This is a genomic window from Ideonella sp. BN130291 (genome assembly GCF_036231905.1).
Lineage (GTDB): Bacteria > Pseudomonadota > Gammaproteobacteria > Burkholderiales > Burkholderiaceae_C > CAMLIZ01.
The window spans coordinates 494,719-548,241 of the sequence record NZ_JAZARE010000002.1 but is presented as its reverse complement, the minus strand read 5'-3'; the positions used below and the strand labels follow the sequence as shown (position 1 = coordinate 548,241).

Genomic DNA, 53,523 nt, shown 5'->3' with positions numbered 1-53,523 from the left:
AAGATCGCCAGGCCGATCAGGCCGCCCACCAGCGTGCCGTTGATGCGCACGAACTGCAGGTCGCGGCCGATGTTGCGTTCCAGCTCCATCGTCATCTCCTCGGTGTTCCAGACGTCCACGCGCGAGGTGATGTAGCGCCGGATGTCCTCCCGGTAGCGCTCGATCGCCTGCGGTGCCGCGGCGAACACCTGGTCGTTGATCCACTGCCGCATGGCCATGTCGTCGTGCAGGCGGTCGCCGAGCGAACACGCGATGTCGGCGATGCGCAGGCGGATGGTGGAGTCCTCCCGCTCCAGGTCGCTGTGCAGCCAGCCGAGCACCTCGCTCCACAGGCCCTGCAGGTAGCCGCCGATGCGCGGGTGGTGCAGCACCTCGCGCTTGAGCGCCTCGCCGCGCGCATGCAGCGCCGGCTCGTGTTTCAGGCGCTCCACGTACTCGGCCATGAAGCGGTCGAAGCGCTGGCGCAGCTCATGCTCGGGGTCGTCGCCCATCTCGGCGATCAGGCGCCCCATGCCGGCGACGATCTTGCGCGCGGCGATCGCGCCGGCCACCGTGTCCAGCCCCAGGTAGCGCAGCACCTTCACCTCCGCCGCGATCGCCTCGGCCACGCGCGCCTGCACCTCGTCATCGTTGAGCAGCACCGCCAGCTGCTGCAGCACCTGGTCCAGCACCGCCTGGTGCCGGCCCTGCGCGGTGAGCACGTCCAGCACCTGGCCGGCGAGCAGGGACACGTCCAGCCGCTCCAGCTGCGCGACCACCGTGCTGCGCACGAAGTGGCGCACCCGTTCATCGTCGAAGGCCGCCAGGCCATAGCGGGTGACCGCCACCGCATGGTGCGCCAGCGTGTCGGCATGGCGCGGGTCGGCCAGCCAGCGCGCCAGCTGCGCTGCCGGGTCGAAGGCGCGCAGCTTTTCGAGCACCTGGTCGGTGGCCAGGAAGTTGCCGCAGATGAAGTCGGCCAGCTCGCGGCCGATGCGGTCCTTGTTGCTCGGGATGATGGCGGTGTGCGGTATCGGCAGCCCGAGCGGATGGCGGAACAGCGCCACCACCGCGAACCAGTCCGCGATCGCGCCGATCATCGCGGCCTCCGCGAAGGCGGCCACATAGCGCCAGCCGGGATGGTGGCTCTCCAGCACGGTAGCCAGCGCGTACAGCATCGCCGCCAGGCCCAGCAGCCCGGCGGCGATGCGCTTCATGCGGACCAGGCCGCTGCGGCTGGGCGGCTTCACCCGGGTGAGGGGAACGGCATGGCGCAGTCTAGGGCTTGGGGAAGCAGGCATCGGGAAGCCACACGCAATCGACGTGCCGAAGCGCAGCCGGCCGCAAACTGGCTAGCGTGCCGACGCCGCCCTGCACGCGCGTGACGGCGCAGCGCCCTGGCGGCCGCGCAAGCTCCACAGCACCGCCAGCGCGGCCAGCGCGAGCCCGGCGGACAGCAGCGGCAGCAGGCCCAGCGGCAGCCCGATGTCCAGTGCCTCGGCCCCCACCCAGGCCGCCAGCGCATTGCCGAGGTTGAAGGCGCCGATGTTCAGCGTGGAGGCCAGCGTGGGTGCGTCGTGTGCTTCGTCGAGCACACGGGCCTGGAGACCGGGCGCGGTGGCGAAGGCGGCCCCGCCCCACAGGAAGATGCAGGCCACCACGGCGGCGGGCATGGCCAGCACCAGGCTGAGCGCCACCTCCACCACCGCCAGCGCGGCCAGGATCACGAACATCGACTGGCGTGGCCACCGGTCGCCGGCCCAGCCGCCCAGGATGTTGCCCAGCGTGAGCCCCGCGCCGAACACCAGCAGCACGCCATTGACCGCCGCCGCGCTGAAACCGGCGGCCGACTGCAGCAGCGGGGCCAGGTAGGTCAGCGTGGCAAAGATGCCGCCGAATCCCAGGGCAGTGAGTGCCAGGGCGCCGATCAGCCGAGGCCGCCGGAGGATGGACCAGCCGGGCCCGGCGCCCGCGGCCGCCGGCGCCGGCATCGCAGCCGGCATGAGCACGAGCAGGGCCGCCAGCGCCAGCACGCCCAGCCCGCTCACGGCCCAGAAGGTGGCGCGCCAACCGGCCCACTGACCAATCCAGGCGCCCGCCGGCACGCCCAGCACATTGGCCAGGGTCAGCCCGCTGAACATCAGCGCGATGGCCGCCGACCGGCGCTCCGGCGGCACCAGCGTGGCCGCCACCGTGGCGCCCAGGCCAAAAAACGCACCGTGCGTGAGCGAGGCGACGATGCGGCCCAGCAGCAGCGAGACGTAGTCGCCGGCCACCGCGCACAGCAGGTTCCCGGCGATGAACAGCCCCATCAGGCCGGCCAGCGCGGTGCAGGGTCTCAGGCGCGCCGTGAGCGCCGCCAGCGGTGGCGCACCCAGCGCCACACCGAGTGCGTAGCCCGTCACCAGCAGGCCGGCCTGGGGCAGGCTCACGCTCAGGTCGCGCGCCACCGCGGGCAGCAGCCCGACGATCACGAACTCGGTGGTGCCGATGGCAAACGCGGCCAGGGCCAGCGCCAGCAAGGGCAAGGGGAAACCGGGCTTGGGCGCAGCAGATGCCACACGGTTCGAACTCATCGCACGGCCTCCCGAACGCGGGTGCCCAGCAGGGCCTGCAGGTCCACCGCGGCGGCCATCGCCCGGTAGCCGGCATCGTTGGGATGCAGGTGGTCACCCGAGTCGAATTCGGCGCGCAGCCGGGCCGGGTCCTGCGGGTCGCGCAGCACGGCATCCATGTCCACCACCGCATCGAAGGCCGCCGACTCGCGGATCCAGGTGTTCAGCGCCTGTCTGGCGGCTTCCTTCGCGGGGCTGAAGTGGCCTTCCAGCGGCGTGCCCTTGAGTGCGTCCTTGAAGGGCGGCAGGGTGGCACCGATCACACGCACGCCCCTAGCATGGCCCTGCGCCACGAGCTGGCGCAGCGCGGTGGTGAGTTGCGGCACGTGGGCCGCTGGCTCGTGGGGCGCAAAGGGCCCACCCGGCCAGCCGATGTCGTTGGTACCCAGCAGCACGATCACCGCGCGCACGCCGGGGTGGCGCAAGGCGTCGCGCTCGAACCGCGCCAGCGCGCTGGCGCCCATGCCATCGTGCAGCAGCCGGTTGCCGGAGATGCCGGCGTTCAGCACGGCAATGCCCCGGGGTGCGAGGCGCCTTCCCAGGTGGTCGGGCCAGCGCTGGTCCCGCCCCGGGGTGGCACCGTTGCCATCGGTGATGGAGTCGCCGATGGTGACCACCGCGGCGGTGGGCAATGCCGTCTCGACCAGCAGCTCGGAGAGAAAGGCGCGGGTCGTCGTGCTCGGTTCGTCGCCCTGTGTCGGCCGTCCTGTGGCGTCGCCCCTCAGCAGCCAGGTCGTGTCGCGGGCATCCCAGTGAAAGCCGGCCAGCGACACCGGCTGTGGCAGGTACAGATCGACCACCAGCCGCTGGCCCGCCGTGGTGGGCAGGGCGACCGGGTCGCTCAGCAGCGCCACGCCGGGGGGCAACACGGCGCTGTCGGCGCCCTCGAACGTGATGGGCAGGCTCTTCGGGCCTTGTTCAATGCGAATGCTGGCGCGGCCCAGCCGCAGCGGCGTGCGGCCGCCTTCGTTGCTCACGCGCAGCCGCAGGCGCTCGCCGCCCACGCTGGTGGCGAGCGCCTGCCGCAAGGTCACGTCATGCAGGCTGCGTGGCATGCCCAGGGGCAGCACGAAACCATCGTCCCAGACCGGCTGGGACGGCGAGATCCAGGCGGTCTGCCAATGACGAGGTGGTGCGGCGGAGGCAGGTGCGCCCGCCAGTCCGGCGGCGAGCAGCAGGGCGGCCAGCGGGAAACGAAGGGGTTGCAGGGTGTGCATCGGTGGTGGAACAGGAGTGCGCTCACAGCGCGATGGGGGCACTTTCAGACATTCGGCTCTCGTTGAGAAGCGGTCAAAATGGAAGGGCTGCCATTCGAGAATGGAATGACCGATGGACCGACTGCATGCGATGAAGGTGTTTGTGCGCGTGGCCGAGCTGGGCACGCTGTCCGCGGCCGCGCGCTCGCTCTCCAGCACCCAGCCCACGGTGAGCAAGCAGATCGTCGCGCTGGAGGCAGCGCTGGGTGTGCGCCTGCTGGAGCGGGGTGCGGCCCGCGTGGTGCTCACCGATGAAGGCGCCCGCTTCCTGGACGATGCGCGCCGCCTGCTGGAGGACTTCGACGACACGGTGGCGGCGCTGAACGAACGCATCCAGCAGCCACGCGGGCTGGTGCGCATCTCCGCACCGGTGGCCCTGGGCGAGCTGCGGCTGAACGCGCTGATGCAGCGTGCGCTGGAGCAGCACCCCCTGCTGGAGGTGGACCTGATCCTGGAGGACCGTTTTGTCGATCCGGTGGAAGAGCGCTTCGACCTCGCGGTGCGCATCGGCGGCCCGCTGCCGCTGGACATGGTGGCGCGGCCGCTTGCGGTGTGGCCGCGCTACATCGTGGCCTCGGCCGACTATGTGCAACGCCATGGCCGCCCCCGGCGGGTGGACGAGCTGGTGCGGCATCGCTTCCTGCGCTATCCCCTGGGTGCGCAGGACACGGTGGAGCTGCATGGCCCCGAGGGCTCGGTGAACGTGCCGGTGTCCTCGCGCTACCGCATCAACAGTGCCGTGGCCCTGCTGGACGCGGTGATCGAGGGCGTCGGCATTGCCTTCCAGCCAAGCTGGATGGTGGAGGCGATGATTCAGCGCAAGCAGCTGGTGCGGCTGCTGCCGCGTTGGACCGGGCCGTCACAGGCGGCACACCTGGTCTATCCGCATCGCCGCAAGCACCCGGCGCGGGTGCAGCTGATGCTGGACCTGCTCACCGCGGAGATCCAGGCGCTGGCGCCCAAGGCCCCAGGCCAAGCCCGCTAGGGCCTGTTAAGGCTATTTGGAGCCTCACGTGACCCAGGAAACAAGGGCCATCAAGGCGCAAAGCACAGCCGTAGCAGCTGCTACGGCGAGCAATTGCAACGCGGAGGGCGCTTGTTTCCTGGGATCACCCTCCGGGCCCCCAGGCGTGACGCTCCAAATAGCGTTAACAGGCCCTAGAACGTGCCCTGGTACAGCGCGCACGACTGGCACACCGCCGGCGGCTGGTCGCTCGCCAGCGCCGCGCGGAACTGCTGCGCCGACGCGCCATGCCAGCGCTCCAGCAGAAGCGGCGCGTCGCTGCCCGGCGCGAACACCTTGCCGAAGCTTGCACGGTCGGCGGTGGCCACCATGCAGCAGGGCAGCAGCTCGCCGGCCGCAGTGAGGTACAGCTGGGTGGAAGGCCAGTCGCAGCGCCGGCCGCGCTCGGTGGCCGGCTGCAGGCGCGGCAGGTTCAGCCGCACGCCCAGCTGCGCGGCCAGCGTGCGAGCCTGCGCGAAGACGTCTTCAGCCTCTGCCAGGTCGGCCGGGCCCAGCTCCGCCTGCTCCACGTACTGCTTGATCGGGATGTAGCGCTGCGGCAGGTCGGGCTGCGTCAGGTCGCTGGACAGGCGCTGCACCAGGATCCAGTCGACCCGGTGGGCGTGCGCCAGCTGCACCAGCGCGGGCAGCTCATGCAGGTTGGCGCGCATCAGCACCATCACCAGGCGCACTTCCAGCGCGGAGCCGGCCTCGTCGCGTGCGTCCACCAGGCGCTGCAGGTTGCGCAGCACCTTGGCGAAGTTGGCCTTGCGGCGGATGGCCTCGTACACCGGCGCGGTGGCCCCGTCCAGCGACACCGACAGGCTGGCCAGCCCGCTGCTGATGCAGGCCAGCGCCCGCCGCGGCGTCAGCAAGGTGAGGTTGGTGTTGGCACTGACCTTGATGCCGCGCCCGGCGGCCATGGCCACCATGTCGAAGAACTGCGGATGCAGCATCGGCTCGCCCAGGCCCTGCAGGTGCAGCTCCTGCAGGCCGGGCATCTGGTCGAGCAGTTGCTCGAAGCGCTGCAAGGACAGCTCCGCCACCTCGTCGCCCCGGTCGTTCACCGTGCACATGCGGCAGGCGAGGTTGCACTTGCCGATCGGCTCGATCTGGGCAAAGCGCGGCAGCGGCGGTGCGAGCGCCGCGGCCGGCAGGGTGGCGGTTGCCGTCATGCGGTGGGCGGCAGGCCGATGTCGGCGCTCAGGTGGCCCGGGCCCACGGCGCGGCGCTGCCGGTCTTCCAGCTTGCCGATCAGGGAGTCGAGCGCGCGCTGCAGCTTGTCGCCCGCGCCGTTGATCGCCTGGTGCAGGTTGCCGGCGTGTTCGTTCACCGCCACCGGCTTGAGCTTGGTGAGGCGGGCTTCCATCAGGCAGCGGAAATCGTCGTCCGACTTCTTCTCCGGGCTGGTGTCGTCATGCAGGTGGACCTGCACGCTGGTGATGTGGTCGGCAAAACGGTCCACGCTGTCCACCACCACGGATTCGACATATCGGGCCAGTTCTTCCCGGTTTTCAATATGGTTGTCGGTTTCCACTTGTACTTGCATGCGGTACTCCTCAGGGGAACGGAATCCCTGAAGTCCGGCAACTGCCATGCCCTCGGCGGCGCCGCCGCTGGGTGTACCGTGCGCTTGTTTTCCGCTGCCACCTGTTTCCATGCCCAACGACGCTGATGACAATCCACGTGCCCGCCGTCCGCTGGCCAACGACCTGCGGGGCGCGAGCCGGCTTGCGGTGGACGCGGTGACCGGCGTCAGCCAGGTGGTGGAAGGGCTGCACCGCAGCGTGTCCGGCCGCGGCACGGGGCTGAGCGGCCTGGTCTACCGCAGCGTTCGGGGTGTTGCACAGGGTGTGGGGCAGGGGCTGGACGCGGCACTGGCGTCCCTGGGCCCCCTGCTGGGCGCCACACCCGGTGGTGCGCGGCGCGAAGCGCTGCTGGCGGCACTCAACGGCGTGTTGGGCGACCACCTGGCGGAGAGCGCGAACCCGCTGGCCATCCCGCTGCAGTTCCGCCAGGCCGGGCAGCCCGTGCCGCTGGAACCCGCGGCGCTCGCCACCGCGCTGCCGCGGGCCGGCAGCGGCGTGTTGCTGCTGGTGCACGGCCTGTGCATGAACGACCTGCAATGGCAACGCCGCGGGCATGACCATGGCGAGGTGCTGGCGCGCGAGCTCGGCCTCACGCCGCTGTACCTGCACTACAACTCCGGGCAGCACATCAGCCACAACGGGCAGGCGCTGGCGACGGCGCTGCAGCAGCTGGTGCAGGCCTGGCCGCAGCCGGTGGAACGGCTGGTCATCGTGGGCCACAGCATGGGCGGCCTGGTGGCCCGCAGCGCCTGCCACAGCGCCGAGGCGGCCGGCCTGGGCTGGCGCCAGGTGCTGCGCGAGCTGGTGTTCCTGGGCACCCCTCATCACGGCGCACCGCTGGAGCGGGCGGGCAACTGGGCCCAGTTCGTGGCCGGTTTCAGCCCCTATGCGCTGCCCTTCACCGGGTTGGCGCGCGTGCGCAGCGCGGGCATCCGCGACCTGCGCCACGGCAACCTGCTGGACAGCGACTGGGCCGGCATCGCGGCCAGCGACCCGCGTGACGCGCGCACGCCGGTGCCCTTGCCGGCCGGCGTGGCGGCCTATGCGGTCGCGGCTACGCAGCGCAGCGCGCCGGCGCGTGGGCGCCCACCGGGCGACGGGCTGGTGCCGGTGGACAGCGCGCTTGGGCGGCATCGCAACCCGGTGTTCGACCTCGGGCTGCCAACCGAGCGCCAGTGGCTGGCCCAGGGCATGAACCACTTCGACCTGCTCAGCAGCCGCGCGGTGTGCGAGCAGCTGCTGCGCTGGCTGGGCTGAACCACGGGCTCACGCCAGACGCGTGAAGTCCATCGTCCAGTTGGTCTCCCACTGCTGGCCGCCGTCGAGCGAAAAGGCCTGCTCCCAGCGCGCGGTGTCCTGCCCGCGGCGCCAGATGAAGCGCACCCGCACCGGCCGGCCGTCGTCCTCGTCGTCGCCGTAGAACTCGCCGCGGTCCCCGTTCCAGCCGCCATGCACCGGCGTGAACAGCTGGCCATGGCGGCTGTTGATCCAGTAGATCGCCCACTGGCGCGTGGCCAGGTCCAGCGTGCGCACGGTGCAACCCGAGAAGCCTTCGCTTTCGAAGTGAACCTCGTCCACGCTGACTATGCCGCCAAGGTGGCTCCAGGCCTGCTGCAGGCCGGTGAACTCGTTCCAGTCGTCGCTGCCCACGTGGCGCTGGCGCAGGCGGCGGTTGTTCACCTGCCAGCGGCCCACCAGGAAGTCGAAGTCGTGCGGCTGGCCGGTGAAGGATGCGGTGCTCATGAAAGTCTCCTTGGGGTGTCAGGCGCTCAGGGGCGAGCGCTCGGTGGGTGAAAGGCGCAACACCTGCGGCGCGGCGCTGAGCCGGGCGAGGAATTCGTCCGGCAAGGTGGGGGCGGCGTGCAAGGCGGGATCCGAGAGGCGGGTGAACCACACCAGCACCGGCTCGCCTTCGCGCACCGGCAGGCGAGGGAAGTTGTTGGGTGCGCTCTCGGTGGCGCAACAGGCCAGCAGCTCCGCGCCCGCGCCGGCCAGGCCGGGGGCGATGGTGCGGTCGAAGCAGTCCACCAGCGCATCGTCGGCCGGCGCGCGCAGCGGGCACACGGTGGCCAGCACCACGCCGGCACCGCTGCCTGTGCCGGCCTGCGGCCCCAGCCCGCGGCCCACCCGCACCGGCCGCAGCAGCAGCACATCGTCCGAGTCCATCATGGTGGCGTTGGCGGCGTCGCGGTGCGCCTGCCACACCGGCCCGCCGTAGAACGCGGCGAGCACCTGGGCACGCGCCGGCATGTCGGCAAAACCGCGCAGCCACACGAAGTGGTCGGGCCGGTCCAGGTCACGGAACTGGCCGAGCAGCTCGATGCCGCAGGCTTGCTGCGAGGCCATGAACTCGCGCTCGAAGAGTTCGATCAGCACTTCGCGCTGGCCGGGGTGCAGGGTGTATTGCCGCAGCTCGATCACGCTGGGCAGGCGAGAGGACGGGGTCATGGGCGGGCTCCTGGAGACGAGTGCCGCCATGCTGCGCCGCCATACCTGCCAAGGCATGTCAGCTTTTACTGCCACACTCTTGGTTTCGTTATGCAAGCCAGCCGACTCCTCTCCATCCTGATGCTGCTGCAGACCCGCGGGCGCGTCAGCGCGCAGGTGCTGGCCGCCGAGCTGGAGGTGTCGGTGCGCACCATCTACCGCGACGTGGACCAGCTCAGCGCGGCCGGCGTGCCGGTATGGGCCGACCGCGGGCGGCTGGGCGGCTTCCAGCTGCAGGACGGCTGGCGCACCAAGCTCACCGGGCTCACCACCACCGAGGCACAGGCGGTTTTTCTTGCCGGCCTGCCGGGCCCGGCGGCTCAGCTCGGCCTGGGCGAAGCGATGGCCTCGGCGCAGCTGAAGCTGCTGGCCGCGCTGCCGGCCGGCTGGCAGGAAGACGCGCGCCGCGTGGGCGCACGTTTCCACCTGGACCCGGTGGACTGGTATCGCAGCGCCACGCCCACCGACCACCTGCCCGCCGTGGCCCGCGCGGTGTGGGACGCGCGGCGCCTGGCCTTGCACTACGACAGCTGGGCCGGCGTGGTGGACCGCGAGGTGGAGCCGCTCGGCCTGGTGCTCAAGGCGGGCAACTGGTATCTGGTGGCGCGCCACGGTGGCAAGCCGCGCAGCTATCGCGTGTCCAGCATCCTCAGCCTGCAAGTGCTCGATGGCAGCTTCAAGCCGCAGCGCGACTTCGACCTCGCCGCCTATTGGCGCGAGTCCACCGAACGCTTCGAGGCCGAGCTGTACCGCGACGTGGCGGTGCTGCTGGTGACACCACGCGGCTTCAAGACGCTGAAGAACCTGAGCGATGCCGTGGCGCGCGCGGCCGAACAAAGCCGCCAGCCGCCGGGCGAGGACGGCCGCATGCGCGTGACCATCCCGATCGAGTCCACCGCCCACGCGGCCGATCAGCTGCTGCGCCTGGGGCCGGAGGCGGAGGTGCTGGAACCCACCGCGCTGCGGCGCCAGCTGGCGGCGACCTTGGCGCGCATGGTGGCCATCTACGCTTGAAGCCTGAACGCACGGTTACGTCTGCGATTTGGGCGTGAATTTCGACCGTCTCGCGGTGATTGAACAAAGCGTTGCACGGCCCTCAGCACATGGCGGGCGCTGGCTCACTTAGGATGAATTCAGCGCGGGTAAAGCACCCGTGTGAGTGCCGCCCGGCCGTCCGAAGGCACTCACGCGCCCCTTGGGGCAGCGAACGAAGTGAGCGTGGGTCGTTCGTTTCAAGTGCACACCCAGCGGGCAGCCGCGTGCTACCCGTCCGGTCCATTAACGAGGAGACGAGATGTCGTTCGTCATGATCGCTACCGGCGCGACCAGTTGTTCACAGGTCCGCACCCTCTCCGTGCGCGCGCTGCTCACCGGCGGCGCGCTCGCTGCGCTGTTGCTGCTGGGCACTGGCGCCGCGCTGGGCTACTGGCTGGCGCCCGCATCCGCGCCCGCCACGCAGCAGCTGGCCGCACAGGAGCGCCCGCATGCGGCGCTGCCGTTTGCGCTGGAGCAGCTGGGCGCGCTGTCCGGCCGGCTGTTCCGGCTGGAAAGCGAAGCGGCCCAATTGAGCAAGCGCATCGGCGTGCTCAAGAAGGACAAGCCCACCGAGCCGGCCAAGGCCCCTGGCAGCGGCGGCCCGATGCTGCCGCCGGTGGCGGACCTGGATGCGCTGGACGAACAGCTCGCGCGCATCGAGCAGCAGATCGCGCTGGTGTCCGACGCCACGTCCGAACACCATCTCGACGTGATGCGCCAGCCCAGCCGCTGGCCGATCCCGGGCGCCGACATGGTGTCCACCTTCGGCAACCGCGAGGACCCGTTCACGCACCACAAGGCCTTCCACTCCGGCATCGACTTTGCCGCCCAGGCGGGCACACCCATCCATGCCACCGCTGGCGGCACGGTGGCGTTTGCCGGTTTCCGGCCGGACTTCGGCTGGATGGTGGAGATCGACCACGGCAACGGCCTGAGCACGCGCTACGCCCATGCCTCGCGCCTGCTGGTGAAGGCGGGCGCGGTGGTGGCGCCGGGCGAGCAGGTGGCCACCGTGGGCTCCACCGGCCGCTCCACCGGCCCGCACCTGCACTACGAGGTGCTGCGCCATGGCGGCCACCTCGATCCGCGCGCCTATCTCGCCAGCCGCTGAGCCCGCCTGTTTCCGCCATGTCGATCCGTACCGGCCTCAGGGCCACGCACCGCCTCACCCGCGCGGGCTTCGAGCTCGCGCCTCAGCGCGGGCACGGCGCCTTGCTGGCCTGGGTGATGGCCGTGCTGCTGGCCGCCGCGGCGGGCTTCGGAGCCGGCTACCTGCAGTGGGGCCAGGCCGCCACCAGCGGACCGGCGCTGGCCGCTGCGCTGCAGGGCCAGCAGCAACTGCAGCAGCGCCTGGAGCAGGCCCGGCTGGCGCTCGGTCTGGCCGAAGCGCGGGGCCATGAACTGGAGCGCCAGATCGACACGCTGAACCAGCGCCTGCAGCAGTCGCAGGACGAACTCACCTTCTTCCGCAAGACGCGCGAAGGCAAACGTTAGGAGACCGCCATGTTCGGCAAATCGAAGAAGCAGCCCTTCATCCAGGTGACCAAACTCTCCAGCCTGGTGGCCGAAGGTGTGGAGATCACCGGCGACGTGGTGTTTGCCAGCGGCATGCGGGTGGACGGCCGCATCAAGGGCAACGTGATCGGCCGTCAGCACGAGGGCCAGAGCCCGGTGTTGCTGGTGCTGTCGGACAAGGGCTGCATCGAAGGCAGCGTGCGCTGCGGCGACGCGGTGATCAACGGCACCGTGCACGGCGACCTGGACGTGGAGCACTTCCTGGAGCTGCAATCCAATGCCCGCGTCACCGGCACCATCCGCTACCTGCAGCTGCAGATGGACGTGGGAGCCAGCGTCGAGGGAAAGCTGGTGCGGCGCGAAGCCGCATCCTCCAGCACCCCGGGCAACGTGGTCGAACTGGCGGCTGAGAAGACCGCCGCCAAAGGCTGAACGTCAGGCGCCGAAGCTTCAGCGCTCGCCGGCAAACAGCTGCGCCAGCCGCGCGAGGTCGATGTTGCCGCCGGACAGCACCACGCCCACGCGCAGGCCCTTTACGTCCAGCTTGCCGTGCAGCACGGCGGCCGCCGCCAGGCAGCCGGTGGGCTCGACCACCAGCTTCAGGCGCTCGGCCATGAACTTCATGGTCTCCACCAGCTCCGCGTCGCTCACGGTGAGGATGCCCTGCACCCGCGCACGCAGCACCGGGAAGGTGTATTCGCCCAGGTTGCGGCTTTGCGCGGCATCGGCAATCGTCTTGGGGGTGGCGATGCGCACGATGTGGCCGGCCGCAAGGCTTTGCTGCGCATCGTTGCCCGCTTCCGGCTCCACGCCATAGAGCCTGCAAGCGGGTGAGAGCTGGTGCGCCGCGGTGGCGCAGCCCGACAGCAGCCCGCCGCCGCCCACCGGCGTGAGCAGCAGGTCCAGTGGCCCCACGTCCTCGAACAGCTCCTTGGCCAAGGTGCCCTGGCCGGCCATCACATGCGGATGGTCGAAGGGTGGGATCACGGTCATGCCGTGCTCGGTGGCCAGGCCCGTGACGATGGCCACCGGATCCTCGGCATAACGGTCGTACAGCCGCACTTCCGCGCCATAGCCGCGGGTGGCTGCCAGCTTGGCCTGTGGTGCGTCCTGCGGCATCACGATCACTGCCTTCACGCCCAGCAGCTGCGCGGCCAGTGCGATCGCCTGGGCATGGTTGCCCGATGAGAAGGTGGCCACCCCACCGGCGCGCTGGGCGGGCGTGAACTGCGCGATCGCGTTGTAGGCACCGCGGATCTTGAAGGCACCCACACGCTGCAGGTTCTCCGGCTTGAGGAACACCCGTGCGCCGGTGCGTTCGTCCAGGGTGCGGGAGCTGAGCACGGGGGTGCGGTGGGCCACGCCGGCAATGCGCTGGTGCGCCGCGGCGACGTCGTCGTAGGAGATGGCGAGTTCAGTCATGGCGCCACCCTAGCACCGCTGGCGCGCGTCGTGACTGTGCGGGTCGCGGCGCTGACACAGTGCATGGCGGCAGCGCTGCCGCTGTGCCTTCACGCCCGTGCCAGCGGCCCCTACGCTGCCAGCATGCTCACCGACCTGCTGCCCCTCACCACCTACTGCTTCCTGATGTCCAGCACACCAGGGCCCAACAACGTGATGCTCACCGCCTCGGGCGCCAACTTCGGCTACCGCGGCACCTTGCCCCACATCCTGGGCATCAACGTGGGGGGCGCGGTGCAGACCTTTGCCACCTGCCTGGGCCTGGGCGCGTTGTTCGTGGCCTGGCCGGTGCTGCACACGGTGCTGCGGGTGGGTGGTGCGCTGTACCTGCTGTGGCTGGCGTGGAAACTCACCGGCGGCGTGATGGGCGATGCCACCGTGCAGCGGCCCTTGTCCTTCGCCCAGGGTGCGCTGTTCCAGGCGATCAACCCCAAGAGCTGGATGAAGGCGGTGACCTTGGCCGCGGTGTTCATGCCGGCCGGCTGGCCGCCGCTGCAAGGGGCGCTGGTGGTCGCGGCGGTGGGGTTCGCGGTCGGCTTTCCCTGCGTGTCCCTGTGGGCGCTGTTCGGTGTGGCGATCCGCCGGCTGCTGGCCGATGCGCGCAGGCGCCGCATCTTCAATGTCATCATGGCGGCTGCCTTGGCGCTGCTCGCGCTGCTCTTCCTGCGCTGAATGTTTTCACTCGACCGCGACTCGCCCCTGGCGCTGGCCGACCAGATCGAGGCCCACCTGCGCGCGCTCATCGGCAGCGCGCAGCTGCCGCCGGGGGTGCGGCTGCAGTCCATCCGCCAACTGGCCAGCCAGCTGGGCGTGAGCCCCAACACCGTGGTGACCGCCTACGACCGGCTGGTGGCCGCGGGCTTGATCGATTCCCGCGGCACCGCCGGGTTCTTCGTCAGCGACACGGCGCCGGCATTACCCGATGCGGCCGCGCTGGAGGCCGGCGAGGAGCAGGAGCCGGTGTGGCTGGCGCAGCAGGCCAACGACCAGCGCGCCGGCATGCTGCTGGCCAGCAGCGGCGCCTTGCCGCCGAACTGGCTCAACGAGGCGATTCCGGCCACCGTGGTGCAGCGCGCCCTCGGCCGGCATGAGGCCGGCATGGCGGCGCGCTGCCCGCCGCAAGGCCTGCCCGAGCTGCGCGAGCGCATCGCGATGCTGATGCGTGGCCAGGGCGTGGCGGTGGAGGCCGGCCGCCTGCTCACCACCTGGGGCGGCACCCATGCCATCGACCTGATCTGCCGCGCCTTCCTGCAGCCGGGTGATGCGGTGCTGGTGGAAGACCCGGGCTACTTCCTGATGTTCGGCCGCCTGCGCCAGGCCGGGCTGCGGCTGGTGCCGGTGGCCCGGCGACCCGACGGCATCGACCTCGACCAGCTGGAGGCCGCCTGCCGCGAGCACCGGCCCAAGCTGCTGTTCATCCAGAGCGTGCTGCACAACCCCACCGGCTGGGGCTCCACCGCGGCCAACCTGCACCGGGTGCTGATGCTGGCGCACCAGCATGGGTTCCTGATCGCGGAGGACGACACCCAGGGCCACTTCCACCCCGGCCATCCCACGCGGCTGGCGCAGCTGTCGGGCCTGGAGCGGGTGATCTACTGCTCCAGCTTCTGCAAGGCCTTGAGCCCGGCGCTGCGCATGGGCTACATCGCGGCCGAACCCCCGCTGCTGAAGGCGCTGCTGCGCGAGAAGATCTATTCGGTGCTCACCACCGGCGCGCTGAACGAGCTGGTGCTGCTGGAGCTGCTGGCAGCCGGGCGCTGGCGCAAGCACATCGACCGCCTGCAGCAGAAGCTGGGCGCCGCCCGCACCGCGGCCGCGCGCCAGCTGCGCCAGGCCGGCGTGCTGCTGGACCATCCGGGCGAAGGCGGGCTCTTCCTCTGGGGCGCCGTGCCCAGCGGGGTGGACGTGGACGAGCTGGTGAAGGACGCCTTCCGCAACAGCATCCTGCTGGTGCGTGGCGCCACCTTCATGGCCGATGCCCGGCCCGACCCGCACATCCGCTTCAACGCCGCCTTCAGCCAGCACACGAGGCTGGCGGAGTACCTGGCGCCGCGCCTCGCGGCCTTGAGCGGCATGAAAGGTGCATTGGCCCGGGCGGCCGCCGCACGCTGACCCGCCGGCCCGCCTGGTCACAAGCGGGCACACACTCACCAGCGGTTTTGCCGGGATCGGCGTTTGCTGGCGATACGCTTTGGCATGTGCGGCCATGAGAAAGGCCGCGCATTCGCCTGCCTGCCAATAACAACAACCACCTGTCATGAACGCCCGACTCTGGTACATCGACTCCCTGCGCGCCTGCCTGATGATCGCCGGCGTGTTCCTTCATGCGGCGGAGATGTACGGCCAGCACACCGACTGGGTGGTGCGCGATCCGTCCACGCTGGGGGGACTGGACCTGCTGGTCGCGATGGTGAGTTCGTCTCGCATGCCGGCGTTCTTCGTGCTGGCCGGCATGTTCTTCAGCCATGCGCTGGCCAGCCGGCCGCTGGGTGAAGTGCTTCACAGCCGCAGCGTGCTGGTGGCCACGCCCTTCGTGGTGCTGGCGCTGACCCTGCAGCCGGTGCAGTACGCGGTGCTGCTGGCGCACCAGGGCCGCCTGTCCAGCATGGGCCTGGGCGAGTTCTGGAGCAGCTTTGTACAGCCGAGCGTGCTGTCCACCCATGCCTTCATCGGCCGCGGTTTTGTGGGCCATCTCTGGTTCCTGGTGAACCTGCTGCTGTACTACCACCTGGCTGCGTTGGCGGTGTGGGCGGTGCGGCGCTACCGTGCGCCCTCGTTGCAGGCGCTGGGCCTGCTGTGCATGCGCCACAAATGGCTGTGGGTGCTGCTGGCTGGCGGCGCGATGGTGTGCGGGCGCGCGGCACTGCGGGCGGTCGATGGCCTGCACGACGACTGGGCCGACCTGGTGCGCTACCTGCCGTACTTTGCGCTGGGCGCATTCGCGTTTGCCAACAAGGCGCGTTTCCAGGCCTTGCTCACACTCGGCCCGGCCGACCTGGTCGCCCTGCCGGTCGCCGCTGCAGTAGTGTTCGTGCCTGCGCTGAACCAGCGGGTGCATGGCGCGCTGGTGGTGCTGCTGCATGTGTTCGTGGCTACCATGGTCACCGTGCTGCTGTTGCGGCTGTTCCTGCGCTGGTTCAACCAGCACTGGCCGCTGCAGCAGCGCCTCGTGGATGCCTCGTTTTCCATCTACCTCTTCCACTACATCTGCGTGGTGGGGGTGGGCCTGCTGCTGCTGCCGGTGCAGGCCTTGCCGCACATCGCCAAGTACGCGATCGCAGTGGCGGTGGGCGTGTGGGTGCCCTTCATGCTGCACGAGCGCTTGATCAAGCCGTATCCGCGGATGCGGCTGCTCCTCAACGGCCGGCTGCCGAAGACAAAGCCGCTGACGGTGAAGCCGGTGGCCGCGGTCGCCGATCGACCCGCGGGCACGGCGGTAACTCGTCCGTGACAAGCCCTTCAGGTTGCGACGCAGCCTGAACGTTGCACCGCAGCATGCTTCCTACAAGGACCGCCGCACTCACGCGGCGGGTCCAACTCTCAAGGAGCATGCACATGAAGAAGATCCCCCTCGCCGCTTCCCTCGTCGCCATGGTGTTCAGCTGCGGTGCAGCGCTGGCGCAAAGCACAGGCAGCACGGGCAGCGGCAGTGCCGACACCTCCGCGGGCTCCAGCAACTCGTCCACCAGCAGCAGCAGCGCCGACAGCCTGCCATCGGGCAGCACCAGCCGCACCGACAGCAGCGGCTCGATGGGCAGCACCAGCGCGTCGGGCACCTCCGGGGCGCTCGGATCGGAGCCAACCAGTGGCCACCGCCGCTCGCCCTCGTCCCACAGCGCGCCACTGCAACGTGCCAATGCCGGCGGCGGCCTGCCGGCCGGTGAGCTGAGCACGCCCTGGCAGGACGCGGGTGGTGAAGCCGGCTCGCTGATGCGCTGACACTCGCACCCCGCCGCACCGCCTCCGGGGGTGCGGCGCTTCGCCAGGTTCAGCGGCACACGAGGCTCAGCCGGTCTTGCCCGCGGCCAACCCGCCTGCGCGGCGCTGCTCGCGCCGCCGGTTGCGCAGAAAGATCACCTGCCCGAAGCAGGCTGTCAGCAGCATGAAGCTGTTGGTCAGCACGAAGACCGTGTTGCCCAGCAGCGCGCTGTAGATCACGAAGCCCACCGACGCGGCGATCTGGCCCACGAACAGCCATTTGGAGACACCGCGTGTGCTGCCTTCGCGCCACTGCGTGTAGACCTGGCGGCCCACGGTGAGCAGCAGGATGCCGGCAGCGGCCCAGCCGATCGCTTCGGTCAGCACCTCCTTGTCCACCCGCACCCTCCTGAATTTGCCATGTGAGGCGTGTGGCAAGGGCTGTGCCGTCGCCCTTCTTGTCGCTTCTCAGCTCACGATGTAGGCGGCCGCGCCGGTGCTCAACAAGCGCTGCTCCGCATCGAAGAACTCCATGCGGGTGGACGCCACCCGGCTGCCCAGGCGCATCACCTCCGCGCGGGCGATGAAGCGCGGGCCGGTGGCCGGGCGCAGGTAGTCCACGCGCAGGTCGATGGTGCCCAGCTTGCCGAAGCGCAACAGGCGTGTTTCGGGCGGCTCGTCGGGGTGGCGCGCACCGATCGCGGCCATCACCGCCAGGCCGCCCATCGCGTCCAGCGTGGCGCTGATCACGCCGCCGTGCAGGCGCTGGTGCGCATAGTGGCCCACCAGCTCGGGCCGCATGTCGATGTGGGCGGTGACACCGTCGGGCTCCAGCGTGTCGATGCGCAGGCCGATCACCTTGTTGAAGCTGATCTTCTCTTCGAAGATGTGCTTCAGGCGGGCGATGAAATCAGGCTCGAAGGGCATGGGTGGGGATTGTGCCTACGCACCCACGCCCAGCTGGCGAGCGGCCAGCTCCTTCATCACCTCTTCGGTGCCGCCGCCGATCATCATGACCTTCACTTCGCGGTAGATGCGTTCGCTTTTCGTGCCGCGCATGTAGCCCATGCCGCCGAGGATCTGCACCGCCTGGTCGGCGCAGAACTGCATCGTCTGCGTCGCATGGTTCTTCAGCAGGCACAGCTGCGCCACCCAGGCCGCGCCGGTGTCGCCCTCGTCCAGCTGCTGTGCCAACGCATGCAGCCAATGACGTGTGCTTTCCAGCCGCATGCGCATGTCCATCAGCTTGTGGCGCAGCACCTGGTGGGCCACCAGCGGCACGCCGAAGGCCTGGCGCTGGCGTGCCCAGTCCAGCGCTTCGTCATGGCACACCTCGGCGAACGCCAGCGCGCCGGCGGCCAGCATCAGGCGCTCGCCGTTGAAGTTTTCCATGATGGTGCGAAAGCCACCGTGCAACTCGCCGATCAGGTGGTCGGCCGGCACGCGGCAGCCCTCGAAGCGCAGCAGTGCCGTGTCGCTGCACCACCAGCCCATCTTCTGCAGCGGGGTGCGTGCGAGGCCGGGTGCGTTGCCGGGCACGGCCAGCAGCGAGATGCCGCCCGGGCCCGGGCCGCCGGTGCGCACGGCCACCGTCAACCAGTCGGCGCTCAGGCCGGAGGTGATGAAGACCTTCTCGCCGTTCACCACCCAGTGGTCGCCGTCCAGGCGGGCCGTGGTGCGCAGGCGCGCCACGTCGGAGCCGCCCGAGGGCTCGGTGATCGCGAGCGCGCTGATCCGTTCGCCCGCCAGCACCGCGGGCACGATGCGCTGCTGCAGCGCCGCGCTGCCCTGGGCCACGATGGGCGGCAGGCCGATGTTGTGCGAGAACAGCCCGGCCATCAGCCCGCCGGAGCCGGCGCGTGCGATCTCTTCGGTGGCCACCAGGCGATAGCCGGTGTCCGCCGGCGTGCCGCCCAGGGCTTCGGGATAGCCGATGCCCAGCAGGCCGATCGCAGCGGCCTGGTGGTACAGCGCCCGCGGGAAGCTGCCCGCTTCGTCCCATTCGTTGACATGCGGCGCAATCTCGCGCTCCACGAACGTGCGCACGCTGTCGCGAAAGGCCTGGTGCTCGGCGCTGAACTTCATGGCGCGATGTCCACCAGCCGCTTGCGCGCCGCCACCTGCTCGCCCACACGCGCATGCACCGCGCGCACCGTGCCGTCCATGGGCGCGGTGAGCCGGTGCTCCATCTTCATCGCCTCCATCACCATCAGCAGCGCGCCGGCGCGCACCGTCGCGCCCGGTTCGGCCAGCACCTGGATCACGCGGCCATGCATGGGCGCAGACACGGCCCCTTCCGCGTTGCCTTGCTGGGTGGGGGCGGCCGCCAGCCGGCGGTCTTCCAGCGCCAGCTCGATGCCGTCGCACTGCCACCAGCTGAAGCGGCCGTCGCTGGCCACCGCGGCGCGGCGAGGGCGGCCATCGACCCGGGCGTGCACGTCGCCGTCGGGCGTGCGCACCAGCGCCTCGATGCAGTGGCTGTCGCTACCGCACGCAGCCACCAGCCGATCCGCTGTGCCGCTCAGCTGCCACGTGGCTGCGAGCGCGCCCACCTGCAGCGGCACCGCCTGCTGAACTTGCCCCTGTGGCACCCAGCCGGCCCACAACGGTGGCAGTGGGGTGCCTGGCAAGCGGGCCAGGCCGGCGGCGGCCAGCGCCATCAGCCAGGAGGGCGGTGCGCCGGTGCGGCTGCCGTCGCCCGGGAAGTGCGTGGCGATGAAGCCGGTGGTGGCCGTGCCCGCCAGGAAGGCTGGATGCCGCAGCACCTGCGCCAGGAAACCTCGGTTGGTGGGCAGACCCAGGCACACCGTGCGGTCCAGTGCGGCGGCCAGCTGCAAGGCGGCCGCTTCGCGCCGCGGCGCATGCGCGATCAGCTTGCCCAGCATGGAGTCGTAGAAGGGGCTCACCGGCCATCCGCTTTCCAGCGCATGGTCACAGCGCACATGAGCCGGCGCCCGCCAGCGCTGCACCGTGCCCGCGCAGGGCAGGAAGGCCTGGGCCGGGTCTTCGGCGCACAGCCGGGCCTCGATCGCGTGGCCGCCGCTTTCGTAACGCAGCAGCACCTCGTCCTGGCGCCAGGCCAGCGCCTCCCCCATCGCGATGCGCAGCTGCCACTCCACCAGGTCGATGCCGGTGAGCGCCTCCGTCACCGGATGCTCCACCTGCAGCCGTGTGTTCATCTCCATGAACCAGAACGCGCCCGCCTCGTCGAGCAGGAACTCCACCGTGCCGGCGCCCACGTAGCTCACGTCCTGCGCCACCCGCACCGCGGCTTCGCCCATGCGCCGGCGCAGCGCCGGGCTCACGGCCGGGGAGGGCGCCTCCTCCACGATCTTCTGGTGGCGGCGTTGCACCGAACAATCGCGCTCGCCCAGGTGCAGCACATGGCCGTGGGCATCCGCCAGCACCTGCACCTCCACATGGCGTGGCGTGAGCAGGGCGCGCTCCAGCAGCACGCGCGCATCACCGAACGCGGCCTGCGCCTCCGAACGCGCCGCCTGCAGTGACGGCTCCAGCGCGGCGGCGTCCAGCACCAGCCGCATGCCGCGGCCGCCGCCGCCCGCCGTGGCCTTCACCATCAGCGGAAAACCGATGCGCTGCGCCTCGCGCACCAGCGTCGTCAGGTCCTGCGCCTCGCCGTCATACCCGGGCAGCACCGGCACGCCGGCCGCGGCCATGCGCTGGCGTGCGCGCGCCTTGTGGCCCATGGCCTCCATCGCTTCGGGTGGCGGGCCCACCCACACCAGACCGGCAGCGATCACGGCGCGTGCGAAGGCGGCGTTTTCGGAGAGGAAGCCGTAACCCGGGTGCACCGCATCGGCGCCGCTGTCGCGTGCGGCCTGCAGCAGGCGTGGGATGTCGAGGTAGGAGTCGGCCGGGCGCTCACCGCCAATGGGCACCGCGATGTCGCAGGCGCGGGTGTGCGGTGCGCCGCGATCGGGGTCCGAGGCCACGGCCACGGTGCGCAGGCCCAGGCGGGCGGCACTGCGCGCCACGCGGACGACGATCTCGCCCCGGTTGGCGATCAGCAGGGTGTTGAAGCGGGTCATCGGGCAAGCTCCGCCCTGCTGGCTGGGGTATCCGCCTTGGGAGCGGCCCTGCGGCTCATGCGCCTTCTCCACTCGCCCAGCGGGGCGGCCGGCGTGCCGCGAACGCGGCCAGGCCTTCGGCCGCCGTGCCGCTGCGCAGGCAGTGCGCAAAGGCTTGTGCCGCCCCATCCAGCGCCTGCGTGCGTGGGCCGGTGCGGGCCTGCCGCAACACCGCCTTGGTGGCCCGCAGGGCGCCGGGCTCCGCACGTTCCAGGTCGGACAGCCAGGCCAGCAGGCGAGGCTGCAGCGCATCGGGCCACAGCACCTCGTCCACCAGGCCGGCGGCATGGGCCTGCTCCCCGGTGAGGCGCTGGCCGGTGAACATCAGGCGCAGGGCGGCCGCATGCCCGATGCGCTCGGCCACGAAAGGTGCGATCTGTGCCGGTGGCAGGCCGAGCGTCAACTCCGGCATGGCGAACTGCGCGGTGCTGGCGGCCAGGACCACGTCGCAGCAGGCCGCCAGCCCGACGCCGCCACCCATGGCGGCACCTTCCACCACCGCGATGGTGGCGATGTCCGCATCGCTCAGGCGTTCCAGCAGCGTGCCGAAGGCGCGGTTGAAGCCGATGATGGGATCCGGCTCGCCGACTGGCGGCGGCTTGGCGAGCAAGGCCTTGAAGGCGCTGAAGTCGCCGCCCGCGCAGAAGCTGCCGTTCGCGCCACTGACCACCAGCGCGCGCACCTCGGGCCGCGCCTGCGCCTGTTGCAAGGCGCTCGCCAACGCCTGCACCATCTCGTCGGTGAGCGCATTGCGCGTGGCGGGCGCGTCCAGCGTGGCGAACACGAAGGCGCCGCGGTGTTCGATGCGCACCTGCATGCCGTTCACCGGCGCGTCGGCAGGATGTGCATGGTCTTGCAGATGATGCCCAGCATCACCTCGTCCGCGCCGCCGCCGATGCTGGCCAGGCGCCCGTCGCGGTACATGCGCGAGACGATGTTGTCCCAGGTGTAGCCCATGCCGCCCCAGAACTGCAGGCAGGCATCGGGCACCTCGCGCAGCAGGCGGCCGGCCTTGAGCTTGGCCATGGAGGCCCATTCGGTGACGTCCTTGCCGGCCACGTACTGCTCGGTGGCCAGGTAGGTCAGCGCCCGCAGGCTCTCCACCTCGGTCTTCAGCTCCGCGAGCCGGAAGTGCACCGTCTGGTGGTCCAGCACCCCCTGGCCGAAGATCTGGCGGTCGCGGGTGTAGTCGGCGGTGAGCTGGATGCAGTTGGTGAGCGACTGCAGCGCATTGGCCGCGCACCACAGCCGCTCCTCCTGGAACTGCAGCATCTGGTAGGTGAAGCCCATGCCCTCCTGGCCGATGGCGTAGCGCTGCGGCACGCGCACGTCGTCGAAGTGGATCAACCCGGTGTCGCTGGACATCATGCCGATCTTGCGGATCTTCTTCGCCTTGGTGACGCCCGGTGTGTCCATGGGCACGATGATCTGCGTCTTGTTCTTGTGTGCCGGGCCGTCGGAGGTGTTGGCCAGCAGGCACATCCAGTCGGCCTGCAGGCTGTTGGTGATCCACATCTTGGCGCCGTTGATGATGTAGTCGCCGCCGTCCTTGCGCGCGGTGGTCTTGATGGCCGCCACGTCGGAGCCGGCACCCGGCTCGGACACGCCCACGCAGGCCACCATGTCGCCCGCGATCGCAGGGGCGAGGAACTGGCGCCGCAGCTCGTCGGAGCCGAAACGGGCCAGTGCCGGCGTGGCCATGTCCGTCTGCACGCCGATCGCCATGGGCACGCCGCCGCAATTGATGTGGCCCAGCGTTTCTGCCATCGCGACCGAGTAGGAATAGTCCAGCCCCAGCCCGCCGTATTCGGCCGGCTTGCACAGGCCCAGCAGCCCGAGATCGCCCAGTTTCTTGAACACCTGGTGCGCGGGAAACATCTCCGCCGCTTCCCATTCGTCCACATGGGGGTTGATCTCGTCGTCAATGAAGCGCTTGAGCGTGCGCTGCAGTTCTTCGTGTTCGTGGGTGAATTGCATGTTGTTCGTCTCCTGGGGTCAGGGCCGGGCCACACCGAACTGCATGGGCCGAAGTTCGCGCGCCTGCGCTTGCCGGCACAGCTGCAGCGTGAGCGCGAGCACGCGGCGGGTGTCGCGCGGGTCGATCACGCCGTCGTCCAGCAGCAGGCCGCTGGTGTAGAACGCGTGCATCTGGCGCTCGAAGGTCTGCACGATCTTGGCAGTGAGCGCGGCGAGCTTGGTTTCATCCACCGGCTCGCCCTTGCGCGCCGCGCCTTCGCGCATCACGATCTCCATGGTGCCGGCCGCCTGCTGCGGCCCCATCACCGCGGTGCGCGCGTTGGGCCAGCTGAACACGAAGCGCGGCCCGAAGCCACGGCCGCACATGCCGTAGTTGCCTGCGCCGAAGGAGGCGCCGCACTGCACCGTGATCTGCGGCACCGTCGCGTTGCTCAGGGCCTGGATTTGCTTGGAGCCGTGTTTGATCATGCCGGCGCGCTCGGCCTCGGTGCCCACGATGAAGCCGGTGGTGTTCTGCAGGTACACGATGGTCGTGCCGCTCTGGCAGCAGGCCTGAATGAAGTGGGTGGTCTTGGTGCTGCCGGCCGGATCCAGCGGCCCGTTGTTGGTGATGATGCCCACGCGCTGACCCGCAATCGCGGCATGGCCGCACACGGTGCCCGGGCCGTAGTCCGGCTTGAACTCCAGGAAGTCCGATGCATCGACGATGCGCGCAATCACCTCGCGCATGTCCACCGGCCGCTTGAGCTCCGCGCCAAAGAGGCCCAGGAGTTCATCTTCAGGATGCAGGGGCGCGGGCCCATCCGGCCAGCCTGCCGGCGACCAGCCGAGGGCGGCCACCAGCTCACGCGCAATGCGCAGCGCATCCGCATCGTCCTCGCCCACGTACTCCGCCAGGCCCGACACGCTCGCATGCATGTCCGCACCCCCCAAGGCTTCGTCGGTCGCAATCTCGCCGGTGGCGGCCTTCAACAGCGGCGGGCCCGCGAGGAAAGCCCGCGCATTGCCACGCACCATCACCACATAGTCGGCCAACCCGGTCATGTAGGCACCGCCCGCGGTGGACGGCCCATGCACCACCGCGATCACCGGCAACCCTGCAGCCGACAGGCGCGCCAGCTGGTAGAACGCCATGCCACCGCGCACGAACTGCTCCACGCGGTACTGCAGCAGATTGGCGCCCGCGGACTCCACCAGGTGCACGAAGGGCAGCTTGTTTTCCAACGCGATCTGCTGCGCACGGATGAACTTCTCCAGGCCCAACGGCTGCATAGCGCCGGCGTCAATGCCGGCGTCGTCGGCCACCAGCATCACTCGCGTGCCGGCGATCTGCCCAATGCCGCCGATGAAACCGCCGCCCGGGATGGAGCGCTCGGGGTCGGGATGGTCCTGCAGCCAGCCGGCGAGGGTGGACAGTTCGAGGAAGGGAACACCGGGATCCAGCAGCCGTGCTACGCGCTCCCGGGGGAGCAGCTTGCCGCGCTTGTCGAAGGCCTTCTGCGACTGCGCGCTGGTGGTGCGGGTTCGTGCTTCCAGGCTGCGGAGTTGGTCGAGTAGCTGGAGCTGGTGGGCGCGGTTTTCCGCGTAGACCGCACTGCTCGTGTCGAGTAGGGATTCGAGGCTTGGCATGTGGTCAATGCGTCGGTTGGAGCGAGCAAAGGCGTGGGCGGGCAGCCGTCGGCGCTTCATCTGCTTGCCCTCGCTGCGCGAGGGTGCCCTGCGATGCTCGGGCTTGCGGCCACGCACCCCCAGCCTGAGCACCACAGCGGAGTCGGCGCGCAGCGCCGACCGCACCAGAGCGAGCGCCTGACGGGTACCGCGTGCCGCGACGCGCCAAGGCCACAGAGCGCATCACCCCTCCAACACCCGAGGGGACGCAGCGAGATGAAACCCGTTGAACGCCTCCGTCGAGCCCCCACGCCCAACCTCCGGCCACACTCGCTTGGCATTCGGCGCCGCGCCGTCGATCCGCAAGCACGCCCCCGACACAAAAGCAGCGGCCGGCGACAGCAGGAACACGATCGCCGCCGACACCTCGCTCTCTGTGCCCAAGCGCCGCAAGGGGACCATCTTCGGCATGCTGCGGATGAGTGGCGCCATCTCCGGCGGGTACTGGTCCATCCCGCTGGAGGCAATCCAGCCCGGCGCCACGGCATTCACGCGCACAGGCGCCCATTCCAATGCGGCGGTCTCGGTGAAGTTAAGCATCCCCGCACGCGCCGCGCCCGAGTGCCCCATGCCCGGCATGCCGTGCCACATGTCGGCGATCACGTTGACGATGGCGCCGCCGTGTTCGGTCATCCACTGGTTGAAGCATTCCCGTGCGAACAGGAAGCCGCCGGTGAGGTTGTTGCGCACCACTGCGTCCCAGCCCTTGGCACTGATGTGGGACAGCGGCGAGGGGTACTGGCCGCCTGCGTTGTTCACCAGACCGTCGATGCGGCCGTGCTGCGCGAGCACGTCGCGCACCGTTTGCTGCACACGCTCTTCTTCGCGGATGTCGCAGCTGTGGATGGAACAGCGGCCGCCTTGCACGCCAAGTTCCGCCTGAACCGTCTCGAGCTTGGCCAGGTTGCGGCCCACCAGCGCCACGGTAGCGCCGAGCGCGGAGAGTTCATGCGCGGTGCAGCGGCCGATGCCCGAGCCGCCGCCGGTGACGATCACCACCTGGCCGTCGAAGAGGCCATCGCGGAACACCGATCGATAGTCGTGTGTCATCTCTAATTCGTGTTCAACCAAGCACTTGCTTGGTAAGTGTGCGCCCCGCCATAATCGCTTGTCAATCGAGGTGCGCTGCAGTGGCGGCGTGCCTGTCGGCCGGTCTCGTTTCGGAGGCACACAATGGCTTCGGCATTCATATTCGACGCCGTGCGCACACCGCGCGGCAAGGGCAAGAAGGACGGCAGCCTGTACGAGGTGAAGCCGGTCGATCTGCTGGCAGGCTTGCTCAACGCATTCCAGTCCAGGCTGCAGTTCGACCCGGCCGCGGTTGACGACGTGGTGATGGGCTGTGTCACGCCGGTGGGCGAGCAGGGCGCTGTCATTCCAAAGACGGCGCTGCTCAAGGCCGGCTGGCCGCACACGGTGGCCGGCGTGCAGGTCAACCGCTTCTGCGCCTCGGGGCTGGAGGCGGTGAACCTGGCGGCGCAGAAGGTCGCCAGCGGTTGGGAGGACCTGGTCATCGCCGGTGGCGTGGAAAGCATGTCGCGCGTGCCGATGGGTTCCGACGGTGGCGCCTGGGCGCAGGATCCGCAGACCAACGCGGCCACCGGCTTCGTGCCGCAGGGCATTGGTGCGGACCTGATCGCCACCCTGGGCGGCTTCACGCGCGACGTTGTGGACGCCTTTGCACTCGAATCGCAGCGGCGCGCTGCGGCCGCGCAGGCCGAAGGCCGCTTCGACCGTTCGGTGCTGCCGGTGAAGGACGCCATCGGCCTCACCGTGCTGGCGCGCGACGAGTTCATCAAGCCCAAGACCACGCTGGAAGGCCTGGGCGCGCTCAAGGCCTCGTTCACCGAACTGGGCGCCATGGGCTTCGATGCGGTGGCGCTGGCGCGCTATCCGCAGGTGGAGCGCATCCACCATGTGCACACGGCGGGCAACTCGTCGGGCATCGTGGATGGCGCGGCTGCGGTGCTGATCGGCAGCGAAGCGGCAGGCCGTCGGCTCGGCCTGGCACCGCGTGGCCGCGTGGTGGCTACCGCGCTGTCCGGCGCGGACCCCACCATCATGCTGACCGGCCCCATGCCGGCCACCCGCAAGGCGCTGGCCAAGGCGGGGCTGGGCATCGATGACATTGATCTCTTCGAAGTGAACGAGGCCTTCGCCGCGGTGCCGCTGCGCTTCATGCAGGAGATGGGCGTGCCGCACGAGAAGGTCAACGTCAACGGCGGCGCCATCGCGCTCGGCCATCCACTGGGCGCCACCGGCGCCATGCTGCTGGGCACCTTGCTCGACGAGCTGGAGCGCCGGCAGCTCAGGCGCGGCCTCATCACGCTGTGTGTGGGCGGCGGCATGGGCATCGCCACCATCATCGAGAGGGTCTGAACATGAAGACCATTCGCTATGAGCTGGCCGCCGACGGCATCGCCACGCTGACGTTCGACGAACCCGACTCCCCGGTGAACACCATGACGCCGCAGTGGCAGGCCGACATGGCGGAGGCCGCGGCGCAGTTGCTCAGCGACAAGGCGCGCATTCGCGGCGTGCTGCTGCAGTCGGCCAAGAGCACCTTCTTTGCGGGCGCCGAGCTGAAGGGCGTGCTGGAGCTGAAGCAGGAGGATGCGGCCGAGTGTTTTGCGCGGTGCGAGGCGCTCAAACGCAGCTTCCGCGCGATCCAGACGCTGGGCCGGCCCGTGGTGGCGCTGCTCAACGGCGCAGCATTGGGCGGCGGCTGGGAGGTGGCGCTGATCGGCCATGCGCGCTTTGCGCTCGACGATCCGAAGATCCGTTTCGGCACGCCTGAGACCACGCTGGGCCTGATCCCCGGCGCCACTGGCATCACCAAGACCGTGCGCCTGCTCGGCCTGATGGCGGCCCAACCCTACCTGGTGGAAGGCAAGCTGTTCAGCCCGCAGGAGGCGCTGACGCTGGGCCTGGTGCAGGGACTCGGTGCGTCCGTGGACGAGCTGAAGGCGCGGGCGCTCGCATGGATCGCCGAGCATCCGGATGCGTTGCAGCCTTGGGACCGCCAGGACTACAAGCTGCCCGGTGGTTCGCCCAGCAGCCCCAAGATCGCCGGAGCACTCGGGGTGGCGCCGGCGATGCTGCATGCGAAAACGCGCGGCCTCTATCCCGCGCCGCAGGCCGCGATGGAAACCATGGTCGAAGGCGCGCTGGTGGACTACGACACCGCCACCCGCATCGAAAGCCGGAAGCTCGCGCAGCTGATGGTGGGTCAGAACGCGAAGAACATGATCACCGCGTTCTTCTTCAACCTCAATGCGATCAAGCGCGGTGCCGCGCGCCCCGCTGGCGTGCCGCGCTGGCAACCGAAGAAGGTGGGCGTGCTCGGCGCCGGCATGATGGGCGCCGGCATCGCGCACGCGATCGCCTCGCGCGGCATGGTGTGCGTGCTGAAGGACGTGTCGGCCGACAAGGCGATGGCCGGGCGCGAACACGCGCGCAAGCTCACCGCGGGCCACGTGGCCAAGGGCCGCATGAGCGAGGCCGAGCAGGCCGCGCTGCTGGATCGCATCACGCCCACCGCATCGGTGGCTGATCTTGAAGGCTGCGAGCTCATCATCGAAGCGGTGTTCGAGCAGCGCGCGCTCAAGGCCGAGGTCACGCGCGAGGCGGAGCCGCGGCTGGCACCGGGCGGGCTCTTCGCCTCCAACACGTCCACCTTGCCGATCAGCGGGCTGGCCGAGGCCAGCGTGGCCCCCGAGCGCTTCATCGGCCTGCATTTCTTTTCACCGGTGGACAAGATGCCGCTGGTGGAAATCATTCGCGGCCGCCTCACCGGCGACGCCGCGGTGGCCCAGGCCTATGACTTCGTGCAGGCGCTGGGCAAGACACCGATCGTTGTGAACGATTCGCGCGGCTTCTTCACCAGCCGGGTGTTCGCCAGCTTCGTGATGGAAGGCACCACCATGCTGGCCGAGGGTGTGGCCGCACCGCTGATCGAACATGCGGCGCTGGCGGGCGGCATGCCGGTGGGCCCACTGGCCGTCATCGACGAAACCTCCCTCTCACTGGCAGTGCACGTGCTGGAGCAGACACGCACCGACTACGAGCGCGAAGGCCAGCGCCATGTCTGCACGCCCGGCGAATTGCTCGTGGAGCAGATGGTCAAGGAATACAAGCGTGCCGGCCGGGCGGCCGGCGGTGGTTTCTACGACTATCCCGCCGGCCAGCCCAAGCAGCTGTGGCCGCAGTTGAAGGCGCTGTTCGAGAAGCCCGGTGCGTTGTCCGACAGCACTGAGCTGCGCGATCGCTTCCTGTACCGGCAGGCGATCGAAACAGCGCGCTGCTTGCAGGAGGGCGTGCTCACCAGCGTGGCCGAAGCCAACATCGGCTCCATCTTCGGCATTGGCTTTCCGGCGTGGACGGGCGGCGCCATCCAGTTCATCGCCTCCGAAGGCGACCGTTTCCTGCCGCGTGCGGCGGAGTTGGCAAAGCGCCACGGCGATCGTTTTGTGGTGAACGAGGTGCTGCGCGAGGCGATCGCCAAGGCGCTCGACCAGCCGCGCTGACCGCCACCTGCTGGAAAAACAAAGGCCCGCAACAGCGGGCCTCCAGGCGGAAGAGCGGGGCGCCTTACTTCAGCGTCATCACCCACTGGGCCAGTTGTTTTGCCTCGGCGGCGCTCACCTGCGTGTTCGGAGGCATCGGCACCGGGCCCCAGACGCCGGAGCCACCCTTCTGGATCTTCTCGGCCAGCTTGTCGGCCGCATCCTTCTGGCCGGCGTACTTGGCGGCCACGTCCTTGTAGGCCGGGCCCACCAATTTCTTGTCGACCGCATGGCAGGCCATGCAGTTCTTCTTCTGCGCCAGTTCCTGGTTGGCGAAAGCGGGGGCTGCCAGGGTGGCGCCCACGGCCGCGAGCAGAGCGATGAGCGACTTCATGGAATCCTTCCGGGTCATTGCGGTTGCACTGGTTTACAGTGAGTTCCAACGCATTCTACGGGTCGCCCGTTGACCCATCCGAAGGACACATCCATGTGGTTCGTGGTGATCGGCACCCTCTTGACCCTGCTCAAGGCGTTTGATGTGGCCCTGGTGGAAACCTCCTGGTTCTGGGTGCTGTCGCCCTTCGCGGGTGCGGTGGTCTGGTGGTGGTGGGCCGACGCCAGCGGCTACACAAAGCGCCGCGCCATGGACAAGATGGAGCAGAAGAAGGAAGAGCGCCGCCGCAAGCACCTGGTGGACATGGGCATGGACGAGCGCGGCCGCCGCGCCGTGAAGAAGTAACGCCTTCCGAGCGGGGCGCCTGCCCCGGCCGCCCACCCTTTTGGTGGCCCTCCTGAGGAGGATTGCGGCAGGTCCCCAGCGCCCGATATCGTCGCCGCCTTCACAACAAGAGGGAGGCGCGGCATGCGCATGGATCTGACAAACCCGGCGCGGCGCCGCCTGGCGGGCGGCGGCCTAGCGTGGCTGGTGGCGCCATCGCTGGCGGCGGCAACGCCACAAGGCACCGCGGCGTTCGGCGCCGGCCCGCGGCCGCAGGTGCCCCTGGCGCACGATTGCCCGCCCGGCTTCGACCCCACAGGCTACCTGGTGAGTGAAAAGTTCGACGGCGTGCGGGCCTTGTGGGACGGCGAGGTGCTGCGCTTTCGCAGCGGCCAGCCGGTGCATGCGCCGGCCTGGTTCACCGCCGCGCTGCCCGCACAGGCGCTGGACGGTGAGTTGTGGATGGCGCGCGGCCGCTTCGAGGCGCTGGCCGGCGCGGTGCGGCGCGAACTGCCGCGCGACGAGGAGTGGCGCCAGATCAGCTACCGGCTCTTCGAGCTGCCCGGCGCGCCGGGGCCTTTTTCGGCGCGCAACGAGGCGATCGGCGCGCTGGTGCAGCGCACCGGCTTCGCCGCCCTGGTGCAGGTGGAGCAGCAGCCGCTGCGCGGCCCGAGCGAGCTTCGGCGCCGGCTGGCCGAGGTGGTGGCAGCCGGCGGGGAGGGCCTGATGCTGCATCGCGCGGATGCGCCCTACCGCAGCGGCCGAAGCGATGCGCTGCTCAAGCTCAAGCCACTGAACGACGCCGACGCGGTGGTGCTGGCCCATCTGCCCGGGCAGGGCAAATACGACGGGCAGCTGGGTGCCTTGCGGGTGCGCATGGATGGTGGCCCGGTGTTCGACATCGGCACCGGCCTGTCCGATGCGCAACGGCTGGCGCCACCGCCGGTGGGCGCCACCATCACCTTCACCCACCGCGGCTTCACCCGCACCGGCGTGCCGCGGTTCGCGAGTTTTCTGCGGGTGCGGCTCGACGCGTGATGCGCCGACCGGAACCTCAGTTGTCCAGCACGGCGCCCGAGCTGGCGCTGGACGCGTTCTTCGCGAACTTGGCCAGCACGCCGCGGGTATAGCGCGGCGCCGGTGCCTTCCAGGTGGCGCGGCGGCGAGCGATCTCTTCGTCCGGCACGTTCAGCTGCAGCAGCAACTGGTGGGCGTCGATGGTGATGGAGTCGCCTTCCTGCACCAGCGCAATCGTGCCGCCGGCGTAGGCTTCCGGCGCGACGTGCCCCACGACCATGCCCCAGGTGCCACCCGAAAAGCGCCCGTCGGTGATCAGGCCCACCGATTCACCCAGGCCCTGGCCGATGAGGGCGCCGGTGGGGGCCAGCATCTCCGGCATGCCGGGCCCGCCCTTGGGGCCGAGGTAGCGCAGCACCATCACGTCGCCGGCTTTGATCTGCTTCGCCATGATGGCCGCGAGCGCCGATTGTTCGTCGTCGAACACCCGGGCGGGGCCGGTGATCACCGGGTTCTTCAGGCCGGTGATCTTGGCCACGCAGCCTTCGGGCGAGAGGTTGCCCTTCAGGATGGCGAGGTGGCCTTCGGCGTAGATCGGCTTGGACACCGGACGGATCACGTCCTGGTCGGTGCGCAGGTCGGGCACATCGGCGAGGTTCTCGGCCACCGTCTTGCCGGTGATGGTGAGGCAGTCGCCGTGCAGCAGGCCGGCTTTCAGCAGCTCCTTCATCACGGCCGGGATGCCACCGGCGCGGTGCAGGTCCACCGCCAGGTACTTGCCGCTGGGCTTCAGGTCGCACAGCACCGGGATCTTGCGGCGCATGCGCTCGAAGTCGTCGATGGACCAGTCCACCTCCGCCGCGTGGGCGATGGCCAGGAAGTGCAGCACCGCATTGGTGGAGCCGCCGGTGGCCATGATCACCGCCACCGCGTTTTCGATCGCCTGCCTGGTGACGATGTCGCGCGGTTTGAGGTCCTTCTTCACCGCCTCCACCAGCACCGCGGCGGCCTTCTTCACGTTCTCGACCACCTCGTCTTCCACGTTCGCCATGGTGGACGAGTAGGGCAGGCTCATGCCCAGGGCCTCGAAGGACGAGCTCATGGTGTTGGCGGTGTACATGCCGCCGCAGGAGCCGCTGCCGGGAATGGCGCGGCGCTCGATCTGGCAGAAGTCCTCCTCGCTCATGTTGCCGGCGGAGAACTGGCCCACCGCCTCGAACACGCTCACGATGTTGAGATCCTGGCCCTTGTACTTGCCGGGCAGGATGGTGCCGCCGTACACATACAGCGCCGGCACGTTGGAGCGCAGCATGCCCATCATGCCGCCGGGCATGTTCTTGTCGCAGCCGCCGATCACCATCACGCCGTCCATCCACTGGCCGCCGACGCAGGTTTCCACGCAATCCGAGATCACCTCGCGCGAGACCAGGCTGTACTTCATGCCCTCGGTGCCCATGGCCATGCCGTCGCTGATGGTCGGCGTGCCGAAGATCTGCGGGTTCGCGCCCGCTTCCTTCAGGCCGATGACCGCCGCATCGGCCAGGCGCTGAAGGCCGGAGTTGCAGGGCGTGATGGTGGAGTGGCCGTTGGCCACGCCGATCATGGGCTTGGAGAAGTCCTCCTCCTGGTAGCCCATGCCGTAGTACATGGAGCGGTTGGGCGCGCGGGCCACGCCTTCGGTGATGTTCTTCGAGCGGCGGTTGAAGCTCATGGACGGTGTCTCCTTTGGATGCTGGCGCCAGTATGGCGAGCGCCTGGGGCGACGGTCCAATCTATTTGTCGCGGCGGTTTGATACGCTCGGCATATCAATGAACATCGAGCTTCGCCCCCTGCGCCAGTTCGTGGCCGTCGCCGAGGAGCTGCATTTCGGCCGGGCGGCCCTGCGCCTGTACATGACGCAGCCGCCGCTGACACAGGCCATCCAGGCCTTGGAGGCTGCACTCGGTGTGCAGCTGTTCCAGCGCACGCGCCGGTCGGTGGCGCTCACGCCTGCGGGTGAAGCGCTGCTGGTGCAGGCGCGGCGCCTGCTGGCCGCGGCGGAGGAGCTGCCCGGCATCGTGCAGGCTGCCGCACAAGGCTTCAGTGGCCAGCTGCGCCTGGCCTTCGTGTCCAGCATCGCCTACGGGCCACTGCCAGCGTGGCTGCGCAGCTTCCGCGAGGCGCATCCGGAGGTGCAATTGCAGCTGCGCGAGGCCACGATGGACGTGCAGCTGGCCGCCTTTGCGGCCGACGAGGTGGATGCCGGCTTCGTGCTGCATGCCCCCGGGGCCGCCCCGGCCGGCTTCGCGGCCTGGACCGCGCTGCGCGAGCCGCTGGTGCTCGCGCTGTCCCAGGAGCACCCGGCCGCCGGCACTGCAAGGGCGCCCAGGCTCGCCGACGTGCTGGCCGAGCCGCTGGTGATCTTTCCGCGCGCGATCTCGCCGTCGCTGTTCGACGCGGTGCTGGCGTTCTACCGCGGCCACGGCGTCACGCCGCGCATTGCGCAGGAGGCCATTCAGATGCAGACCATCGTCAACCTGGTGTCGGTGGGCATGGGTGTGGCCTGGGTGCCGCATTCGGTGACCCAGCTGCAGCGCCCCGGCGTGGTGTACAAACGCGTGCCCTCCGCCGGCCTGGCCAGCGAGACCAGCCTCATCTGGCGCGAGCCGGTGCCGCCGGTGGTGGCGCGCTTCGTGGCCCATGTGCAGGGCCAGCGCCACACCGGGCGGCGTGCCGTCGCGCCATCCCCTCACCACGAGAGAGCCGAATGATCCTTTCCCTGCGCCGCGCCGCGGTCGCCCTCACGTGTGCATGGGCCGCCCAGGCCGGTGCGCAGTCCCTCGCCGACCCGCAGTGGAACGCGTTGCTCGAGGCCGACCGGTCGGCGGAGCTTCAAAAGCTGGCACAGGCGCGCCTGCAGGCCCAGCCAGATGATCCCCAGGCCACCCTGGCGCTTGCGCTGCTGGCGATGGGTGCGAATGACCCGCAGCGCGTGGAGGGCGCACTGGTGCTCGCCGACAAATGCCTGCAGCGGCAGCCGGCCGCCGCGGTGTGCCATTTCGCCACCGGCTCGCTGCTGGGTGTGCAGGCCGTCACCGGCGGCATGCTGAAGGCGATGACCCTCACCGGGCGCATCCGCGATGCGTTTGCCAAGGCGGTGGAGCTGGACCCGCTGTACTTCAATGCACGCGACGGCCTGGTGCAGTTCTACCTGCTGGCGCCCGGCATCGCAGGCGGCAGCGTGAGCAAGGCGCGCGAGGTGGCCGCCGGCGCCCAGGCGCGCCAGCCCGAACACGCCAAGCTGCTGCGCGCGCGCATTGCGATGAAAGAGGAGCAGTGGGCCGAAGCCGAGCGCGAGCTCGCGAGTGTGCGTGTGGGCGCCGACACCTCGCTGGCGAGCGACGTGCGCGATGCCTGGGGCCAGCTCGGCTCCATCTACCTGCACAACGCGCAGCCGGCCAAGGCGCGCCCGGTGTTCGAGCGCCTGCAACGCGAGTACGCCGCACATGCGCTGGGTTTCTACGGCCTGGCCCGGGTGCTCGGGGAAACGGGTGCACACGACGAAGCCATCGCCCAGCTGGAGCGGGCCCGCACGCTGCAGGGTGCAGACCGGCTGCCGGTCGACTACCGCCTGGCGCTCGCCTGGCTGCAAAAGGGCGACAAGGCGCGCGCCAAGCCCTTGCTGGAGCGCTTCGTCAGCCAGGGCAAGGGCCATCCCAACAACCTGGGTGACGCGAAGAAGCGGCTGGCCGAGCTGGGCTGACCTCGGAGCAGACAGGCGACAATCGCCCGCCCACCACTTGCGAGCCACACACACCGATGCTGGTGCACCCGCAATTCGAGCCCGTCGCCTTGGCGCTCGGGCCGCTGAAGATCCACTGGTACGGCCTGACCTACCTCGTTGCGTTCGGCCTGTTCTTCTGGCTGGCCAGCCTGCGCACCCGCAAGCCCTGGTTCGCCGAGCGCGGCTGGACCCGCCGGGACGTGGAGGACCTGCTGTTCTTTGGCGTGATGGGCGTGGTGCTGGGCGGGCGGCTGGGTTATGTGCTGTTCTACAAGCCGGCGTACTACCTGGCGCATCCGCTGGAGACCTTTGCGGTGTGGGAGGGCGGCATGTCCTTCCACGGCGGGCTGCTGGGCGTGGTGGTCGCGATGGCGCTGTTTGCCTGGCGGCGCCAGCGCCCTTTCCTCGAGGTGACCGACCTGATCGCGCCCTGCGTGCCCACCGGGCTGGCGTCCGGGCGCATCGGCAACTTCATCAACGGGGAGTTGTGGGGCCGCGCGGCCGACCCGTCGCTCCCATGGGCGATGGTGTTCCCGCAGGCGCATGACGGTGGTGTGCCGCGCCATCCGTCGCAGCTGTACCAGTTCGCGTTGGAGGGCATGCTGCTGTTCGCCATCCTCTGGTGGTTCGGCCGCAAGCCGCGTCCGCTGGGCCAGGTGTCGGCGGCTTTCCTCATCGGCTATGGCGTGTTCCGTTTCATCGCCGAATATTTCCGCGAGCCGGACAGCTTTTTGGGCCTGCGCGCGCTCAACCTCAGCCAGGGCCAGTGGCTGTGCGTGCCGATGGTGGCCGCGGGCCTGCTGTTGTGGTGGTGGAGTGCACAGCGCGGTAGCGCGCGACGCAGCTAGGATCACAGCCATGCGACAGATCTTCCTCGACACCGAAACCACCGGCCTCTCGCCCGAATCGGGCGACCGCATCATCGAGATCGGCTGCGTGGAAATGGTGAGCCGGCGCCTGACCGGCAACAACAAGCACTTCTACGTCAACCCCGAGCGCCGCAACAGCGAGGACGCGGTCAAGATCCACGGGCTGACCGACGAGTTCCTGGCCGACAAGCCGGTGTTCGCGGCCGTCGCTGATGAGTTGCTCACCTACCTGGCGGGCGCGGACATCATCATCCACAACGCGGCCTTCGACGTGGGCTTCCTCAACGAGGAGCTGCGCCGCCTGGGCCGCAAGCCGTTTGCGCAACACGTCGGCAAGATCACCGACAGCCTGCTGATGGCGCGCGAGATGTTCCCCGGCAAGTCCAACTCGCTGGACGCGCTGTGCCGCCGGCTCGAGGTGGACAACTCCAACCGCACCTTGCACGGTGCGCTGCTGGACGCCGGGCTGCTGGCCGAGGTGTACATCAACATGACGCGCGGCCAGGGCTCGCTCGTCATCGAGACCGAAGACGCGAACGGTGCGGTCGTGGCGGTGGATGCGGTGGACCTGTCGCAGTTCACGCTGCCGGTGCTGCTGGCCACCGAGAGCGAAGCCTCCGCGCACGAGGCGCTGTTGGCCGATCTCGACAAAGCCAGCGGCGGCAAAACCGTGTGGCGCCAACTTGTGGCACAATAGCGGGCTTCCCGAGACACTCGGGCGGTTAGCTCAGCGGTAGAGCACTGCCTTCACACGGCAGGGGTCGCAGGTTCGAACCCTGCACCGCCCACCAGCCATCAGGCCCGTACGTTCCAAACAACGTACGGGCCTTTTGCTTTGTGCCTGCCACTGCCTGATCTGCGCAACGCGTCACGCCCTAACGGCTCCGTTTGTAAACAGCGGCACAAAACGCCCAATCTTCAACAGACCGGTTTGGCCCCGTCCCGCCACAGTGATGTCTTACGCCAAGACACACTTCCGAGGGGCCTGCCATCAAACCGTTTGCCGTCATCGCCGCGCTGCTGTTCGCCAGCGCCGTGCACGCCAACCCATTGGTGGACAAGCTCGTGAGCCAGATCGAGGCCAGCCCGGCCGGCTGCACCGCCGTGGCACCGCGCCATCCGCAGCGCCAGGTGATCGAAGCCGACGTGGCGCGCTTCACCAAGGCGGTGCAGGTGCCGGAGAACGTGCGTTTCCAGGTGATGGACTGCGAGGCCGACGGCTTTGTCTACCAGGGCCAGACCATCGTGCTGAGCACCCGGCTGGCGCGCATGAACCCGCAGCAGCGCTTTTTCATCATCGCCCACGAGATGGGCCATCTGCGGCTGGGTCACCACGGCGCGATGCGCAGCTTCGTGGCCCGCATCGTGAACGACCATCCGGACGAGAAACTGGCACGTGCCCAGCTGGTGTCCGGCCTGTCGCAGATCTCGCACCAGCATGAGTTCGATGCCGACGCCTTCGCGGTGCGGGCGATGGAGTCGGCTGCCCTGCAGCCCGAGCAGGCGGCCTGGATCTTCGACAGCATCCCGAGTGACAAGGACAACGCCACCCATCCGTCGGCCCCACGCCGCGCGCAGGCCATCCGCTCGATGGCGCGCCAGCCGCAGGACCGCTGAAGACTGCCGCGCCTCAGCGCGGCGCAGCCACCAAGCGCACCCGGGTGATCTCCGAGGGCGCGCCCAGCCGCTTCGGCGGCCCCCAGTAGCCGGTGCCCCGGCTGGTGTAGACCCACAGCTGCTGCAGCCGGTGCAGGCCGGCGGTGTAGGGCTGCTGCAGTGGCACGAACCAGCGCCAGGGCAGGAACTGGCCCCCGTGTGTGTGCCCTGACAGCTGCACGTCGAAACCGGCCTGCGCGGCGGCCGGTGCGCTGCGCGGCTGGTGCGCCAGCAGCACCCGGGGCCGCAGCCCGGACGGCGCTCCCTGGAGTGCACGAGTCGCGTCGCTGGCCTGGGCCGCGTCGAAGTGCCCGGCGGTGTAGTCCGTCACGCCGGCCAGCAGCAGCGGGGCGCCGTCGTGGTCCAGCACCACATGCTCGTTCAGCAGCACCCGCATTCCCAGGCGGCGGTACTCGGCAATCCATGCGGGCGCGCCGGAGTAGTACTCGTGGTTGCCGGTGACCGCAAACACCCCATGGCGGGCCCGCAGGCCGGCCAACGGCGCGATGTGCGTCCGCAACTGCTCCACCTGCCCGTCCACGCTGTCGCCGGTGACGGCAATGACGTCCGGCTGTAGCGCATTGGCGGTGTCCACCACCCGCTGCACGAACGCCCGCTGGATGGTCACGCCCACATGCAGGTCGGTGATCTGCACGATGGAAAAGCCCTCCAGCGCAGGCGGCAGGCCCTCGATCGGCACGGTCACCTCGCGCACCGCCGGCCGGCGCCGTGCGTTCACCAGCCCCCACAGGCTGGCCAGCGCGGCCAACGCCGGCACGGCCATGGCGGATGCGGCCTCCACCTGCCAGCCGGCCAGCCAGGCCACCAGCAGCAGGCCTTCGCGCAGCACCGTGAGCACCAGCAGGCTGGAAAAGAAGCCCATGGCGACCAGGCCGGACCACACCAGCCAGGGCCGGTCCATCCGGGCCTGGAAGATCGGCGTCAGCGAGCTCACCAGCAGCGTGTACAGGCCGGCCAGCGCCAGGCCGCAGGCCCACGCGGCGGGGGTGGGCAGCGGCGCCAGCAGGCGCAGGCCGATCAGCAGGTGGAGCAGGGCGACCAGGCCCAGCAGCGGCCCGCGCCTCACAGTTCGTCGGCGGTGCGGTTGAGCTCTTCGTTGGGCGGCTTCAGCTCGTCGACCGTGAAGCCTTCCTTCAGCAGGGCATCACGCAGCCATTGCGGGTGCGAGCCATTGCCGTCCCAGGTGTCGCCGGTGCGTGGGTGGCGGTATTTCACCGTGCCGGCGGGCAGGCAGGCCGGTGGAGGCGCCACGTAGGGCGTGGCCTGTTCCAGCTCTTCGGGCGTGATGCCCCAGTATTCCACCAGCATGCGGATGCGGTGGATCACCGCGGCGCGTTCACGCGCGGTGAGCGGTTCGTCGCTGGGGGCGGGTTGCAGCACAGTCGCGGGCGATGTGTGCGCCAAGCCGCCCTGACCGGTCAGGCCTTCTTGGCCGCCTCGGCTTCGGGTGCGTTGCACGAAGGCGCGCACACCGACTGGTTCTTGCCGAGGAACTTGCGCGACTTCATGGCCGTGCGGGGCCGGTGCTTGCCGCACAGGAAACACGACATGGTGGCAGCGCTGAACACGCCGGCCGACGCGAAGGGAGAACCGGGGGCCTTGGAGCGATAACGCAGGCCATCGGCTTCAATGGTGGTTTTGACGGTGTCTTTGGGCATGGATAAGGAGGTAACTGGTGGCGAAGTTGCCAAATGCAAGCAGTCTGCAAGCAGATGGGACAGCTGCAGTGCCCGGGGGACGGCGGACGCTCGAAGCCGCCAGTTTGGGCCGCGCCACGGCCAACACTTTACCAGCCCGGCCGTTTCAGCGGCTGGGCGAGCCCTCAAATGCCCTTGGACGGCGCAGGCTCGGCATCCGTCCAGCGCCCGTCCTGGAGCAGCTGATGAGGCCGGAACTGCGCCTTGTAGGCCATCTTGGGGCTCTGGGCGATCCAGTAGCCCAGGTACACATGCGGCAGCTTGAGCTGCCGGGTCTGCTCGATCTGCCAGAGCACGCTGTAGGTGCCGTAGCTGGCGCCGACCTCCGGCTCGTAGAAGGTGTACACCGCCGACAGCCCGTCGTTCAGGATGTCGAGGATGGACACCATCTTCAGCGTGCCCAGCCCGTCGTCGCTGGGCTCGCGGAATTCCACCAGGCGTGAATTGACGCGGCTCTGCAGCAGGAACTGGGTGTACTGGTCCACGCTGTCGTGGTCCATGCCGCCGCCGGCATGGCGCCCGGCCTGGTAGCGCAGGTAGAGCTGGTAGTGCTCCGGCACGAAACACAGGCGCAGCACCCGGGCCTTCAGGCCGGCGTGCTGCTTCCAGGCCCGGCGCTGGCTGCGTGTGGGCTCGAAGCTGTTCACCGGCACCCGCAGCGGTACGCAGGCGCGGCAGCCGTCGCAATAGGGCCGGTAGGTGAACATGCCGCTGCGCCGGAAGCCGTTGGCCACCAGGCCGGAGTACGCGTCGGCATGGATCAGGTGGCTGGGCGTGGCCACCTGCGAGCGCGCCGCCCGGTCGGGCAGGTAGCTGCAGGGGTAGGGCGCGGTCGCGTAGAACTGCAGCGACGCGAGCGGGAGCTCTTTGGGGTGGGTCACGCGGGAGTCCTGGGGCCGGCTGTGGCGGGCGCTGCGCCGGTGGCAAGGCCCAACTGCGCCCAGTGCGATGGATCATAGGTCCAATCCCGGACCGGAGGTTCCCCCACGGTCAGGGTGAGGTGGCGCTCGAAGGCCGCCCGGGGCCACTCGCGCGCGCCCATGGACGCCAGGTGGGCGGTGTTCTGCTGGCAGTCGATGAGCGCGATGCCGTGCGCCCGGCAAAAGCACACCAGGCCGGCCAGGGCCATCTTGGAGGCGTCGGTGCGGCGCGAGAACATCGACTCGCCGAAGAACATGCGCCCCAGGGACACGCCATACAGCCCGCCCACCAGCTGGCCGTCGATCCAGGTCTCCACGCTGTGCACCGCCCCAGCGCGATGCCAGGCGATGTAGGCCTCGATCATCTCCGGCACGATCCAGGTGCCGCGCTGGCCGGCGCGTTCGCTGCCCGCGCAGGCGCGGATCACCTGCGCGAAGGCGCTGTCGATGCGCAGCTCGCAGCCGGGCGTGCGGATGAACTTCTGCAGGGTCTTGCGCAGCGACCTGGCGAGCTTGAACTCGCCCACTGGCAGCACCATGCGCGGGTCGGGCGACCACCACAGCACCGGCTGGCCGTCGCCATACCAGGGGAACACGCCCCGGCTGTACGCCTCGGTGAGGCGGCGCGGGCTCAGGCGGCCGCCCGCGGCCAGCAGGCCCGGCGCATCGGAGTCCGCCGCCATGGCCCGGCTGGTGGGCGGCAGCGGCTGCTCGTCGTCGTCAAGCCAGGTGATCGGGCTTTGGGTCATCAGGTCAACGGTGCACTGGGTGCGGCAAGTGTCGCCCACGGCGCCACGCCCGGGTGCCGGCAAGCCCCGATCCCGATCACGCCCACGGCGGCACGCTGCACCGCGGGATCAACGCTCGGCGCGGCAAAAGTCGCGGTCCCGCCCCACGGGGCGGATCTGCGCCGCCTTCGCCCGCTTGATCGAACGATGCGCGGCCATGCCGCTGCCGAATATGGAGGCATGCTTTCCTCCTTGACGCCATTGCCCGTGCCTGAGGTGCTTGAGCTGCTCGAGCTGCCGCAGGAGTTCGACGGCTGGCCGCCGTCTGCCCAGCCTGCGGTGGAGCAGCAGGCACGCCTGAGCGTGGAGCTGGCGCGCGAGCGCCAGCAACAGCTGCAGGTGCTGCAGCTGGACGATCCCAGCACCACGCTGTTTGCGCTGTTCCTCTGACCAGGCCGACGCGCGGCCGCGGCTCAGCCGGCCGCGCCGAACCCTGGCTGCAGCGCTCCGAGCGGCGCGCCGACCAGCCAGCGGCCCAACTCCTCCAGCGCCTGCGTGCGCTTGTGGCCGCCCGGCTCCTGACCGCTGGACGGCTTGACCGCAGCCGCGGCGCCGGCCTTTGCGCCCGCCGCGTCCGCTCCGGCCTTGCGACGCACGATGAGGTAGGCGCGCAAGGCGTCGAAGCACAGATGCACGTCCACCCGCTCGCACCACGCTGCAAAGTCGTTCACGTCCACCGCGATGTCGGTGGCCGAGCGGCCCTCGGCCAGCGCCTGGCGCGTGCCGTCGCGCACCAGCGCCAGCCACTGCTTGTAGGACGTGGGGAACTTCGGGTCGTCCGCGCACAAGGCGGCCAGCCGGGTGAAGTCGTCCTGGCTCAGGTGCGCGCTCGCGAAGTCTCGTTCCATGGGGTTGGCCGGTACAGCAGGAGCGGTGATTCTAGGAGCACTCCAGAGCTGGCAAGCGGTTACTCACAGAATGCCGACCCATGCAGTACCTCATCTTCGAACTGAGCGACGACGACCAAGGCAACGTCACGCTCGAGGCCATGGCGTCCACCTCAGCCGGCGAACATGCCGGCGTGTTGGCGGAGGTGCAGCAGGTGCTGGCCTGGGCTCGGGGAGCTTTTGCGCGCGGTCCTGGTCCGCTGGACGACGGCATGGATTGGGACCACGATCTGCAGGTGCACACCGAGCCGGGGAACTGGCATGCCGTCACGCTGACATTGACGGGAACCCGGCAGTTCGCGGAGGCGTTTCTGGCGGCCTTTGGCGACGTGCAGACTTGACCGCCGTCGGCGTTCGCCACCGCCATGCCGGCAGCCGGCGTCACGTGGGTGGCTCGACGCCGCCCAGCAGGCGCCATTGCGGCAGGCAGTGACGCGCCAGTGCCGTGATCCAGTTGGAGTCGGCTGGATCGAAGGCCACGCCGAAGCGCGGGCTGACGAAGAAGCCGCCGACCCGGAACGCCTGAGGGTCGTGCTCGCGCACGAACGCGGCCAGTGACGCGAAGGGCACCGCAGCCATCGGCAAGTGCAGCACGAGCGCCCGGCACGTCACCTCTTCCAGCCGGCCAGTGCTTTCCTGGAACCGGTAGACGACGTGCCCGTAATCGAGCTGATGCAGGCCCACCTCGTTGCTCGACTCGCGCGGCGGCACGCCCTGCCGCCGCCGCACCTCGTCCATCGAGGCGGTGAAGGGCAGCTTGTCGACCTGCACGAAGGGATGGAGCCGCATACGGGTTGCCGGCAAGGCGCGGGCCGGCGCACGGCACGCCTATTTCACCCGCTGCTTTTCCAGCTTGCGGGCCAGCGTGCGACGGTGCATGCCCAGGCGACGCGCCGTCTCGGAGATGTTGAAGCCCGTCTCGGCCAGGGTCTCGTGGATGCGCTCCCACTCCAGCGTCTTGATGCTGGTGGTGCGCTCGGTGAGCTCCACCTCCACATCGCCTTGCGCGCGCGCGAAGGCGGCCTCGATGTCGTCGGTGTTGGCCGGTTTCGCGAGGTAGTGGCGCGCACCCAGCTTGATGGCTTCCACCGCGGTGGCGATGCTGGCGTAGCCGGTGAGCACCACGATGAGCATCTGCGGGTCGTGCGTGTGCAGGTCGTGCACGCAGGCCAGGCCCGACGCGCCACCGGCCAGCTTGAGGTCCACCACCGCGTAGCCGGGTTGGTAGGTGCGCAGCAGCGCCTTCACCTCCTCCAGGCTGCTCGCACGCAGCACCTCGTAGCCTCGGCGCTCGAAGGAGCGGGCCAGCGTGCGCGCGAAGGTGTCATCGTCCTCCACGATGAGCAGTTGGCGTTCGGTGCCGCTCATGCCTGCATTCTCTTCGCCGGCTTGGACGGCGCCCATTCGGCCGGCATCAGCGCCGCCAGCGGCAGAGTGATCACGACCTCGGCACCACGCTGGGGCCGGTTGTGCGCGCTGACGTGGCCGCCCAGCGTGCGCGCCACGTTCACTGACAGAAACAGGCCCAAGCCACCGCCGGGCCGGCCCTTGCTGGACTGGTAGGGTTTGCCGAAGCGCTCCAGCATAGTCGCCGGAAAGCCAGGGCCTTCATCCTGGATGCGCAGGGTCAGGGTGTCGTCGTCTGCATCGGCCAGCAGCCGCAGCAGGCCTTGAGGGGCGGCCTCCAGCGCGTTGTCCAGCACATTGCCGACCATCTGCTTGAGCGCCGAGTCGGAAATGATCGGCAGGTCGGGCACGCCCTCCCGGTGGTATTCCAGCGCCTTGGCGGCCGGCCGGGTGCTGCGCCATTGCGCCACCAGCTCGTCGAGGAAGGCATGCAGGGTGGTTTCCACCGGCGCTTCGCCGCGCGCCTCGCCGGCCGACAGCAGGATGCCGCTGACGATGGACTTGCAGCGTTGCAGCTGCACCTGCATTTCCTCGATCTCCTCGCGCAGCTCGGGCTCGGCGGCAAAGGGCGCCATGCGCGCCCAGTCGCCCAGGATGACCGACAGCGTGGCCAGCGGCGTGCCCAGCTCATGCGCCGCGCCCGACGCCAGCAGGCCCATGCGCACGATGTGCTCCTCCTCGGCGGCGCGCTGGCGCAGGTCGGCCAGGCGGGCGTCGCGCTGCCGCAGGTTGCGGCCGATGCGGCCGATGAAGATCACCAGCAGGCAGGCGCTGAGCATGAAACACACCAGCAGCCCGCCCACGTACTGCCTGGACAGCGCCAGGTCCGCCGTGTCGGGCAACGCCAGCGGCTCGTACCACTGCGTGAGCGCCATGAAACACAGCACCGTGGCCACCACGATGGCCCAGATGTAGCGCGGCCGCAGCAGCACCGAACCCACCGCCACCTGCAGCAGGTACAAGAAGATGAAGGGGTTGGTGATGCCGCCGGCGTAGTAGAGCTGGCCCGTGAGCACCGCCACGTCCACCAGCAGCCCGGCAAAGAGCTCGCTGTTGCTCACCGGCAGCGCCAGGCGGCTGCGCAGCCGACTGGCGATGTTGAACAGCGCCAGCACCGCCAGCAGCGTGAGCATCTGCACCAGCCGCAGCTCGACGCCGAGCACGAACTGCACGAGCAGGATGGTGGCGAGCTGCCCCGCCACCGCCAGCCAGCGCAGCTGGATCAGCTGCAGCAGGTTCTTGCGGCCCGCCAGCCGCTCGGGCGCCGTGCCTGCCTCCCCCTGTGGCGGGGGATGAAGCGGTTCAGCGTCGGACGTGGGCACGAGGCGGGTCTCCGGCAAGGCGGCGCAGGCGGCGTTCGTCGATCACGAGATAGGCCATGGCGCCGGCCACCATGGCGGCCAGTGCAAACCAGGTGGCCGCATAGACCGCGTGATTGTTGCTGAAGCGCAGCACGGTCAGGCCGGCGCGCGGCCAGCCCGCCGCCGGCGCGGTGCCAGCCTCTGCATCGACGAAATAGGGCGCCACCGGGCTGCCGGCCAACCCCCGTACGGCGGCGATGGCCTGCACGTCGCGCGAGTACCAGCGCCCTTGCGCGGGATCGTTGTGCTGCAGCAGGCTGCCGCCCGCTTCGCTCAGGCGCAACAGGCCGGTCACGTGCGCCGTGCAGGCGGCGCTGTCCGACGATGAAGCCGGGCAAGGCCGCCCACGAGGTTCGGTGGCCGACGGAACGAAGCCCCGGTTCACCAGCACCCAGATGCCTTGTTCGGTGTGCAGCGGTGTCAGCACCCAGTAGCCGAGGCCGAGTGCGGTGCTGGCGCGCACCAGCGTCTCCCGCTCATGATCGAACCGGCCCTGCAGGCGCACGCGGCGGTATTCGTCGGCGTTGCGGCTGAGCGTCGGCCAGTCGGCCGGGCCGGGCGCTGGCACGGGCGCGGCGTGCACCTGCCGCTCCACGCGTGTGATCAGGTCCTGCTTCCAGGCCAGGCGCTGCACCTGCCACACGCCCAATGCGAGAAAGCCGGCCAGTGCGAATGCGGCCGCGCCCAGCAGCGCCGCAAAGGCGGGCGTGGAACGGGGGCGGCGCGCCTGCCCGTGCATGAGATGCGGTCAGGGCATGTTGCGCATGGCCGCCGGATCGGCCATCGGCATCATGTTGGTGTTGAGGTGGACCATCACCCAGATGGAGCCGGCCAGCATGATGACCACCAACCCCACGGTGAAGATCAGCGCCAGCAGCGACCAGCCACCCTCGGCCTTGGCGTTCATGTGCAGGAAATACACCATATGCACCACCATCTGCACCGCCGCGAAGGCGAGGATCACGAAGGCCGTGATGCGCGGCGAGGGCAGCACCTGGCCCATCACCAGCCAGAACGGAATGGCGGTCAGCAGCACCGACAACCCGAAGCCGATGGCATAGCCCTTCACGGTGGCGTGGTAGCCGCCGTCGTCGTGCGCGTGGTCGTGTTCGGAAGCGGCGTGTTGAGCGGCGGTCACGGCAAGACTCCCATGAGGTAGACGAAAGTGAAGACGCCGATCCAGACCACGTCCAGGAAGTGCCAGAACATCGACAGGCACATCAGGCGGCGCTTGTTCTCCGGGATGAGGCCGAGCTTGCGCACCTGCAGCATCAAGGTCACCAGCCAGATGATGCCGAAGGTGACGTGCAGGCCGTGCGTGCCCACCAGCGTGAAGAAGGACGACAGGAAGGCGCTGCGCTGCGGCCCCGCACCTTCGTGGATGAGGTGGCTGAACTCGAAGAGCTCGATGCCCAGGAAGCCCAGCCCCAGCAGGCCGGTGATCGCCAGCCAGCCCAGCACTGCCTTCTGCCGCCCGTGCTGCATGCCGATCATGGCAAAGCCATAGGTGATGGACGAGAACAACAGCAGCGCGGTGTTGGCGGCCACCAGCGGCAGGTCGAACAGGTCGGCGCCGGAGGGGCCGGCCGCGTAGCTGCGCCCCAGCACCGCGTACACCGCGAACAGCACCGCGAAGATGAGGCAGTCGCTCATCAGGTACAGCCAGAACCCCAGCAGCGTGCCCTGCTGCGGATGGTGGTCGCCGTTGTCGTAGAAGACCGGCGCGCCGTTGAGCGACAGCGTGGAGGCGTTGTGCATGGTCATGCTCGATCAGGCTTTAGGCCGCGGCGCCCAGCGCCTGGGTGAGCGCCTGGGTGCGGGCGTGCTCGGTGCGGGCCACCACGTCGGCGTCGATGTGGTAGTCGCGCTGGTAGTTGAAGGTGTGCACGATGGCGGCGATCACCGTGGCGGCGAAGGTCGCGATCACCGGCAGCCACATGTGCCAGATGAGTGCAAAGCCGCAGGCGGTGGCCAGCATCGCGATCACGAAGCCCGCGGCGGTGTTCTTCGGCATGTGGATGGCCTTGAAGCCGGCCAGCGGGCGCTGCGCGCCGCGGCGCTTCATGTCGTGCCAGGCATCCTGCTCGTGCACGATGGGCGTGAACGCGAAGTTGTAGTCCGCCGGCGGGCTGGCGGTGGACCATTCCAGCGTGCGGCCCTCCCACGGGTCACCGGTCACGTCGCGCAGCTGCTCACGGCGGCGATAGCTCACCACCAGCTGCACAAGGAAGGCGCCGATGCCCAGGGCCACGATGCCGGCGCCCACGGCCGCGATCTGGAACCAGATCTGCAGCGACGGATCGTCGAAGTGGCTCATGCGGCGGGTGATGCCCATCAGGCCCAGCACGTACAGCGGCGTGAACGCGACCCAGAAGCCGACGAACCAGCACCAGAAGCTCACCTTGCCCCAGAACGCGTCGAGCTTGAAGCCGAAGGCCTTGGGAAACCAGTAGTTGATGCCGGCGAAGAGGCCAAACACCACGCCGCCGATGATCACGTTGTGGAAGTGCGCGATCAGGAACAGGCTGTTGTGCAGCACGAAGTCGGCCGCCGGCACCGCCAGCAGCACGCCCGTCATGCCGCCGACCGTGAAGGTGACCATGAAGCCCACCGTCCACAGCATGGGCACCTCGAACTTGATGCGGCCGCGGTACATGGTGAACAGCCAGTTGAAGATCTTGGCCCCGGTGGGGATCGAGATGATCATGGTCGTGATCCCGAAGAACGAGTTCACGCTGGCGCCCGAGCCCATGGTGAAGAAGTGGTGCAGCCACACCAGGTACGACAGGATGGTGATCACCACCGTGGCGTACACCATGGACGCGTAACCGAACAGCTTCTTGCCGCTGAAGGTGGACACCACCTCGCTGAAGATGCCGAACACCGGGAGCACCAGGATGTAGACCTCGGGGTGGCCCCAGATCCAGATCAGGTTCACGTACAGCATGGCGTTGCCGCCCATGTCGTTGGTGAAGAAGGCGGTGCCCAGGTAGCGGTCGGCCGTCAGCAGCGCCAGCGTGGCCGCCAGCACCGGGAAGGTGGCAACGATCAGCACGTTGGTGCACAGGCTGGTCCAGGTGAACACCGGCATCTTCATCATCGTCATGCCGGGTGCGCGCATCTTGATGATGGTGGCGATCAGGTTGATGCCCGACAGCGTGGTGCCGATGCCGGCGATCTGCAGCGACCACAGGTAGTAGTCCACGCCCACGTCCGGGCTCTGCAGCAGGCCCGACAGCGGCGGATAGGCCAGCCAGCCAGTCTTGGCGAATTCGCCCACGAAGAGCGACATCATCACCAGCGCCGCGCCGCCGGCGGTCATCCAGAAGCTGAAGTTGTTCAGGAACGGGAAGGCCACGTCGCGCGCGCCGATCTGCAGCGGCACCACGTAGTTCATGAAGCCCGTGACCAGCGGCATGGCCACGAAGAAGATCATGATCACGCCGTGGGCGGTGAAGATCTGGTCATAGTGGTGCGGCGGGAGAAAGCCGGGGTTGTCGCCGAAGGCCATGGCCTGCTGTGCGCGCATCATGGCCGCGTCGGCAAAGCCGCGCAGCAGCATCACCAGGCCCAGCACGATGTACATGATGCCGATCTTCTTGTGGTCGATGCTGGTGATCCAGTCGCGCCACAGCGGCGTCCACAGCTGCATGCGGGTGAGCCACACCAGCACGAACAGGCCCCCCAGCGCCGCGGCGGCGAAGGTGCCGACGAGGATGGGCTCGTGGTAGGGAATGGCCTCCAGGCTCAGGCGGCCGAACAGCAGGTCGGAAGTCATGGCGGCACTCACTTCGCGGCAGCGGGGGTGGCGGGCAGGGCGGCCAGCGTGAGCGGCGCTCCGCTCGGGTTGGCGGGTGTGCAGACGGCGGCCGAGGCGACCACCGTGCGCTGCAGCGTGCTGCCATCGGCGTTGCGCCAAGCGCTGCGGGCCAGGCCGTCAATGCCTTGCTTGCCCAGGCCGCCGGCGGCGTCGATCGCCATCATCTGGTGCATGCACATCTTGCTGCCGTCGACACAGCGGTTGACGATGGCCCCCCAGAGGTCGGCATCCACGCCGGCATAGCGGCGCACCGGCTCGCGGCTGCTCGGCTGCTCCAGCTGCAGGTAGGCGGCGCGCGTGAGGTTGGCACCTTGCGCCTTGTTGTCCGCCACCCAGCGCTCGAAGTCGGCGGTGGACAGGCCCAGGAAGGGGAAACGCATGTCGGAGAAGCCGCCGCCGCTGTAATTCGCAGAGAAGCCTTCATAGCGGCCGGCTTTGTTGATCACCGCGTGCAGCTGGGTCTCCATGCCCGGCATCGCGTAGATCTGGCCGGCCAGCGCGGGGATGTAGAACGAGTTCATCACGTTCGAGGCGGTGATGCGGAACTCGATCGGCCGGTCCACCGGCGCGGCCAGCTCGTTCACCGTGGCGATGCCCTGCTCGGGGTAGAGGAACAGCCACTTCCAGTCCAGCGCCACCACCTGCACGACCAGCGGCTTCATGTCAGCGGGCACCGCGCGCTGCGCGTCGATGCGGTCCAGCGGGCGGTAGGGGTCCAGCTTGTGGGTGCTGATCCAGGTGATCGCGCCCAGCGCGATGATGATGAGCAGCGGCGCGCCCCAGATCACCAGCTCCAGCCGGGTGGAATGGTCCCAGTCCGGCGTGTAGGTGGCCGAGGCGTTGGATTGCCGGTAGCGCCAGGCAAAGAACAGCGTCAGCGCGATCACCGGCACGATGATCAGCAGCATCAGCAGCGTGGAGGTGACGATCAGCTGGGCCTGCTGGGCCGCGACGTGGCCGTGCGGCTTCATCACGATGGTGTCGCAGCCGGCCAGCAACAGCGCGCCGGGCATCGCCAGCAGGGCCAGGGTTCGGGGGAGGAGGCGTTGAGTGGACATCAGGGTTACCGAGCGCGCGGGTAAACCAGGGTTGCGCATCGGTGGCGAATGTATCTTCATTGACGCCGCTCAACGATTGGACATTTTGTCCCAGGGCCCCCGGGCCGCCCTCTTGCCGTACCTCAATGCCTTCTGCCGCCATCCACGATTTCGACCCGGCCCGCCGCGCGCCCCAGGACCCCTCCGCTCCCCCCGATCCCCGCAACGACGCTGCCAGCGTGGCGCCCGGTGACATCGCCGTGGGCGTGGTGATCGGGCGGGCGTCGGAATATTTCGACTTCTTCGTCTACGGCATCGCCTCGGTGCTGGTGTTCCCGGCCGTCTTCTTTCCCTTTGCCAGCCGGCTGGAAGGCACCTTGTGGGCCTTTGTGCTGTTCGCCGCGGCCTTCGTGGTGCGGCCGATCGGCACGCTGGCGGGCATGCAGCTGCAGCGCCACTTCGGGCGTGGCACCAAGCTGACCGTGGCGCTGTTCCTGCTCGGCAGCTCCACCGTGGGCATGGCGCTGCTGCCGAGCTACGCGCGCTCAGGAGAGCTGGCGATCGTGCTGCTGGCGCTGTGTCGCATCGGCCAGGGGCTGGCGCTGGGCGGCTCCTGGGACGGCCTGCCTTCACTGCTGGCCCTCAATGCGCCCCGGCAGCGCCGCGGCTGGTACGCCATGCTGGGCCAGCTGGGCGCGCCGCTGGGCTTTCTGGTGGCCTGCGGGCTGTTTGCCTACCTCTGGGGGAACCTCTCGAACGCCGACTTCCTCGGCTGGGGCTGGCGCTTCCCGTTCTTTGCCGCCTTTGCGATCAACGTGGTGGCGCTGTTCGCCCGCCTGCGCCTGGTGGTCACGCATGAATACGAGCGTGAGCTGGAGGCGCACGAGCTGGAGCCGTGCAACGTGCGGGACCTGGTCGCCGCTCAGGGCCACAACGTCTTCATCGGCGCCTTTGCCGCGCTGGCGAGCTATGCGCTGTTCCACCTGGTGACGGTGTTCCCGCTGTCATGGGTGGCGCTGTACTCGCAGCAGTCGATCGGCGAGTTCCTGTCGGTGGAACTGGTGGGCGCGCTGCTGGCCGCGGCCGCGATGCCGCTGTCGGGCCTGCTGGCCGACCGCATCGGCCGCCGCCGCACCCTGGGCACGCTGGCAATCGCCATCGCCGTCTTCAGCCTGTTCACGCCCTGGCTGTTGGGCGGCGGACCGCTGGCGCAGGATGCCTTCATCCTCGTGGGCTTCGTGCTGCTGGGGCTGTCCTACGGCCAAGCCGCCGGCTCGGTGACGTCGAACTTCCTGCCGCGCTTTCGCTACACCGGGGCGGCGCTGACGGCCGACCTGGCCTGGCTGGTGGGCGCGGCCTTTGCACCGTTGGTGGCGCTGGGGCTGTCGGCGCGCTTCGGGCTGGTGGCGGTGAGCCTGTACCTGCTGTCCGGCGCCGCCTGCACGCTGCTGGCGCTGCGGGCCAACCGCACGATGTCGGCGGTGCGGGACTGAGGGCTGTCCCACTGCGGGGCCGGTCAGACAGTGAGTGCAGAAGGGCCGCTCAGCCGAGCGGCCCTTGCGCTTGGACTCGTCAGGCCTCGACCTGCTCCACCTCGGCCATGATTTCTTCCTTCCGCTCGGCGAACCGCTCGCCGATGGCCCGGAGGTCCAGGCTCGACTGCCGCACCTTCGGGAAGAGGTCGCTCTCCTCCCGGCCGACATGCTGGCCGACATGGCCGCCCAGCACCTTCATCGTCGCATCGAAGTGCGGCTTGTCCGGCGACATGCTCACGAGGTCGGCGATGAGGTGTCGCGTGCTGTTGTGTTCAACCGTCGCCTCGTGCAGGAGGTGCTGCGCATCGATGGCGTCAGCGGCGGCGGGGTAGAAGATCTCTTCCTTGGCGGCCATGTGCACGGTCACCGTCCAGCAGATGTCATCGGCCAGCGAGCGCTTCTGCTCGTTGGCGGCGCCTTGTTGCACCAGCCCTGCATACCGGTCGAACAGCGCCTTCATGGCCTGGTTGTCGGACTGCAGCAGCGCCACGGCGTCCAGGAATGCGGGGGACGACGTCGCGAGGGTTTTGGATTGTTGAGTCATTCTGGTCTCCGTCATGGCCCGCGTAGGCAACGCATGGAGCGGCAAGGAGTGCCGGGCGTTGCAGCGGGAAGGGGTGGGATGGAGCGGGCCGTAAGGGCTCGCGCGGGGCGGTGGCCAGATGCACCACTGAAACGTCAAGGCGCCCGCGCAGGCGCCTTGGTTGGGTCTGGGCGATTGTACCGGTTGGGAAAACGGCGCTTTGAAAATGCTGTATAAACGTACAGCTTCAGGAGACGTCTATGCCCCAGCTGCTTCGTGAGAACTATCGCCCGTCCACCCGCCGCCCGCCCGCCTGGCTGTTGCGCATCTGGCATTGGCTTTGAGTGCGCCCTAGGAGCCGGTTGTTGTGAACGCTCCTCTTCTGCCGGAAGTGCTGCTGCTGCGCGACGCCAGCGAGCAGACCGCGCTGCCGCTGGCCGCCGACGGCGTGCTGCGATACCTGTGGGAAGGCCGTTTTGGCGCGATGCTCATTGAGGTGATCGGCGACAAGGTCATGGTGAACGGTCAGGTGGTTACACCGGTCGAGCAGCCGGACGCCGACTCACGGGCATGACCCCTGCTCCGAAGGGAGCATGTACCTCGTGCAGATCCTTCTGCCCTGGCAGCCAGATGGCGACCAGGCACTGCAACGCCAGCGGTTCGCGCACGAGCGCAACCAACTGGTGCAGCGCTTCGGTGGCCTCACGAGCTTCAGCCGCGCGCCGGCGAAAGGACTGTGGCGTGACGATGAATCAGGCGCCGTGGTGCCTGACGACATCGTGGTGCTGGAAGTGATGACGCCCACGCTCGACAAGGCCTGGTGGGCCAGCCATCGCGCTGAGCTGGAGCAGCGCTTCGAGCAGGACGAGATCGTGGTGCGCGCTCATCTTGTGGAGCAGCTGTAGGCGCGGCTGCGAGCGTCGCTCTCCTCCACCACAACGCGGAGAGCTTCAGGCCTCTTCCAGCCAATGACAGCCTGCACCGCAGGTGGCATCCTCCCCGTACTCGGCCGACATCGGCGAACGAGCAAACAGGGAGCACACAAATGAAGACGATGCTTGGCTTGACGAAGGCCGTGTTGCGGCACTTCGCAAATCGCTGCGCAACGCCGCTGGGCGCAGCACTGCTGACGGGGGCGATGACGGCAACGACCATGGCCGCGCCACCCTCTACCAGCGGGGCCGAAAGCCGGCCGCCCCCAGCGCAACTCCAGCTGTCGGTGCTGTCCAGCCGACCCGACATGGTCACCGGCGGCACGGTCCTGATGGGCGTGCGCCTGGGCACCAGCGCGTCGCCTCGTTCGGTGCACCTGGCGGTCAATGGCGTCGTGGTCCAGCAGCCCCTTCGACCGACCGCCGATCCCGCGGTGTACCAGGTGCTGCTGCCGGGCCTGGCGCTGGGCCACAACCGGGTGGATGCCTGGAGCCGCATTGCGGGTGGGCATGCGCACATCAACGTCGTGAACCACCCGAGCACCGGGCCTGTTTTTTCAGGCCAGCGCATCGGTCCTTTCGAATGCCGCACGGCGGAGTCCGGCCTGGGTGCGCCCCTCGACCTGGACTGCTCCGCGCCGACGCGCTACGACTGGTTCTACCTGACACGCTCAGGCGAACCGAAGCCGCTGCCTGCACCACCGGCGCCGCCATGGCCCAGCGACATGGCCGCCACCACCACCAGCGAGGGCAAGACCGTGCCCTTCATCGTGCGGGTGGAGTCGGGCACGCTGAACCGGTCCATCTACCGCATTGCCGTGCTGCAGGAGCCCGGCAAGGACCCGGCTGCCGTGCCGACGAGCTGGAACCAGCGGCTCATCCTGCGCTTTGGCGAGTCGACGGCCGCGCAGTACCAGCAGGGCGTCAGCCAGGTCACCGACGTCTTCAAGTCAGACACCATCGACCAGCAAAGCCTGTATGCGCTCGGCAAAGGTTATGCGTATGCGGTGTCCACGCTCAACGTGCACAAGGTCAACGTCAACGACGTGATCGCCGCAGAGACGGCGATGATGCTGCGCGAGCACGTGGCCAAGGCCTATGGCGTGGCGCGCTGGATGCTCGGCATGGGGGGCTCGGGCGGTGCCATCCAGCAGCTGCTCATCGCGCAAAACTACCCCGGCATCCTGGACGGTGTGATGCCGGACGCGGCATTCCCTGACGTGATGGCCACCGCCATGGTCGTCAGCGACTGCCGTCTCCTCAATCGCTACTTCCAGCGCGCACCTGCGTCGGCCGCGGTGCGCAAGGCGGTGGAGGGCCACACCAAGGGCACCTGCGCCAATTGGGACCAAGGCCTGGGCGATGCCATCGTCGCCACCAGTGGCGCGGTCACCCCGCCGTGCGGGCTCAACAACAGCGCGCTGGTCTACAACCCCACCACCCATCCCGGCGGCGCACGCTGCACGGTCTATGAC

Annotated in this window: 58 protein-coding genes and 1 tRNA gene (2 of these 59 cut by a window edge); 26 read left to right on the top strand and 33 right to left on the bottom strand. The window is 69.3% G+C overall.

Annotated elements, in window-relative coordinates; all coding sequences use genetic code 11:
• The 3 genes from VPH43_RS05915 to VPH43_RS05905 all read right to left on the bottom strand — a co-directional run.
• Positions 1-1,196, bottom strand: the 5' portion of a protein-coding gene (locus VPH43_RS05915) for a DUF445 domain-containing protein (RefSeq protein ID WP_328576725.1). The gene continues 28 nt to the left of window position 1, outside the view; 1,196 of the gene's 1,224 nt are visible here — the first part of the coding sequence; the start codon lies at positions 1,194-1,196; its stop codon lies off the left edge, out of view.
• A 135-nt stretch (positions 1,197-1,331) separates the two neighbouring features.
• Positions 1,332-2,555: an MFS transporter gene (locus tag VPH43_RS05910; RefSeq protein ID WP_328576724.1), complete on the bottom strand. Its 1,224-nt coding sequence runs from the start codon at positions 2,553-2,555 to the stop codon at positions 1,332-1,334.
• The gene (locus VPH43_RS05905) at positions 2,552-3,811 is read right to left on the bottom strand and encodes an SGNH/GDSL hydrolase family protein (protein WP_328576723.1); all 1,260 of its coding nucleotides are present in this window, start codon (positions 3,809-3,811) and stop codon (positions 2,552-2,554) included. Before VPH43_RS05905 ends, VPH43_RS05910 begins: the two co-directional genes overlap by 4 nt.
• Before the next feature lie 112 nt (positions 3,812-3,923).
• Here VPH43_RS05905 and VPH43_RS05900 point away from each other — a divergent pair, with 112 nt between their 5' ends.
• Positions 3,924-4,835, top strand: a complete 912-nt coding sequence (locus tag VPH43_RS05900) for a LysR family transcriptional regulator (protein WP_328576722.1) — start codon at positions 3,924-3,926, stop codon at positions 4,833-4,835.
• Positions 4,836-5,008: 173 nt separating this feature from the next.
• Here the strand turns inward: VPH43_RS05900 and VPH43_RS05895 are convergent, their stop codons facing one another.
• Complete coding sequence (locus VPH43_RS05895) at positions 5,009-6,028, bottom strand: radical SAM protein (RefSeq protein WP_328576721.1); 1,020 nt, start codon at positions 6,026-6,028, stop codon at positions 5,009-5,011.
• Complete coding sequence (locus VPH43_RS05890; protein ID WP_328576720.1) at positions 6,025-6,402, bottom strand: HPF/RaiA family ribosome-associated protein; 378 nt, start codon at positions 6,400-6,402, stop codon at positions 6,025-6,027. The genes VPH43_RS05895 and VPH43_RS05890 overlap by 4 nt, the downstream gene beginning before the upstream one ends.
• A gap of 109 nt (positions 6,403-6,511) precedes the next feature.
• Here VPH43_RS05890 and VPH43_RS05885 point away from each other — a divergent pair, with 109 nt between their 5' ends.
• Entirely contained in the window at positions 6,512-7,699 is a 1,188-nt protein-coding gene (locus VPH43_RS05885; RefSeq protein ID WP_328576719.1) for an esterase/lipase family protein, read from the top strand.
• A gap of 9 nt (positions 7,700-7,708) precedes the next feature.
• Here the strand turns inward: VPH43_RS05885 and VPH43_RS05880 are convergent, their stop codons facing one another.
• Together VPH43_RS05880 and VPH43_RS05875 are read right to left on the bottom strand one after the other, a co-directional pair.
• Positions 7,709-8,185: a DUF1579 domain-containing protein gene (locus tag VPH43_RS05880; RefSeq protein ID WP_328576718.1), complete on the bottom strand. Its 477-nt coding sequence runs from the start codon at positions 8,183-8,185 to the stop codon at positions 7,709-7,711.
• Positions 8,186-8,203: 18 nt separating this feature from the next.
• A complete protein-coding gene (locus VPH43_RS05875) occupies positions 8,204-8,890 on the bottom strand; it encodes an NIPSNAP family protein (protein WP_328576717.1) in 687 nt (228 codons plus the stop codon).
• 90 nt (positions 8,891-8,980) lie between these two features.
• Between VPH43_RS05875 and VPH43_RS05870 the strand changes: the two genes are divergently transcribed.
• The 4 genes from VPH43_RS05870 to VPH43_RS05855 all read left to right on the top strand — a co-directional run bounded on the left by VPH43_RS05870 (position 8,981) and on the right by VPH43_RS05855 (position 11,911).
• Positions 8,981-9,943, top strand: a complete 963-nt coding sequence (locus VPH43_RS05870; RefSeq protein ID WP_328576716.1) for a helix-turn-helix transcriptional regulator — start codon at positions 8,981-8,983, stop codon at positions 9,941-9,943.
• A 280-nt stretch (positions 9,944-10,223) separates the two neighbouring features.
• Complete coding sequence (locus VPH43_RS05865; protein WP_328576715.1) at positions 10,224-11,075, top strand: M23 family metallopeptidase; 852 nt, start codon at positions 10,224-10,226, stop codon at positions 11,073-11,075.
• A 17-nt stretch (positions 11,076-11,092) separates the two neighbouring features.
• On the top strand, positions 11,093-11,458 hold the full coding sequence (locus VPH43_RS05860) for a hypothetical protein (protein ID WP_328576714.1): 366 nt from the start codon (positions 11,093-11,095) through the stop codon (positions 11,456-11,458).
• Between the two features lie 9 nt (positions 11,459-11,467).
• Entirely contained in the window at positions 11,468-11,911 is a 444-nt protein-coding gene (locus VPH43_RS05855; RefSeq protein WP_328576713.1) for a bactofilin family protein, read from the top strand.
• Positions 11,912-11,929: 18 nt separating this feature from the next.
• Here VPH43_RS05855 and VPH43_RS05850 read toward each other — a convergent pair whose 3' ends face one another.
• Complete coding sequence (locus tag VPH43_RS05850; RefSeq protein WP_328576712.1) at positions 11,930-12,901, bottom strand: threo-3-hydroxy-L-aspartate ammonia-lyase; 972 nt, start codon at positions 12,899-12,901, stop codon at positions 11,930-11,932.
• 123 nt (positions 12,902-13,024) lie between these two features.
• On the opposite strand from VPH43_RS05850, the gene VPH43_RS05845 reads away from it, so the two are divergent.
• From VPH43_RS05845 to VPH43_RS05830, 4 genes are all read left to right on the top strand, one after another.
• A complete protein-coding gene (locus tag VPH43_RS05845; protein WP_328576711.1) occupies positions 13,025-13,612 on the top strand; it encodes a LysE family translocator in 588 nt (195 codons plus the stop codon).
• Positions 13,613-15,052 (top strand): aminotransferase-like domain-containing protein, encoded by a 1,440-nt coding sequence (locus VPH43_RS05840; RefSeq protein ID WP_328576710.1) that lies wholly within the window; start codon positions 13,613-13,615, stop codon positions 15,050-15,052.
• 145 nt (positions 15,053-15,197) lie between these two features.
• Entirely contained in the window at positions 15,198-16,391 is a 1,194-nt protein-coding gene (locus VPH43_RS05835) for an acyltransferase family protein (protein ID WP_328576709.1), read from the top strand.
• A gap of 104 nt (positions 16,392-16,495) precedes the next feature.
• Positions 16,496-16,879: a hypothetical protein gene (locus VPH43_RS05830; RefSeq protein ID WP_328576708.1), complete on the top strand. Its 384-nt coding sequence runs from the start codon at positions 16,496-16,498 to the stop codon at positions 16,877-16,879.
• A gap of 66 nt (positions 16,880-16,945) precedes the next feature.
• Here the strand turns inward: VPH43_RS05830 and VPH43_RS05825 are convergent, their stop codons facing one another.
• The 8 genes from VPH43_RS05825 to VPH43_RS05790 form a co-directional block, all read right to left on the bottom strand.
• On the bottom strand, positions 16,946-17,257 hold the full coding sequence (locus VPH43_RS05825; protein ID WP_328576707.1) for a hypothetical protein: 312 nt from the start codon (positions 17,255-17,257) through the stop codon (positions 16,946-16,948).
• 69 nt (positions 17,258-17,326) lie between these two features.
• On the bottom strand, positions 17,327-17,785 hold the full coding sequence (locus VPH43_RS05820; protein WP_328576706.1) for a thioesterase family protein: 459 nt from the start codon (positions 17,783-17,785) through the stop codon (positions 17,327-17,329).
• A gap of 15 nt (positions 17,786-17,800) precedes the next feature.
• The gene (locus VPH43_RS05815) at positions 17,801-18,943 is read right to left on the bottom strand and encodes an acyl-CoA dehydrogenase family protein (protein ID WP_328576705.1); all 1,143 of its coding nucleotides are present in this window, start codon (positions 18,941-18,943) and stop codon (positions 17,801-17,803) included.
• Positions 18,940-20,907 (bottom strand): acetyl/propionyl/methylcrotonyl-CoA carboxylase subunit alpha, encoded by a 1,968-nt coding sequence (locus VPH43_RS05810; protein WP_328576704.1) that lies wholly within the window; start codon positions 20,905-20,907, stop codon positions 18,940-18,942. Before VPH43_RS05810 ends, VPH43_RS05815 begins: the two co-directional genes overlap by 4 nt.
• A 55-nt stretch (positions 20,908-20,962) precedes the next feature.
• Entirely contained in the window at positions 20,963-21,763 is an 801-nt protein-coding gene (locus tag VPH43_RS05805; protein WP_328576703.1) for an enoyl-CoA hydratase/isomerase family protein, read from the bottom strand.
• A 5-nt stretch (positions 21,764-21,768) separates the two neighbouring features.
• Complete coding sequence (locus VPH43_RS05800; protein ID WP_328576702.1) at positions 21,769-22,923, bottom strand: acyl-CoA dehydrogenase family protein; 1,155 nt, start codon at positions 22,921-22,923, stop codon at positions 21,769-21,771.
• 18 nt (positions 22,924-22,941) lie between these two features.
• Positions 22,942-24,552: an acyl-CoA carboxylase subunit beta gene (locus VPH43_RS05795; RefSeq protein WP_328576701.1), complete on the bottom strand. Its 1,611-nt coding sequence runs from the start codon at positions 24,550-24,552 to the stop codon at positions 22,942-22,944.
• A gap of 222 nt (positions 24,553-24,774) precedes the next feature.
• Positions 24,775-25,641 carry an SDR family oxidoreductase gene (locus VPH43_RS05790; protein WP_328576848.1) on the bottom strand — a complete coding sequence of 289 codons (867 nt, stop codon included), beginning with the start codon at positions 25,639-25,641 and terminating at the stop codon, positions 24,775-24,777.
• Between the two features lie 123 nt (positions 25,642-25,764).
• Here VPH43_RS05790 and VPH43_RS05785 point away from each other — a divergent pair, with 123 nt between their 5' ends.
• Together VPH43_RS05785 and VPH43_RS05780 are read left to right on the top strand one after the other, a co-directional pair.
• Complete coding sequence (locus VPH43_RS05785; protein ID WP_328576700.1) at positions 25,765-26,970, top strand: acetyl-CoA C-acetyltransferase; 1,206 nt, start codon at positions 25,765-25,767, stop codon at positions 26,968-26,970.
• 2 nt (positions 26,971-26,972) lie between these two features.
• Entirely contained in the window at positions 26,973-29,117 is a 2,145-nt protein-coding gene (locus VPH43_RS05780; protein ID WP_328576699.1) for a 3-hydroxyacyl-CoA dehydrogenase NAD-binding domain-containing protein, read from the top strand.
• Between the two features lie 64 nt (positions 29,118-29,181).
• On the opposite strand, the gene VPH43_RS05775 is transcribed toward VPH43_RS05780, so the two are convergent.
• Positions 29,182-29,490, bottom strand: coding sequence for a c-type cytochrome (locus tag VPH43_RS05775; protein ID WP_328576698.1), 309 nt, complete (start codon positions 29,488-29,490; stop codon positions 29,182-29,184).
• A gap of 93 nt (positions 29,491-29,583) precedes the next feature.
• On the opposite strand from VPH43_RS05775, the gene VPH43_RS05770 reads away from it, so the two are divergent.
• Together VPH43_RS05770 and VPH43_RS05765 are read left to right on the top strand one after the other, a co-directional pair.
• Positions 29,584-29,835, top strand: coding sequence for a TIGR04438 family Trp-rich protein (locus VPH43_RS05770; protein ID WP_328576697.1), 252 nt, complete (start codon positions 29,584-29,586; stop codon positions 29,833-29,835).
• Between the two features lie 129 nt (positions 29,836-29,964).
• Positions 29,965-30,852 carry a DNA ligase gene (locus VPH43_RS05765; protein WP_328576696.1) on the top strand — a complete coding sequence of 296 codons (888 nt, stop codon included), beginning with the start codon at positions 29,965-29,967 and terminating at the stop codon, positions 30,850-30,852.
• Between the two features lie 16 nt (positions 30,853-30,868).
• Here VPH43_RS05765 and ilvD read toward each other — a convergent pair whose 3' ends face one another.
• Positions 30,869-32,542 (bottom strand): dihydroxy-acid dehydratase, encoded by a 1,674-nt coding sequence (ilvD, locus tag VPH43_RS05760; protein WP_328576695.1) that lies wholly within the window; start codon positions 32,540-32,542, stop codon positions 30,869-30,871.
• Positions 32,543-32,640: 98 nt separating this feature from the next.
• Between ilvD and VPH43_RS05755 the strand changes: the two genes are divergently transcribed.
• The 6 genes from VPH43_RS05755 (at position 32,641) to VPH43_RS05730 (ending at position 37,081) form a co-directional block, all read left to right on the top strand.
• Positions 32,641-33,582 carry a LysR family transcriptional regulator gene (locus tag VPH43_RS05755; RefSeq protein WP_328576694.1) on the top strand — a complete coding sequence of 314 codons (942 nt, stop codon included), beginning with the start codon at positions 32,641-32,643 and terminating at the stop codon, positions 33,580-33,582.
• A complete protein-coding gene (locus tag VPH43_RS05750) occupies positions 33,579-34,574 on the top strand; it encodes a tetratricopeptide repeat protein (protein ID WP_328576693.1) in 996 nt (331 codons plus the stop codon). The genes VPH43_RS05755 and VPH43_RS05750 overlap by 4 nt, the downstream gene beginning before the upstream one ends.
• A gap of 56 nt (positions 34,575-34,630) precedes the next feature.
• A complete protein-coding gene (gene lgt / locus VPH43_RS05745) occupies positions 34,631-35,443 on the top strand; it encodes a prolipoprotein diacylglyceryl transferase (RefSeq protein ID WP_328576692.1) in 813 nt (270 codons plus the stop codon).
• A 10-nt stretch (positions 35,444-35,453) separates the two neighbouring features.
• A complete protein-coding gene (gene dnaQ, locus VPH43_RS05740; RefSeq protein ID WP_328576691.1) occupies positions 35,454-36,161 on the top strand; it encodes a DNA polymerase III subunit epsilon in 708 nt (235 codons plus the stop codon).
• Between the two features lie 19 nt (positions 36,162-36,180).
• Positions 36,181-36,255 (top strand) — tRNA-Val (locus tag VPH43_RS05735).
• Between the two features lie 262 nt (positions 36,256-36,517).
• Positions 36,518-37,081: a M48 family metalloprotease gene (locus VPH43_RS05730; protein WP_328576690.1), complete on the top strand. Its 564-nt coding sequence runs from the start codon at positions 36,518-36,520 to the stop codon at positions 37,079-37,081.
• A 13-nt stretch (positions 37,082-37,094) separates the two neighbouring features.
• On the opposite strand, the gene VPH43_RS05725 is transcribed toward VPH43_RS05730, so the two are convergent.
• The 5 genes from VPH43_RS05725 to aat all read right to left on the bottom strand — a co-directional run bounded on the left by VPH43_RS05725 (position 37,095) and on the right by aat (position 40,507).
• Positions 37,095-38,207 carry a metallophosphoesterase gene (locus VPH43_RS05725; protein WP_328576689.1) on the bottom strand — a complete coding sequence of 371 codons (1,113 nt, stop codon included), beginning with the start codon at positions 38,205-38,207 and terminating at the stop codon, positions 37,095-37,097.
• Positions 38,204-38,521, bottom strand: coding sequence for an H-NS histone family protein (locus VPH43_RS05720; RefSeq protein ID WP_328576688.1), 318 nt, complete (start codon positions 38,519-38,521; stop codon positions 38,204-38,206). The genes VPH43_RS05725 and VPH43_RS05720 overlap by 4 nt, the downstream gene beginning before the upstream one ends.
• Before the next feature lie 38 nt (positions 38,522-38,559).
• Entirely contained in the window at positions 38,560-38,799 is a 240-nt protein-coding gene (locus VPH43_RS05715) for a hypothetical protein (RefSeq protein ID WP_328576687.1), read from the bottom strand.
• A 164-nt stretch (positions 38,800-38,963) separates the two neighbouring features.
• Positions 38,964-39,719 (bottom strand): arginyltransferase, encoded by a 756-nt coding sequence (locus VPH43_RS05710; RefSeq protein ID WP_328576686.1) that lies wholly within the window; start codon positions 39,717-39,719, stop codon positions 38,964-38,966.
• Positions 39,716-40,507 (bottom strand): leucyl/phenylalanyl-tRNA--protein transferase, encoded by a 792-nt coding sequence (gene aat / locus VPH43_RS05705; protein ID WP_328576685.1) that lies wholly within the window; start codon positions 40,505-40,507, stop codon positions 39,716-39,718. Before aat ends, VPH43_RS05710 begins: the two co-directional genes overlap by 4 nt.
• Before the next feature lie 231 nt (positions 40,508-40,738).
• Between aat and VPH43_RS05700 the strand changes: the two genes are divergently transcribed.
• Complete coding sequence (locus VPH43_RS05700; protein ID WP_328576684.1) at positions 40,739-40,936, top strand: hypothetical protein; 198 nt, start codon at positions 40,739-40,741, stop codon at positions 40,934-40,936.
• A 23-nt stretch (positions 40,937-40,959) separates the two neighbouring features.
• Here the strand turns inward: VPH43_RS05700 and VPH43_RS05695 are convergent, their stop codons facing one another.
• On the bottom strand, positions 40,960-41,394 hold the full coding sequence (locus VPH43_RS05695; protein WP_328576683.1) for a hypothetical protein: 435 nt from the start codon (positions 41,392-41,394) through the stop codon (positions 40,960-40,962).
• A gap of 80 nt (positions 41,395-41,474) precedes the next feature.
• On the opposite strand from VPH43_RS05695, the gene VPH43_RS05690 reads away from it, so the two are divergent.
• The gene (locus tag VPH43_RS05690) at positions 41,475-41,774 is read left to right on the top strand and encodes a hypothetical protein (RefSeq protein WP_328576682.1); all 300 of its coding nucleotides are present in this window, start codon (positions 41,475-41,477) and stop codon (positions 41,772-41,774) included.
• Between the two features lie 40 nt (positions 41,775-41,814).
• Here the strand turns inward: VPH43_RS05690 and VPH43_RS05685 are convergent, their stop codons facing one another.
• The 8 genes from VPH43_RS05685 to cyoA are packed head-to-tail and all read right to left on the bottom strand — an operon-like array spanning position 41,815 to position 49,079.
• Positions 41,815-42,204 carry a hypothetical protein gene (locus VPH43_RS05685; RefSeq protein ID WP_328576681.1) on the bottom strand — a complete coding sequence of 130 codons (390 nt, stop codon included), beginning with the start codon at positions 42,202-42,204 and terminating at the stop codon, positions 41,815-41,817.
• 57 nt (positions 42,205-42,261) lie between these two features.
• The gene (locus VPH43_RS05680) at positions 42,262-42,801 is read right to left on the bottom strand and encodes a response regulator transcription factor (RefSeq protein WP_328576680.1); all 540 of its coding nucleotides are present in this window, start codon (positions 42,799-42,801) and stop codon (positions 42,262-42,264) included.
• The gene (locus VPH43_RS05675) at positions 42,798-44,162 is read right to left on the bottom strand and encodes an ATP-binding protein (protein ID WP_442909213.1); all 1,365 of its coding nucleotides are present in this window, start codon (positions 44,160-44,162) and stop codon (positions 42,798-42,800) included. Before VPH43_RS05675 ends, VPH43_RS05680 begins: the two co-directional genes overlap by 4 nt.
• Positions 44,143-44,940: an SURF1 family protein gene (locus tag VPH43_RS05670; RefSeq protein WP_328576679.1), complete on the bottom strand. Its 798-nt coding sequence runs from the start codon at positions 44,938-44,940 to the stop codon at positions 44,143-44,145. The genes VPH43_RS05675 and VPH43_RS05670 overlap by 20 nt, the downstream gene beginning before the upstream one ends.
• A 9-nt stretch (positions 44,941-44,949) precedes the next feature.
• On the bottom strand, positions 44,950-45,339 hold the full coding sequence (gene cyoD, locus VPH43_RS05665) for a cytochrome o ubiquinol oxidase subunit IV (protein ID WP_328576678.1): 390 nt from the start codon (positions 45,337-45,339) through the stop codon (positions 44,950-44,952).
• Positions 45,336-45,959, bottom strand: coding sequence for a cytochrome o ubiquinol oxidase subunit III (cyoC, locus tag VPH43_RS05660; RefSeq protein WP_442909224.1), 624 nt, complete (start codon positions 45,957-45,959; stop codon positions 45,336-45,338). Before cyoC ends, cyoD begins: the two co-directional genes overlap by 4 nt.
• Positions 45,960-45,978: 19 nt before the next feature.
• On the bottom strand, positions 45,979-47,979 hold the full coding sequence (cyoB, locus tag VPH43_RS05655) for a cytochrome o ubiquinol oxidase subunit I (protein WP_328576676.1): 2,001 nt from the start codon (positions 47,977-47,979) through the stop codon (positions 45,979-45,981).
• An 8-nt stretch (positions 47,980-47,987) separates the two neighbouring features.
• A complete protein-coding gene (gene cyoA / locus VPH43_RS05650; RefSeq protein WP_328576675.1) occupies positions 47,988-49,079 on the bottom strand; it encodes a ubiquinol oxidase subunit II in 1,092 nt (363 codons plus the stop codon).
• Positions 49,080-49,204: 125 nt separating this feature from the next.
• Here cyoA and VPH43_RS05645 point away from each other — a divergent pair, with 125 nt between their 5' ends.
• A complete protein-coding gene (locus VPH43_RS05645) occupies positions 49,205-50,551 on the top strand; it encodes an MFS transporter (RefSeq protein ID WP_328576674.1) in 1,347 nt (448 codons plus the stop codon).
• Positions 50,552-50,630: 79 nt separating this feature from the next.
• Here VPH43_RS05645 and VPH43_RS05640 read toward each other — a convergent pair whose 3' ends face one another.
• Entirely contained in the window at positions 50,631-51,083 is a 453-nt protein-coding gene (locus tag VPH43_RS05640; protein WP_328576673.1) for a hemerythrin domain-containing protein, read from the bottom strand.
• Positions 51,084-51,483: 400 nt separating this feature from the next.
• Here VPH43_RS05640 and VPH43_RS05635 point away from each other — a divergent pair, with 400 nt between their 5' ends.
• The 3 genes from VPH43_RS05635 to VPH43_RS05625 form a co-directional block, all read left to right on the top strand.
• Positions 51,484-51,690 carry a hypothetical protein gene (locus VPH43_RS05635; RefSeq protein WP_328576672.1) on the top strand — a complete coding sequence of 69 codons (207 nt, stop codon included), beginning with the start codon at positions 51,484-51,486 and terminating at the stop codon, positions 51,688-51,690.
• Between the two features lie 28 nt (positions 51,691-51,718).
• Positions 51,719-52,021 carry a hypothetical protein gene (locus tag VPH43_RS05630; protein ID WP_328576671.1) on the top strand — a complete coding sequence of 101 codons (303 nt, stop codon included), beginning with the start codon at positions 51,719-51,721 and terminating at the stop codon, positions 52,019-52,021.
• Positions 52,022-52,161: 140 nt separating this feature from the next.
• A protein-coding gene (locus tag VPH43_RS05625; RefSeq protein WP_328576670.1) for a DUF6351 family protein crosses the window boundary here: on the top strand, positions 52,162-53,523 show its 5' portion. Its footprint extends 879 nt past the window's final position; the window shows 1,362 of its 2,241 coding nt (coding positions 1-1,362); its start codon is at positions 52,162-52,164; the stop codon falls past the right edge of the window.

What these genes read in the sequence shown, in the direction of transcription:
- VPH43_RS05750 (WP_328576693.1), top strand. Translation starts at nt 33,579, where the DNA reads ATGATCCTTTCCCTGCGCCGCGCCGCGGTCGCCCTCACGTGTGCATGG.
- ilvD (WP_328576695.1), bottom strand. Translation starts at nt 32,542, where the DNA reads ATGAGCTTCAACCGCCGCTCGAAGAACATCACCGAAGGCGTGGCCCGC.
- VPH43_RS05860 (WP_328576714.1), top strand. Translation starts at nt 11,093, where the DNA reads ATGTCGATCCGTACCGGCCTCAGGGCCACGCACCGCCTCACCCGCGCG.
- VPH43_RS05845 (WP_328576711.1), top strand. Translation starts at nt 13,025, where the DNA reads ATGCTCACCGACCTGCTGCCCCTCACCACCTACTGCTTCCTGATGTCC.
- VPH43_RS05810 (WP_328576704.1), bottom strand. Translation starts at nt 20,907, where the DNA reads ATGACCCGCTTCAACACCCTGCTGATCGCCAACCGGGGCGAGATCGTC.
- VPH43_RS05755 (WP_328576694.1), top strand. Translation starts at nt 32,641, where the DNA reads ATGAACATCGAGCTTCGCCCCCTGCGCCAGTTCGTGGCCGTCGCCGAG.
- VPH43_RS05850 (WP_328576712.1), bottom strand. Translation starts at nt 12,901, where the DNA reads ATGACTGAACTCGCCATCTCCTACGACGACGTCGCCGCGGCGCACCAG.
- VPH43_RS05910 (WP_328576724.1), bottom strand. Translation starts at nt 2,555, where the DNA reads ATGAGTTCGAACCGTGTGGCATCTGCTGCGCCCAAGCCCGGTTTCCCC.
- VPH43_RS05670 (WP_328576679.1), bottom strand. Translation starts at nt 44,940, where the DNA reads ATGCACGGGCAGGCGCGCCGCCCCCGTTCCACGCCCGCCTTTGCGGCG.
- cyoB (WP_328576676.1), bottom strand. Translation starts at nt 47,979, where the DNA reads ATGACTTCCGACCTGCTGTTCGGCCGCCTGAGCCTGGAGGCCATTCCC.
- VPH43_RS05805 (WP_328576703.1), bottom strand. Translation starts at nt 21,763, where the DNA reads ATGCAGGTGCGCATCGAACACCGCGGCGCCTTCGTGTTCGCCACGCTG.
- VPH43_RS05855 (WP_328576713.1), top strand. Translation starts at nt 11,468, where the DNA reads ATGTTCGGCAAATCGAAGAAGCAGCCCTTCATCCAGGTGACCAAACTC.
- cyoA (WP_328576675.1), bottom strand. Translation starts at nt 49,079, where the DNA reads ATGTCCACTCAACGCCTCCTCCCCCGAACCCTGGCCCTGCTGGCGATG.
- VPH43_RS05715 (WP_328576687.1), bottom strand. Translation starts at nt 38,799, where the DNA reads ATGCCCAAAGACACCGTCAAAACCACCATTGAAGCCGATGGCCTGCGT.
- VPH43_RS05885 (WP_328576719.1), top strand. Translation starts at nt 6,512, where the DNA reads ATGCCCAACGACGCTGATGACAATCCACGTGCCCGCCGTCCGCTGGCC.
- VPH43_RS05765 (WP_328576696.1), top strand. Translation starts at nt 29,965, where the DNA reads ATGGATCTGACAAACCCGGCGCGGCGCCGCCTGGCGGGCGGCGGCCTA.
- VPH43_RS05680 (WP_328576680.1), bottom strand. Translation starts at nt 42,801, where the DNA reads ATGAGCGGCACCGAACGCCAACTGCTCATCGTGGAGGACGATGACACC.
- VPH43_RS05790 (WP_328576848.1), bottom strand. Translation starts at nt 25,641, where the DNA reads ATGACACACGACTATCGATCGGTGTTCCGCGATGGCCTCTTCGACGGC.
- VPH43_RS05800 (WP_328576702.1), bottom strand. Translation starts at nt 22,923, where the DNA reads ATGCAATTCACCCACGAACACGAAGAACTGCAGCGCACGCTCAAGCGC.
- VPH43_RS05880 (WP_328576718.1), bottom strand. Translation starts at nt 8,185, where the DNA reads ATGAGCACCGCATCCTTCACCGGCCAGCCGCACGACTTCGACTTCCTG.
- VPH43_RS05905 (WP_328576723.1), bottom strand. Translation starts at nt 3,811, where the DNA reads ATGCACACCCTGCAACCCCTTCGTTTCCCGCTGGCCGCCCTGCTGCTC.
- VPH43_RS05865 (WP_328576715.1), top strand. Translation starts at nt 10,224, where the DNA reads ATGTCGTTCGTCATGATCGCTACCGGCGCGACCAGTTGTTCACAGGTC.
- VPH43_RS05830 (WP_328576708.1), top strand. Translation starts at nt 16,496, where the DNA reads ATGAAGAAGATCCCCCTCGCCGCTTCCCTCGTCGCCATGGTGTTCAGC.
- VPH43_RS05895 (WP_328576721.1), bottom strand. Translation starts at nt 6,028, where the DNA reads ATGACGGCAACCGCCACCCTGCCGGCCGCGGCGCTCGCACCGCCGCTG.
- VPH43_RS05875 (WP_328576717.1), bottom strand. Translation starts at nt 8,890, where the DNA reads ATGACCCCGTCCTCTCGCCTGCCCAGCGTGATCGAGCTGCGGCAATAC.
- VPH43_RS05820 (WP_328576706.1), bottom strand. Translation starts at nt 17,785, where the DNA reads ATGCCCTTCGAGCCTGATTTCATCGCCCGCCTGAAGCACATCTTCGAA.
- aat (WP_328576685.1), bottom strand. Translation starts at nt 40,507, where the DNA reads ATGACCCAAAGCCCGATCACCTGGCTTGACGACGACGAGCAGCCGCTG.
- VPH43_RS05795 (WP_328576701.1), bottom strand. Translation starts at nt 24,552, where the DNA reads ATGCCAAGCCTCGAATCCCTACTCGACACGAGCAGTGCGGTCTACGCG.
- VPH43_RS05645 (WP_328576674.1), top strand. Translation starts at nt 49,205, where the DNA reads ATGCCTTCTGCCGCCATCCACGATTTCGACCCGGCCCGCCGCGCGCCC.
- VPH43_RS05780 (WP_328576699.1), top strand. Translation starts at nt 26,973, where the DNA reads ATGAAGACCATTCGCTATGAGCTGGCCGCCGACGGCATCGCCACGCTG.
- VPH43_RS05900 (WP_328576722.1), top strand. Translation starts at nt 3,924, where the DNA reads ATGGACCGACTGCATGCGATGAAGGTGTTTGTGCGCGTGGCCGAGCTG.
- VPH43_RS05870 (WP_328576716.1), top strand. Translation starts at nt 8,981, where the DNA reads ATGCAAGCCAGCCGACTCCTCTCCATCCTGATGCTGCTGCAGACCCGC.
- VPH43_RS05775 (WP_328576698.1), bottom strand. Translation starts at nt 29,490, where the DNA reads ATGAAGTCGCTCATCGCTCTGCTCGCGGCCGTGGGCGCCACCCTGGCA.
- VPH43_RS05785 (WP_328576700.1), top strand. Translation starts at nt 25,765, where the DNA reads ATGGCTTCGGCATTCATATTCGACGCCGTGCGCACACCGCGCGGCAAG.
- cyoC (WP_442909224.1), bottom strand. Translation starts at nt 45,959, where the DNA reads ATGCACAACGCCTCCACGCTGTCGCTCAACGGCGCGCCGGTCTTCTAC.
- VPH43_RS05690 (WP_328576682.1), top strand. Translation starts at nt 41,475, where the DNA reads ATGCAGTACCTCATCTTCGAACTGAGCGACGACGACCAAGGCAACGTC.
- lgt (WP_328576692.1), top strand. Translation starts at nt 34,631, where the DNA reads ATGCTGGTGCACCCGCAATTCGAGCCCGTCGCCTTGGCGCTCGGGCCG.
- VPH43_RS05835 (WP_328576709.1), top strand. Translation starts at nt 15,198, where the DNA reads ATGAACGCCCGACTCTGGTACATCGACTCCCTGCGCGCCTGCCTGATG.
- VPH43_RS05815 (WP_328576705.1), bottom strand. Translation starts at nt 18,943, where the DNA reads ATGAAGTTCAGCGCCGAGCACCAGGCCTTTCGCGACAGCGTGCGCACG.
- dnaQ (WP_328576691.1), top strand. Translation starts at nt 35,454, where the DNA reads ATGCGACAGATCTTCCTCGACACCGAAACCACCGGCCTCTCGCCCGAA.
- VPH43_RS05840 (WP_328576710.1), top strand. Translation starts at nt 13,613, where the DNA reads ATGTTTTCACTCGACCGCGACTCGCCCCTGGCGCTGGCCGACCAGATC.
- VPH43_RS05770 (WP_328576697.1), top strand. Translation starts at nt 29,584, where the DNA reads ATGTGGTTCGTGGTGATCGGCACCCTCTTGACCCTGCTCAAGGCGTTT.
- VPH43_RS05890 (WP_328576720.1), bottom strand. Translation starts at nt 6,402, where the DNA reads ATGCAAGTACAAGTGGAAACCGACAACCATATTGAAAACCGGGAAGAA.
- VPH43_RS05695 (WP_328576683.1), bottom strand. Translation starts at nt 41,394, where the DNA reads ATGGAACGAGACTTCGCGAGCGCGCACCTGAGCCAGGACGACTTCACC.